Origin of the sequence: Nocardioides sp. YIM 152588 (assembly GCF_040191335.1) — a bacterium.
Classification (GTDB): domain Bacteria; phylum Actinomycetota; class Actinomycetes; order Propionibacteriales; family Nocardioidaceae; genus Nocardioides.
Window position 1 is genome coordinate 1 of sequence record NZ_JBEGDJ010000021.1, and the last position, 54,922, is coordinate 54,922.

Sequence of the window (54,922 nt, forward strand, 5' to 3'; positions counted from 1 at the left end):
TGACGCCCCCGCTGGTTGCCGCGTTGACGCCCTCGCTGGCCCCGACGCCCCCGCCGGCCCCGGCCGCCCCCGCGGCGGCCGCTCCGTCGAGCGACAGCGCAGGCTACGTGACGCCGCTGGTCCGCAAGCTCGCCACCCAGCACGGCGTGGACCTCGCGTCGGTGACCGGCTCCGGCGTCGGCGGCCGCATCCGCAAGCAGGACGTGCTCGACGCCGCGGCGGCGAAGAAGGCCGCCGCCGCATCGGCGCCGGCGCCCAGCGCTCCCGCCGCCGCCCCGGCCGCGGCGGCCCCCGCCGCGTCCTCGCCGCTGCGCGGCCAGACCGTCAAGGTCAGCCGCCTGCGCAAGATCATCGCGGACCGGATGATCGAGTCGCTGCAGACCTCGGCCCAGCTGACGCAGGTCGTCGAGATCGACGTCACCAACGTCGCGCGGCTCCGGGAGGCGGCGAAGGCCGACTTCCTGGCCCGCGAGGGCGTGAAGCTGTCGTACCTGCCGTTCTTCGCCAAGGCCGCCATCGACGCCCTCAAGGCGCACCCGGCCCTCAACGCGACGATCGACACCGGGGCCGGCGAGATCACCTACTACGACGTCGAGCACCTGGCGATCGCGGTCGACACCGACAAGGGCCTGATCACCCCGGTGATCAAGCACGCCGGCGACCTCTCGGTATCCGGCCTGGCCAAGAAGATCGCGGACACCGCGCAGCGCACCCGGACCAACAAGATCGGTCCGGACGAGCTCTCGGGCGGCACGTTCACGATCACCAACCTCGGCAGCGTCGGCGCCCTGTGGGACACCCCGATCATCAACCAGCCGCAGGTCGCGATCCTGGGCCCCGGCGCGGTGGTCAAGCGTCCGGTGGTCATCGACGACCCGCACCTGGGCGAGACGATCGCGGTGCGCCACATGTGCTACTTCGCGCTGACCTACGACCACCGGCTGGTCGACGGCGCGGACGCCGGACGCTTCCTGCAGGACGTGAAGAAGCGCCTGGAGGCCGGCCAGTTCGAGGTCTGAGCCGCACCTGACCGCCGAGCCGGCAGAGACTGACCGAAAGTTTCTGCCGGCTCGGCGGTTTTTGGTGCGCGCCGCCCATGGCAGGCTGTGCGCATGAGCCCGCTCTCCGTGGTCATCGCCGGTGCGTCGGGCTTCCTCGGCAGCCACCTGCGCACCGAGCTCGAGCGCCGCGGCCACCAGGTCGTCGCGCTCGTCCGCCGCCCGACCTCCGCCGCCGGCGAGTCGACCTGGGACCCGTACGCCGACTCCGACGCCCGCCGCGTCGACCGGCGCCTGGTCGCCAGCGCGGACGTCGTCGTCAACCTCGCCGGCTCACCCACCGCCGGCAACCCGCACTCGCGGCGCTGGGCGCGCCAGCTGCGGGAGAGCCGGGTCACCACCACCCGGGTGCTGGCCGAGGCGATCGCGGCGGCACCGACGCCGCCGGCGTACCTGGCCGGCAACGGCATCTCCTGGTACGGCGACCACGGGGCCGCCGAGCTCACCGAGACCGCCGACACCCGGGGCCACGCGCTGCTCACGCAGGTCACGCGGGAGTGGCAGGCGGCCGCCGATCCCGCCGTCGCCGCCGGGGCCCGCGTCTGCTTCCTCCGCACCTCGCCGGTGATGGACGTGCGCAGCGCCCCGCTGTCGCAGCTGCGCCTCCTGTTCGGGCTCGGCCTCGGCGCACGCCTGGGCTCCGGCGAGCAGTACATGGCGATGATCAGCCTGCGCGACTGGGTGGGCGCGGTCGCGCACCTGGCCGAGCACCCCACCGCGTCCGGGCCGGTCAACCTCTGCTGCGAGCAGGCCCCGACCAACGCGGAGTTCACCCGCGAGCTCGCCCGCCAGCTGCACCGGCCGGCCTTCGCGTTCGTGCCCTCACCCGTGCTGCGGGTCGGCGCCGGGCAGATGGCCCCCGAGCTGCTCGGGTCGCTGCGCGTCGTCCCCGCCGCGCTGCTGGACAGCGGCTACGAGCTGGCCGACGCCGACGTCTCCGAGGTGCTGGCCACGGGCCTCGCCGGAAGGTCGTAGGCCGCCGCCAGCAGCCACCGGCCGCCACGCCGGACGAGCTCGAGGCGCCGGCTGCTGGCGCCGTCCCTCGGCAGCGCCCGGCCGCCGCCGTCGACACCGACCGCCACCGCTCCGGTGAGCCGATCGGTCACCACGAGCACCATCCGCCGCGACGACCGCGCGCGGAGCCGGAGCTCCAGCACCTGCATCCGCATCCCCCGCACCCGCACCCCGCGCCCGCGCCAGGCAGCGAGCATCGCCAGGTCGCGGCGCCCGGCCTCCGAGCCGGGCCAGTAGAGGCGGGCCAGCGCCGCCGGGTCGTCCCGCATCCAGGCGCGCGCCCGTGCCCGGTCCCACCGGCGGAGGACCCGCAGCGCCGCCACCTCGGCACGGTCCTCCGCCTCCTCGGCGGCGGGCGCGGGGGCGGACGCGGGCGCGGGCGTCGTACCGTCCGGCTCGGGGGCGAGGAGCCCCGCGACGGCGGTCGCCGCCACGATCGACAGCGCCAGGACCAGTCCGAGCGCGGCCGCGCCGAGCCGGTGCGCCGCGGGCCGGGCGCTGGCGCGCTCGGCGCGGTGTCGCGGGCGCGCGTCCGGTCCGGAGGTCATGCCCCGGTCCTACGCCGAAGCGCCGCGTCGCGCATCCGCTCCTCCACAGGCGGGCCCCGGACCGCCGCCGGGAGGCGTCCGCACCGCGGAGTAGGGTCGCCCCGTGACGTCGGTGGAGTTCCGTGAGCTGGGTTCGGTCGACTACCTCGACGCGTGGGAGCGGCAGCGGGAGCTCCACGCCAGCGTCGTCGAGGGCGGTCCCGGCTCCGTGCTGCTTCTCGAGCACCCGCCCGTGTTCACCGTCGGCCGGCGCACCCCTGACGACGAGAAGCCGCTCGATCCCGGCGGCGCCCCGATCATCGAGGTGGACCGCGGCGGCCGGACCACCTTCCACGGCCCCGGCCAGCTGGTCGGCTACCCGATCCTCCGGCTCCCCTCGCACGTCAAGGTCGTCGACTACGTACGGCGGGTCGAGGAGGCGCTGATCGCGGTGTGCGCCGAGTTCGGCGTCACCACCGCCCGGGTGCCCGGCCGCACCGGCGTCTGGGTCCACGCCGACGACCGCGGCCCCGAGCGCAAGGTCGCGGCCATCGGCATCCGCGTCCGCCGCGGCGTCACCATGCACGGCTTCGCGCTCAACTGCGACGTGGACCTCGGCTGGTACGACCGGTTCGTCCCCTGCGGCATCTCCGACGCCGGCGTCACCTCGCTGTCGTCGGAGCTCGGCCGCGACGTCACCGTCGCCGAGGTCGTCCCCGCCGCACGCCGGCACCTGACCGACCTCTTCGCCTGGGGTCCGTACGAGCCGACACCGGACTACGAGCCGCGCCCCGACCCGGCCAAGCGGCCCCGGATCGAGCTGATCCGGCCCGCGTCCGTCGGCTGACGCCCGCGTGCCGGTGCCGAATCGGGCCGTCCAGACCCGCCGAGTAGGCTGGCCCGGTGACTGCACCCGCTCCTGAAGGCCGCAAGCTCCTCCGCCTGGAGGTCAGGAACGCGCAGACCCCGATCGAGCGCAAGCCGTCGTGGATCAAGACGCGCGCGAAGATGGGACCGGAGTACACCGAGCTGCAGAAGCTGGTGAAGTCCGAGGGCCTGCACACGGTCTGCCAGGAAGCCGGCTGTCCCAACATCTTCGAGTGCTGGGAGGACCGCGAGGCCACGTTCCTCATCGGCGGCGACCAGTGCACCCGGCGCTGCGACTTCTGCCAGATCGACACCGGCAAGCCCCAGCCGCTGGACCGCGACGAGCCGCGCCGGGTCGCGGAGTCCGTGCAGACGATGGGCCTGCGGTACGCCACGATCACCGGCGTCGCCCGCGACGACCTGCCCGACGGCGGCGCCTGGCTCTACGCCGAGACCGTCCGCGCGATCCACGACCTCAACCCGAACACCGGGGTCGAGAACCTGATCCCCGACTTCAACGGCCAGCCCGACCTGCTCGCCGAGGTCTTCGAGTCCCGCCCCGAGGTGCTGGCCCACAACGTCGAGACGGTGCCGCGGATCTTCAAGCGGATCCGCCCCGCGTTCCGCTACGAGCGCTCCCTGGACGTGCTGACCCGGGCCCGCGCGTTCGGCCTGGTCACCAAGTCGAACCTGATCCTGGGCATGGGCGAGACCCGCGAGGAGGTCTCCCAGGCCCTGCAGGACCTGCACGACGCGGGCTGCGACCTGGTCACCATCACCCAGTACCTGCGCCCCTCGCTGCGCCACCACCCGGTGGAGCGGTGGGTCAAGCCCGAGGAGTTCGTCGAGCTCCAGGAGGAGGCCATGGAGATCGGATTCGCGGGGGCGCTGTCCGGCCCGCTCGTCCGTTCGTCGTACCGTGCCGGTCGCCTGTACCGTCAGGCGATGGATGCGCGCGCCGCCGAGGCGAGCGCCTGAGTTTTCGCAGATCGCACCGCTGACAAGGAAGCAAGCCGCAACCACATGGCCGAGAAGAAGAACGAACCCCTCGACCCGACGACGATGAGCCGCCGCCGGCAGATCCTCGAGACCTACCGGATGTCGAAGCAGGTCGACCCCGCGCTGACCTGGTGGATGCTCGGCTCCTTCCTGGTCTTCGGCGCCATCGGCTTCGGCATCTTCATGCTGCTGCCGGGCGACAACCTGTTCACCACGATCATGGCCGCCATCGGCGGCGTCATGGTCGGCTTCCTCGCCCTCATGATCGTCTTCAGCCGCCGCGCCCAGAAGGCGGCGTACGCCCGCCTGGAGGGTCAGGCCGGGGGCGGCGCGCGGGCGCTCACCATGCTGCGCCGCGGCTGGACCGTCGAGGAGGTCGTCGCCTTCACCCGCCAGCAGGACATGGTCCACCGGGTCGTCGGCCCTCCGGGCATCGTCCTGGTCGGCGAGGGCAACGCCAGCCGCCTCAAGCCGCTGATGACCAGCGAGCGCAAGAAGCACGAGCGCGTGGCGGCGGACTACCCCGTGCACGAGGTGATCGTGGGCACCGGCGAGGGCGAGGTCCCGCTGCCGAAGCTGGTCCGCCACCTGCAGAAGATGGGCCGCAAGGTGAAGCCCGCCGAGATCACCGAGCTCCGCGGCCGCCTGCGCGCGCTGGACGCGCAGCGCCCCAAGGTCCCGCTCCCCAAGGGGCCGGTGCCGACGAGCATGAAGGGCATGCGCGGCAACCTGCGCGGCCGCTGACCCCATTCCGCGAGCGGGTCAGGTGACCCGTGCGAGGTCCCGGCGGACGTAGCGCAGGTGGGCCCACTCCTCCTCGAGGATCACCCGGAGGCAGTCCCCGACGGTGGGGTGCCAGTCGCCGCCCCACGGGTCGTCGCGCTCCTCCGCGAGCACCTCGTCCGTGACGGTGGTGAGGAAGTCGGTCACCAGGTCCTGGCGCTCGGCCCGGACCGCCAGGACCTCCTCGTACGCCGGCGGGTCGTCCCGGAAGATCGACAGGTCGAAGCCCATCTCGCCGGCGCCGGTGAAGATCTGACCGATCTCGTGGAACGGCTGGGGCACGCGCTGGATCGCGCCCCGCAGCCAGGCGTCCGTCGCCAGGACGAGGTGCCGCAGGGTCTGGGCCAGGGACCACTCGTCCTCGACATGGGCGTCGACCAGGTCCGGCGGCGTCCCCGCCACGGTCTCCTGCCACGCGGACCGGACCGCGTCCCACGCCTCGCGCAGACCCTCGGGCGTCTGCGCCCGCTGCAGCTCCCGGCCCGGGAACCGCCGGTTGAGCTCGGCGTCGACGAGCGGCACCACGTCCACCCCGTTGACGAGGAGGGTGCCGAGGAACAGGTCGTGGCTGTCGATGTCGAGCCCGCCCACGTCGACCCCGCGCATCGTGACTCCGCTCAGGTCGGAGAACCGGAAGGTCGCGCACTTGAGGCTCGACCGGACGAAGGTCGCGCCCTCGAACTCGTTCGTGTGTGCATAGGTCGTCATCGCTCCAGCATGGCGGCGAGCGGGGACAGTCGTGTCGGCGACTTGGTGGAGGCGGCCACGATGGGGTGGTGGAGGACAGGCGACGACCCGAGCGCTTCTCGATCAGCGAGGTACCGAGGTCGCGGGCCGAGCGGCTGCGGCGCCGGCAGCGCTGGTACTTCGCCCTCATGGGCACCTGCATCGCGCTGATCCTGCTCGCCTGGAACGTGGTCCGCTTCTGGTCGACGCCCGCGGCCGTCGCCATGTCCGTGGTCGCAGCCGTGATCCCGCCCATCGCCGTGATCGTGGCGAACTGGGGTGAGGACCACTGACGCGGCAGGCGACGGCGCGCCGCCCCGAGGCCGGGGAGGCGGCGTGACCTAGCCGGCGGCGACCAGGCCGCGAAAGGTCTCGTTGGTCACCGTGGCGGTCCCGGCGAACATGTCGTGCAGCCCCCGCCCGTCCGACTTGAAGACCAGCGGCGGGATGACCAGGGCGATCAGGACCTGCCGACCGAAGACCTTGAGCGGGTTCATCGGCCGGATGCGTCCGTCGATCGGGACGACCCGCAGGCCGGTGACCAGCTTGCCGAAGGAGCCTCCGGCCAGCCACGTCAGGACGGTCGACTCCAGCACGTACACCAGCAGCGTCCAGCCCGACGCCGTCGACCCGGGCTCGCTGTAGCGGTCGAGGCCGACGAACGCGATCACGACCAGCGTCGAGACCAGCCAGTCGACGACGAGGGCGAGGATCCGGCGACCCCAGGAGGCGGTGGGCAGAGCAGCGTCAGGCACCCGACCAGCCTAGGCGTGTAACGCCGCTCTCCCCGTACCGGGCCACGGGTTCATGGGACCGAAACCTGGCAGCGCACCGGCGAAACGTGGCCGCCCTAGTTTCGGGCCACCACTAGGGGAACAGCACCAACGCTAGGAGCTCAGCATGACCGCCAACATCGTTCGACTCGGGGCGATCCAGGACGTCGAGGCCTACGAGCCGCCCGAGGCGTCCTTCGACCCCGCCGAGACGCCGGGAGGCATCTTCGGCGAGAACGTCTTCAGCCTGACCGTCATGCAGCGCCGCCTGCCGAAGTCGGTCTTCAAGTCCGTGCAGTCGACGATCGAGCGCGGCACCGCCCTCGACCCGATGGTGGCCGACGCCGTCGCCTCGGCGATGAAGGACTGGGCGATGGAGAAGGGCGCGACGCACTACGCGCACGTCTTCTACCCGCTGACCGGCCTGACCGCGGAGAAGCACGACAGCTTCCTCGACCCGGTCGGCGACGGCACCGCGATCGCCGAGTTCGCCGGCAAGACGCTGGTCCAGGGCGAGCCCGACGCCTCCTCCTTCCCGAACGGCGGCCTGCGCGCCACCTTCGAGGCGCGCGGCTACACGGGCTGGGACATCCAGTCGCCGGCGTACGTGCTGGAGAACCCGAACGGCAACACGCTCTGCATCCCGACGGTCTTCGTCTCGATGACCGGCGAGGCGCTCGACCACAAGACCCCGCTGCTGCGCTCGCAGCAGGCGATGTCCGCGCAGGCGATCCGGGTGCTCAAGATGTTCGGCCACGAGGAGCCCGACAACGTCGTCTCCTTCTGCGGTCCCGAGCAGGAGTACTTCCTGGTCGACAACCACTTCTTCCTGACCCGCCCGGACCTGCTCAACGCCGGCCGCACCCTGTTCGGCGCCAAGCCGCCGAAGGGCCAGGAGTTCGACGACCACTACTTCGGCGCGATCCCCGAGCGCGTGCTGGGCTTCATGCACGACACCGAGCGGGCGCTGTTCAAGCTCGGCATCCCGGCCAAGACCCGCCACAACGAGGTCGCCCCGGGCCAGTTCGAGGTGGCGCCGATGTTCGAGCGCGCCAACCTCGCCTCGGACCACCAGCAGCTGCTGATGACCACGTTCCGCACCATCGCCAAGAAGCACGGCATGGAGTGCCTCTTCCACGAGAAGCCCTTCGCCGGCGTCAACGGCTCGGGCAAGCACGTGAACTTCTCCTTCGGCAACGGCCCGCAGGGCAACCTGCTGCTGCCGGGCGACAACCCGCACGACAACGCGCAGTTCCTGGTCTTCTGCGCCGCGATCATCCGGGCCGTCCACAAGTACGGCGGCCTGCTGCGCCTCTCGGTCGCCTCGGCCTCCAACGACCACCGCCTCGGCGCCAACGAGGCTCCCCCGGCGATCATCTCGATCTTCCTGGGCGACCAGCTGGCCGACGTGTTCGACCAGATCGCCAAGGGCGGCGCGACCCGGTCGAAGGAGAAGGGCACGCTGATGATCGGCGTCGACACCCTCCCCGACCTGACCAAGGACCCGGGCGACCGCAACCGGACCAGCCCCTTCGCCTTCACCGGCAACCGGTTCGAGTTCCGGGCGCCGGGCTCGCTGCAGACGGTGGCGGCGCCGATGGTCGTCATCAACACGATCGTCGCCGAGGCGCTGGACTACTGCGCGACCAAGCTGGAGACCGCGGTCGCCGAGGGCACCGAGTTCAACGCGGCCGTCCAGGACCTGCTCGCCACGATCGTGGCCGACCACGGCGCGGTCATCTTCAACGGCAACGGCTACTCCGACGAGTGGCAGGTCGAGGCCGAGCAGCGCGGGCTGAAGAACCTCCGCACGACCGTCGACGCCATCCCGGAGTGGATGACCGAGGAGGCCGTCGAGCTCTTCACCGGCTACGGCGTCTTCAACGAGCGCGAGCTGGAGTCGCGCTACGAGGTCGCGATCGAGCACTACCTGCTCACCGTCGGCGTCGAGGCCAACCTGGCCTCGGAGATCGCCACCACGATCGTGCTGCCGGCGGCGATCCGCTACCAGACCGAGCTGGCCCAGAACGTGGCCGCGCTGAAGAAGGCCGGCGTCACCCCCGACACGACGATGCTGGAGGCCGTCTCCAAGCCGCTGTCGCAGCTCACCGCCGCGATCGCCGAGCTGGACGAGGCGATCGCCGGCGCCCACGAGCACGAGGGCATCGCGGAGGCGACGTACGTGCGCGACGTGGTGCTGGCCGCGATGTCCGAGGTGCGGACGGCGGCCGACGCGCTCGAGAGCGTCGTGGCGGACGACCTGTGGCCGCTGCCGACGTACCAGGAGATGCTCTACATCCTCTGATCGTCGGGCGGCGACCCGCCCAGAAACCGGTCCGTGGGGCCGCGGCTACGACCGCGGCCCCACGGAGTTCCTCACGCCGTCCTCAGATCTTGTTACGTCCAGGAAACAAACCAGTGATGGTCGAGAAACTGGCGGTCGGTTAAGTTCGGAGCGGCGACGCGGCGTAGGAATGCGCCTGCGAGCCCTGACCGTCACCGGCTGACCGATGGCTGGCGCCCGAGCCCAGCCAAGGAGGAACGAATGTTCAACAACAGCGAAGAGCTGCTCAAGTTCATCGCCGACGAGGGCGTCGAGATGGTCGACGTCCGTTTCTGCGACCTGCCCGGCATCATGCAGCACTTCACCGTCCCGGTGTCGTCCTTCGACCAGTCGGTCTTCGAGGACGGCCTCGGTTTCGACGGCTCCTCCATCCGGGGCTTCCAGGCCATCAACGAGTCGGACATGCAGCTCTTCCCCGACCCGACCTCGGCGTACATCGACCCGTTCCGCAAGTCGAAGACGCTGAACGTCAACTTCTTCATCCACGACCCGATCACCGGCGAGGCCTACTCCCGCGACCCGCGCAACATCGCGAAGAAGGCGCTGGCCTACCTGGCGAGCACGGGCCTCGCGGACACCGCTTTCTTCGCCCCCGAGGCCGAGTTCTACATCTTCGACAACGTCCGGTACTCCACCGACGTGAACGAGGGCTACTACCACATCGACTCCGTCGAGGGCTGGTGGAACTCCGGCAAGGAGGGCGACGACAACCTCGGCTACAAGACCCGCCTCAAGGGTGGCTACTTCCCGGTCGAGCCCTACGACCACTACTCGGACCTGCGGGCCGACATGGTCAAGAACCTCGAGGCGTGCGGCCTCCAGGTCGAGCGCGCCCACCACGAGGTCGGCACCGCGGGCCAGGCGGAGATCAACTACAAGTTCGACACGCTGCTCAAGGCCGCGGACGACGTGATGAAGTTCAAGTACCTCATCAAGAACACCGCGTGGCAGCAGGGCAAGTCGGTCACCTTCATGCCGAAGCCGATCTTCGGTGACAACGGCTCGGGCATGCACGTGCACCAGTCGCTGTGGAAGGACGGCTCGCCGCTGTTCTACGACGAGACCGGCTACGGCGGCCTCTCCGACATGGCCCGCTGGTACATCGGCGGCATCCTCGAGCACGCCCCGGCGCTGCTCGCCTTCACCAACCCGACGGTGAACTCCTACCACCGCCTGGTCCCCGGCTTCGAGGCCCCGATCTCGCTGGTCTACTCCTCGCGGAACCGCTCCGCCTCGGTCCGGATCCCGATCACGGGCACCAACCCGAAGGCCAAGCGCATCGAGACCCGGTTCCCCGACCCGTCGGCGAACCCCTACCTCGCCTTCTCCGCGCTGATGCTCGCCGGCCTCGACGGCATCCAGAAGAAGACCGAGCCGGCCGCGCCGATCGACAAGGACATCTACGAGCTCCCGCCGGACGAGATGGCCGAGATCGCCCAGGTGCCGACCAGCCTCGGTGCCGTGCTCGACGCGCTGGAGGACGACCACGACTTCCTCACCGTCGGCAACGTGTTCACCCCCGACCTCATCGAGACCTGGGTGGACTACAAGCGGGCGAACGAGATCGCGCCGGTGCAGCTGCGGCCGCACCCGCACGAGTTCGAGCTGTACTACGACATCTAGATCGAAAACCCCCGCTGACCTGCGGTTTTAGGCATCGCCTCCTTCCGCAGTCCGCAGAGAGTCCGCACGGGCCGCCATCACGAGATCGATGGCGGCCCGTGTGCTTTCGTCAGCGTCGGGCCACAGGTGTGCGTAGGTGTCGAGCGTCGTCTTGGCGCTCGCGTGCCGCAGACGGGCCTGGACGACCTTCACGTCGGCGCCCGAGGCGATCAGCATCGAGGCCAGGTAGTGCCTCAGATCGTGGTAGCGGAACGTCGGCGGCAGGCCGGGCACCTTCGCCCGCGCCGACCGGATGGCCCGCTCGAGCGTCCACGGCGCGAGCTGCTCGCCCCACATGTTGCCCAGCATCCACTCCCCCTTGCGCGAGGTTGCCGCGACGTGCGCGGAGAGCTCGAGCGCGAGGCTCTGCGGGATCGGCACCGGCGTCTTCGACGTCTCGGTCTTGAGCGGCTCGGCCGGGTACTGCACGGCCGGCGAGAGCACGCCGCGCATGAAGTCGACGTCAGCGACCCGCAGCCCGCACGCCTCAGCCAGCCGTAGACCGCCGAACGCCCCGAGGAGCACCGCGGCCCGCAGGTGCTCCGGCATCGCGTCGTGGAGCGCCCACATCTGCTCGGTCGTGCACACGTAGGGCCGCTGCTTGCCGGCCGACGGCGACGTGCGCCGCGAGCAGGGCGACTTGGCGACCAGGCCGTCATGGACGGCGTCGGCGTAGATCTGCGACAGGCGCCGGTGCAGCGCGTAGACGTAGGACTCGGCGAGCCCCTCGGCCGCGAGCTGCGCGCACCACGTCCTGACGTGGGACGGGCGCACGGCGCCGAGCTGGAGGTGCCCGAACGAGGTCTTGATCCGGGCGATGTGCACCTCGGCCTGGCGCACGGTGCTCTTGCGGTTACCGCCGTAGCCCTCGAGCCAGATGTCGCACCACTCCCCCACGGTCGTGCGGGCCTGGCGCGGGCTGACGTGCGTCCCCGTGACCAGCTTCGCGGTCTGCTCGGCGAGCCAGGACTGGGCGTCTGTCTTCCGCGCGAAGTGGCGGGCGTGCTCCTTGCCGGCGTCGTCGCGGTAGCGCGCCCGCCAGCGCTGCCCCTTGCTGTGCTGCTTGGTCTGGATCCGCTCGCCGGTCTTGCGGTCGACCATCCACCAGCGGTCCTCGACCGTGCTGCTAGCCATCGGACTGGGAGCCCTTCAAGTCTTCGTAGAGCTGCACGACTCCAGCAAGGAACGCGACACGGATCGAATCGGACGGCGGTCGCCCCTGCGCCTCGGCGGCCTTGACCTCGTCCTCGAGCGCGTCGGCGATGTGAGAGACCCAGAAGCCGTCACTGAGCATCGCACGCGCGATCACCTCCTGCGCCGCCAGTACGTCGCTCGCGGCCGTGGCGAGGGTGCCCTCCGCGAGAACGCGCGCACGCTCCAACCTCGGCCCCTCGGCCATCGCCCGAAGCACTTCGGCCATTGCCATCGAGTCCGGCGGGAGGAGCATCTCGGCCACCGTGACCTCGAAGACCGCGGCCAGCGTCACGAGTTGGTCGATGCTGACATGCCTCCCCGAGTCGCCGCCGAGCAGTTTCGAGAGCACCACGGGATGGATCACGCCGCCCGTGGTTCCCGCGGCGTGGGCCTCCATGCGTCGCGAGAGCTCCGCCTGCGACCAGCCCCGGCGCGCCAGCTCCGATCGCACGCGCTCGATCACGTTCTTCTCTGAGCCCAGCGCGTTCGCCAGCAACTCGACGCTGACCTTGTCTTGAGCGTTCATCGCACCTCCTTAACGATCTGTTGGGGTTAAACATAGCGGATTGACTTGCGTTGTCAAGGGGTGAAAACCCAGGATTTGCGGTGAGGGGCCTAGCCCCCGTGGCCCCTCCCGGGCCACCCAGCACTTCGTAGAGAGAGGACTGCCATGCCCACCTTCCTCACAACGGCCGAGGTCGCCGAGCTCCTGCGGACCCCGACCGAGACGGTCCGCTACTGGCGGCACGTCGGCAAGGGGCCCAAGTCGTTCAAGGTGCCCGGCGGCCGGCGCGTGCTCTACGCCCGCGAGGACGTCGAGGAGTTCATCGCCGAGGCGCGTGGCGCCAGTGCCTAGCGCCGCGGGCCAGGGGCCCGCACTCAGCAACACGGGACGCCCGGCCGAGATCCGGGTGAGCAGCACTAGGCAGCCGGAAGTCGCCGACGAGTCCGTGCACTGTCGCCATTGCGGTCGGCTCTTGATGGCCGAGGCGTCGAGGCGCCGCGAGCTCGGCCCGATCTGCCTGCGCCTGGTCGCCGATCTGGCGGTGGTCGCGTGACTGCGTTCGACAACATCGTCCGCGCCCTGCTGCACACGGGCGTCAAGGTCACCAGGGTCACCGACGGCCGGGCTCGCGCGCAGTGCCCCGCCCACGACTCGCGTGGGTTCACGCTGTCGCTGCGCGCCCTCGACGACCGGGCGGTCGTTCACTGCTTCGCCGGCTGTGAGGACGTCGCGGTGCTGGACGCCATCGGGCTCTCCGTGCGCGACCTGTTCGACGAGGCCCGCGGCGACCGCCCCTCGTACACGCCGCCGAGGCCGGCGTCGCCGTGGGACGAGGCCATGCGGTCCATCGGGCTGCGCACCTGGCCGCCGGTCGACCACGTCCTCGACCGCATGGTCGTGGAGCAGGAGAGGTCTCGTCCGGGGGGTGATCCCCTTGGCGCCGCCTGACCCGCCCGAGCCGCACGAGCTGCTCGACGATTACCAGGCGTGGGTGGCCGAGCTGCAGGCCGACCGCGACACAGGTGGGAACCCAGTTCCCACCTCGCATGACCTCGCGGCCGACGACGCTGTGGTCCCGGGCGCGTCCTGGCTCCCGATCGACCTCGGCCCGATCGTCGACGGCCTCGCCGACGGCACGCTGCAGCGCCTCGAGCCCACCGTGGGGAGCCTCGACGGGGGCGGCTGCATCTTCTACGCCGGCAAGGTCAACGGCGTGGCCGGGGAGTCGGGCAGCGGCAAGACCTGGACCGCGCTCGCCGTGGCCGCCCAGGAGCTCACCGAGGGCCGCGCGGTCGTCTACCTCGACCTGGAGGACGACGCCGCCGGCATCGTGGGGCGTCTGCTCGACCTCGGAGTCGACCCCGAGGCGGTCCGCGCCGCGTTCGCCTACATCCGCCCCGACTGGCGCCTCGACGAAGTCGCGCGCTCGCTGCTCGTCGACCTGCTCGCTGACCGGCGTCCCGCCCTGGCGGTGGTCGACTCCACCGGGGAAGGGCTCGCCCTCGACGGCGCCAACCCCAACGCCGACGAGGAGGTCGCCCGCTGGTTCCGCCGGCTCCCGCGCCTGCTCGCCTCCACCGGTGCCGCCGTCGTGGTCCTCGACCACACCGCCAAGGCCGCTGACGGTGGGCTCTGGCCGATCGGGTCGCAACGCAAGCGGGCCGCGATCGACGGCGCCCAGTACATGCAGGAGACCATCCGCCCGTTCGCCAAGGACACCGCCGGCCTCGCCGTGCTCAAGTGCGCCAAGGACCGCCACGGCACCTACCGCGCCGGTCAGCGGGTCGCCGAGCTCACCGTGGACCCCGAGCCCACCGGCGGCGTACAGGTTGCGCTCAGGGCCGCCCAGGAGGCCGCGACGACCGCAGCGGGCGGGTTCCGGCCGACCGGCTACATGGAGCGGATCAGCGACGCCCTGGCGCTCGCCGAGGGGGCGCTGACGTACAACGACATCCGCGACCGGGTCACCGGGAAGAAGGAGCACATCCGCACCGCCGTCAACGTGCTGGTCGTCGAGGGCTACGTCACCACCGCACCCGGCCCCAGGCGCTCCACCCTGCACACCCTCGCCCGCCCCTTCCGGGAAGACGACACCCACCCGCCGACGGTGCTCGGAGAGCCGGGGACCAGTCGCGGTCACGAAGTGGCCCCTTCGACTGGTCCCACTGGTCCCGGTCCTAAGGGTGGGGACCGGGGGACCAGTGGTCTGACTGGTCCCGGGGACCAGTCGGGGACCAGTGGGGACCAGTCGTATCCGTGCCCGAATCCGCACCACTCACCTCAACTGCTCGCGGGCCGCTGGGCCTGCGACGACTGCACCCAGATGGAGGTCGCATCGTGACCACTGACCCGACCACCGGGCGCCACCTCGACGCCCCCCGCGTCGTGTGCTCGACCGCGGGCTGCGACGTCGAGCTGCTCGCCGACCGCAAGCACGTCCCGAACCTGATCGACGCAGGCTGGACCTGCACCCGCTGCCGCCGCGAGAGGAGCGCGTGATGCCCCGACGGAACTACGACCGACGGGCCAAGGCCCTCCGCGCTCGCCGCCGCGCCCTCTGGTTCGCCAGCGTCGAGCAGCCCCTTACCTACGAGGACATGGCGCGCGACCTCGTCCGCCGCGGCCTCGCCTCGCGACTGATCCTCGGAGCACCCGGGGGGCCGCGATGAACCGCAACGTCCTCGCCGAGGTGCCCGACGGCCACCTCCGCCAGCCCGGTACCAAGCGCCTCCGTGAGTGGCTCGAGCGCCACGGGCTCCAGATGACCCTCGAACAGCTCGACGCCGAGCGCCGCCGCCGCGGCTTCGGCCGCCGAGCCTGACCACCACCGACCCCCGCACCACCCCGATGAAGGAGATCCACATGCTGTACCGAGACCCGTCCCTGGCCCGCGTCGGCCTGATCGACCACCGCCCGCCGAACGACCGCCTCCCCGCCGCCATCGCCGCCAAGGTCGACGAGTACGAGGAGACCCGCCGCCGCCTCGCCGACGCCGAGAAGACCCTGCGCGGCTTCGCCGGCTACTACTGGACTGAGCGCTCCGAGGCCGCCGCCAAGGAGGACGCCCGCGCCGCCCAGGAGGCAGCCCGCACCGGGCACGGCGACCTCGCCGCCACCCCGCACCACGACGCCCTCGTGCGCGAGCGCCAGCAGGCCCAGGCCACCGTCGACGCCCTCAAGCCCCTGGTGATGGCCATCGGGTTCGAGGTGCTCGACCTCGCCGCCGAGGCCAACGACGGCACCCCCGACGCCGAGGCCGAGGCCGCCCGCAAGAAGCTCGCCAAGGCCGCCGACGCCCTGCAGGCCGCGCTGTCCGAGGCCATCGCCGCCCAGGCCGTCGCCGACTGGATCGCCCAGCGCGCGGCCTACGACCGCAGCATCGACCGCACGGTGCAGCTCGACCTCGCGGCCTTCCCTGCCACGCATCGCTACGGCCTGAGCGCCAGCGACCGCGTGACCGTCACCCTGCCCGAGCTCATCGCCACCCTCGTCAGCGCCGCCGACCCCGCGCGCGCCCTCGCCCACTGACCCCGCAACGACAGGAGACCGACATGCCGAACACCAACGACCCCGCCGCCCGCCGCCGGGCGCTGGCCCAGTCCATCGCCGCCAAGTCTGCCCGCCGCCCGCAGGTCGACAGCCAGGGCCGCATCGTCGAGCAGGGCGCGGACTACCGCGTCGACGACGAGGGGCTCTACGACGGGCCGGCCAAGCGCTGACCCCGGCCCACCCCTCCCCGGGTGGCCCTGTCTAGACCACGACCGCAGTAGCCGCTCCGGACCTGGCTAGCGCTTCGGCACAGCCCATTTTTCGGGGTCGGTGGGGGGGGTCTCACGCCCCCGCCGACCCCTCTCGAAAGGAGATTCCATGACCACCAGACAGGTCCCGGTGCCACGCACTTTGGGCGACGAGGGCAAGCGGCTGTGGCGCGCAATTGCCCGCCAATGGGCCTCAGACGGCCTTGAGCCTGACGCCCGCGAGCTGCGGCTGCTGGAGGACGCCTGCCATGAAGCCGATGTCCTCCAGCACGTCTCAGCCGCGCTGGCCGAGGCGCTCGACGAGGGCCGGATGATCGTCAAGGGCAGCACCGGGCAGCCGGTCACCAACCCCCTGATCGCCGAGGCCCGACGCTCCCGCGCACAGATCGCCGCGCTGCTGCTGAAACTCGGTCTCGATGCCCCGGACGAGCCCGCGATCGGGCCGGGGCTGACGACAGCAGAGGCGGGGCGCCTCGGCGGCCTGGCGCGACGATCATCCGGGCACTTCGACTGATGGCCCGGCGACCCCAAGGCACCTCAAGGGAGCTCGGACGCCGCCTTCGTGCCGCGCGAGTCGCCCGAGTTCGGCGTCTCGCGGCCGCGATGCCCCCGAATGGCCCCCTGGCTCGCCTCGCCGGCGAGATCGATGGCGGCGCGGTCGTCGTCTTTGACTCCGAGCAGATGTTCCTCGCGCTGTACGACCTCGGGGAGCACCGGGCCGCCAAGCAGTTCGCCCACCGTGCCGACCCGACCGGCCGCCGACGCTTCCGGCTCGACGAACACGACAACCTGACCGAGATCACGGGGTAGCCGCCATGACCAACCCACGTACCGAGCCGGACGGCGTCCCGCTGACCAGTCTCGACGACCGCCTGCACGACCTGCTCCGCGCCCTCGCACGGGTGCCGGACCTGCCGGCGTACCTGCGCTTCATCCGCACCACGGCCGACCTCGCCCTCGCCAGCGTCAGCCCCGACGACCCCGACGCCGCCGCGCACGTCGCGATGGCGTCGATCAGCACCGCCCTCGCCGCCGTCGGCGACGAGGTCCACCAGCTCACCCAGATGAAGAAGGAGGGCGCCTGAGATGGCAGTCCGCAACGAACGTGTCGTCCTGACACTGCAGGACGACTTCAGCAGCAAGATGGCCCGCGCCGCCGTCACCACGGCGGCCCTACAGAAGGCACTCGGGAAGCTCGACGGGACCACCGTCGACCTCAACGACTCCCTCGCGGACTCGGCCGTCGAGACCGACCGTCTCGGCGCCGCGACCCGCAAGGCCGGCCCCGACATCGACCGCTTCTCCGGCCGCCTACAGGTGCTCGGCGAGATCGCCGCGGTCTTCGGTCCGTCCCTGGTTCCGATCGGCGCGGTGGCCATCCCTGCGATCACTGGCCTGGCCGAGCAGATGGGCTTCGCGGTCATCGGTGCCGGCACCCTCGTGGCTGCCTTCCAGGGCGTCGGCGACGCGCTCGAGGCCGTCAACCAGGCCGCCCTGGAGCCCACCGCCGCGAACCTGGAGGCCGCACAGCAGGCGATGGACGCGATCGGACCGAGCGCGCAGGCGTTCGTGAACCGCTTCCAGGAGCTGCGCCCGACCCTGCAAGCACTGCGCGACTCGGCCGCCGCGGGCTGGTTCCCCGGCCTGACCGAGGCCCTGGACTCCATCGAGCGCGTCGCCCCCGAGGCCGCGGTCCTGTTCCAGCGGATCGGGCAGGTGGGCGGCGACCTCGTGGCCGAGGGCGCTGCCGCGTTCGCCGGTCCCGAGTGGGCCGACTTCCGGTCGTTCATCACTCGCGAGGCACCGCCGGCGCTGGAGAACCTGGGCCGCTCCGTCGGCAACCTCGCCGCCGGCATGGCCGAGCTCTGGATGGCCTTCTCGCCGCTCAACCAGTCGTTCTCAACCTGGATGCTCGACGCCTCCCGCGGGTTCCGCGACTGGGCCGACGGCCTCTCCCAGACCGAGGGCTTCCAGAAGTTCGTCGAGTACATCCGCACCAACGGCCCGCGGGTCGCCGATGCCCTCGGAGCGGTCGGCAACGCGCTGATCGACGTCGTGGCCGCCATCGCCCCGCTGGGTGGCCCGTCGCTCAAGATCATCGAGACCCTGGCCAAGGCGGTCAGCGACCTGGCCAACTCCCCGCTCGGCACGCCGCTGCTCGCCATCGCAGCCGGCATCTCGGCCGCCAACCTCGCCGCCCGCATCTTCAACGGCACGATGGCGACCCTGGGCATCACCACCCGGACCACTGGCGCGGCCCTCGGCGGCCTGCGGCTCGGCCTCGCGGGTGCCGCTGCCGCGCTGCTCCAGGTGGTCGCCGCCGGCAGCGAGACCGAGGGTGCACTCCGGGGCGTGCGCATGGAGCTCGCCGCAGGAGACCTCGCCGCAGCGCGCACGCGCCTGGCCGAGGTGAACGACCAGATCGCCCGCTGGCAGGACTTCCGAACCACCTCGGGCGTCGGCGACTTCTTCGGCGATCTCGGGACCGTGTTCAGCGACTTCGACGACGCCCTCTACTGGACCGGGTCGACCACCCTCGGCCAGGGCATCGACGGACTCCGCGAGGAGGCCGCGGGCCTGGAGAAGCAGATCGAGAGCGCCGCGTCGGCCGAGCGGGACTTCGCCGCCGCCACCGCGACCGTCGGCCAGGTCGCCGACCCCACGGGCTCGGCCATCGCCTCCCTGACCGACGCGATCGAGGAGCAGGCCCAGGCCGCGCTCGCTGCGTTCGATGCAGAGACCGCGTGGCGCCGCGCGCTGGTCGGCGCCCGCGAGCAGGCGAACAAGAGCAGTGCCGGCATCCGCGGCAACTCCGAGGACGTCCTGGCCAACCGTGACGCGCTCGAGCAGCTTGCCGCCGCGTGGCAGAACCAGTCCGAGGAGGTCCGGAGCAGCCGGGAGCGCTACAAGGCCGCCAGGGATGCCTTCATAGACGCAGCGACCGGGATGGGCGTCGCCGAGGACGCTGCAAAGCGGCTCGCCACGGAGCTGCTCGGCCTGCCGGTCAAGCGCTCAATCGAGGTGGACGTGCGCGCCGAGGCCGCCCGCGCCGAGATCGAGGCCGTTCAGCGCGGCCTGTCCTCGCTGAACGACAAGACGGTGCACATCACCACCGTCTTCGCCCGTCACGGCATCGACCCCCGCCAGGCCACCTACTCCTCCGGCGGCTACACCGGCGACGGCGGCAAGTACGAGCCCGCCGGCATCGTCCACCGCGGCGAGGTCGTCCTGCCCCAGGAGATCGTCCAACGCGACTGGTCGATGCTGCAGAACCGCTACGGCCACCTGCCCGGCTTCTCCGACGGCGGCTACGTGCGCGAGCCCGCGCGCTACGCCGCCCGCATGCCCGAGCCTGCCCGCTACTCGAGTCGCCCCGCGACCTCGGCCGCCGCCCGGACGACGGTGCAGCCCGTCGTCGTCGACGTCAGGGTGCGCGGCGATCTGGACCTCACGAAGGCCAGGGCCGAGATTCACAAGATCGCGCAATTCCAGACCGAGCAGTACGAGACGTTCCTGGAGTCCCAGGGCTACCGCTAGAGCCCTGAGCACACAGAACCGCCCTGCCGCCTCGGATGGCAGGGCGGTTCTGTCGTTCCGTCAGGACTCGCTCAGCGCCGCCTCGAACTCGGCCATGCCGACCTGCTCGCCGCCGATCCAGAGCCAGCGGACCCGGCGCCCGTCCTTGATCTTGGCGACGTCGCCCGCCTTCTGGAGGGCGCGCAGGTCGCCGTCGCAGACGGCACCGTGTTCGGACGACTTGAAGCAGCCGCCCTCGCCGCACTGGTGCCACACGTCGCCGCGGGCGTGGCGAGGGTCGCCCGGCCGGATGGTCCCGAGTGTCCACTCCAGGTAGGACATGTAGCCGCCGATCCGGTCCCGAATCTCGCCGATCAGGAGCGGCCGCCCGGCGTCCCGCAGGGCCGCCGCCACCTGCTCGCGGGCGTGGACGCGCTGCGCTGCTCGTGCCTGCCTCGGGGCGCTCATGCCTTGCTCACCCGCTCGAGCGCGTCACGAGCGGTCTGCAGGGCGGCGATCGCGTCGCTGAGCACGTCGATGCCCGACCGCTGGCCGCCGTCCCACAGAACCTCGTCGATGGCGTCGCCGTCGTGGCCAAGCGCGATCACGATGCGCCCCGCTTCGGCGGGCGAGAGGAACTTGCCGGCGTGGTCGCCGATCAGCAGGTCGCCGTCGCGCTTCACGTAGAGCTCGCGCCCGTCGGCGTCGGTGGCTCGGATGTCGATCGGCTCGATGGTCGTCATGGGCGCGTTCGCGGTCGTCGTCATGTCGGAACGATCCGGCATCGGCTCCTCGGCCGCGGGGTTGTTTCGGGAGGTGACGGTCAGTCCTTCGATCATCGAGAACGTGACGCCGTACCGCCCGCACTCGCAGGCGACCGGCCGCGAGCCGCCCTGGCTGGCCTCGATCACGTCGTGGCCCCTCACGGGCCGCAGGACGTGGCGGCCGTCCGCGCAGGACGCGCAGACGATGCCGTCGCGGGAGAGGTAGACGTGGCCCGCTTCGAGGGACCTCATGGGAGAGTTGTTCATGGTGCTGGTGCCTCCTAGTGGCATCGGTTCCTGGCCCCTGGTCGGTGTTGCTGCACCGGCCGGGGCCGCTTTGTTGTCGCGGGTCGTAGTCCGCAAATAGTCCGCAAGACGTTCCAAAGAGGCCAACGGCGCTCAACGGTCGCGGATCGTGTTTGGGCAGGTCAGGCGGCATGTTGCTCATGTAGCCAACGCCAGTCACCTATGCGGGGAGAGTTCGAGCTGTACTACGACATCTGAGCCGCCGGTCCTCGTGACCTGCGTCTAGGTGCCTGAGACGGCCCCTGACCTGCACGATCGTCCTCGGACGTCGGGCAGCGTCAGGGGCCGTTGTTCGTGGGCGCCAAGGCCGGTCCTCAGCCGTCAGCTCTTCAGCGCCGGCCAACCACGTGACCGTTGGTCAGTCACCCAGGCCCGAACCCGATCGATCTCGATCTGGTAGCCGAGCCGCGGATAGTCGCTCCACTGTGGGTTTCCCGGCCACAGGAGCTCGACCTCGATGTCGCCGCCGCGGGCGGTGATGGAGAAGAGCTCCCGGGTGTCGCGACGCGAGCCGACGACCATCCCGGTCAGGAGGTGGTCGCACGTCATCCCGGGGATGCCTTCGACCGGCGCGCCGGGCACCAGGAACGTGGCCATCAGGAACCTGAGCCACGGCACCATATGGTTCGCCTTGTCGCCACCGTTGTAGCTCAGGCAGCACCCCTCGTCGCACACACCCCAGTTCGACCACCCCCGCGGCGCGTCCCTCAGCAGTCCGCGCAGCAGCTCGTCGTCCTCGTCCGCCACCCGAAGAGGAGCACCCGGCTCTCTCAGGTACGGGGATCCGGCGATGCGGTTGATGGCCGAACGCTCGCGCGGCCCGAGCGGCGGATCGATCTGGAGGTAGCCGACGAAGTCAGTCTGGTAGCCCATGCCGGGCAAGACTGCGCCGCATCGACCAGGCGGGCAACGCGGGCCAGACCGGCTGTGGACAACTTGACCGGCCACCCGCTCGCGACGCCCCGACCGGGCCGTCCGAGACCGTTTGCGCACCTCCGCGCCGCTGCACCAACGACGCAGCGCTTGCACCTCGGGCGGCTCGTCGGTCGCTACGCTGGAACCATGACGGACGTCGTACCCGAGACCCGGGGGCCACTCAGCGGCCCGACCGGTCGGCGCGTCGCTTCCCGCATCGGCGAGGTGCGCGCTCTGCTCCAACGCCACGGAGTCAGCAACGCCCGGGTGTTCGGGAGCGTCGCGCGTGGCGACGACCGGGAGGGCAGCGACCTCGACCTCCTGGTCGACTTCGCTCCCGGCACGACCCTCTTCGACCTCGTCGGGATCCAGATGGAACTCGAGGAACTGCTCGGGATCGACGTCGACCTGGTCCCGGAGAACGGGCTGAAGCCGCGCATGCGGTCCCGCGTCGAGCGAGACCTCGTGCCACTGTGAGCCGCTCCGACCTCGACCGTCTGTACGACATCGCCGAGGCCATCGAGGCGATCCGGTCTCACGTCGACCACGGGCCAATGACCGACGTACTCGTATTCGACGCCGTGCGGATGCGACTTCTCGAGATCGGCGAGGCCGTCAAGGCGCTGACCGAGGGCGTCACGGAGAGCGAGCCCGAGATCCCGTGGCGCACGATCGCCCGGTCCCGCGACCACCTCGCCCATCGCTACTTCGCCTCCGAGGTGGAGATCCTCACCGACACCGTCACCACCGATCTCGAGCCACTCCACGCAGCGGTGACCCGGCTCATCGGCGACCTGACGTCGGGCGAGGACTCGACATCGCGCGGCCCCGGCGCGGCGCCAGTCTGACCAGCAACACCGTTTCTGCAGGTCAGCAGACCCCTGTGGCCCGCAACCGCCGGGGCGCACGGCCCGGGAGGCATGTAACACGCCGTCCACCGCACCTCCGGGCCGTTCGCGGTGCTTCCGGCCCGCCACAACGGGCTCGAAGCGCGGCCGACGGCCGACCAGATCCGCGAACAGCGTGTTACATCGCTTCGGCTCGCCGGCCACCCGATCGCGCTGACCGATCGGATGGCCGGACAGCCCTCAAGGCCCGTCAGGCGCGATCGGGCATGCGCGGCGCGTGCCCGGCTCGGGAGGGATGCCGAGGACGTTGCAGCCCGCGGCGACGGGAGAGGACCTCGACGCGGTCGACATCGTCCAGCCCCTCCCCCACGCGTCGGGCCTCCTCCTCGGTCAGTGGGCGCAGGTCGGCGATCGCGTCGGCCAGCGTGAGGATCGCGAGCTGGCGGGGCGACCACGCAGGGCTCGGCATCGCGTCGGTGACCCTACGGCTCCAACAGCCGGGAGCGGGTGACGAAGCGGACGCCCTCGGGCGCCTCCAGCGAGAACCCGGCGCCGCGGCCGGGCACGACGTCGATGGTGAGGTGGGTGTGGGACCAGTACTCGAACTGGGCGGCCGACATCCAGACCGGGACGACCCGGTCGAGACCGATGTCGAGGTCCCCGAGGTGGACGTCGGCACCTCCGACGCGGAACTCGCCGTCGGGGTAGCACATGGGCGCCGAGCCGTCGCAGCAGCCGCCGGACTGGTGGAACATCAGCGGCCCGTGCCGGCCGGTGAGGCGGCGGAGGAGCTCCGCCGCCTCACCGGTGACCGCGACCCGCGCGCCCGCCCCGGCCACACCCTCCGAAGCCGTCGTACGGGCCCCGGCCATCAGAAGAAGCCGAGGGCGTCGGGCGAGTAGGACACCAGCAGGTTCTTGGTCTGCTGGTAGTGGTCGAGCATCATCTTGTGCGTCTCGCGGCCGATCCCAGAACCCTTGTAGCCGCCGAACGCCGCGTGCGCCGGGTAGGCGTGGTAGCAGTTCGTCCACACCCGGCCGGCCTGGATGCCCTTGCCGGCGCGGAACGCCCGCGCCCCGTCGCGCGACCAGACGCCGGCGCCGAGACCGTAGAGGGTGTCGTTGGCGATCTTGAGGGCGTCGGCCTCCTCGTCGAAGGAGGTCAGCGACACCACCGGCCCGAAGATCTCCTCCTGGAAGATCCGCATCGAGTTGTCGCCCTCGAACACCGTGGGCTGGACGTAGTAGCCGCCGCTCAGGTCGCCACCGAGATCGAGCCGCTCGCCTCCGGTGAGGACCGTGGCGCCCTCGCGCTTCCCGATGTCGATGTAGGACAGGATCTTCTCGAGCTGGTCGTTCGAGGCCTGCGCGCCCATCATCGTGTCGGTGTCCAGCGGGTTGCCCTGCTTGATGGCCTCCACCCGCGCGATCGCATCCGGCACGAAGTCCGAGTAGATCGAGCGCTGCACCAGCGCCCGCGACGGGCACGTGCACACCTCGCCCTGGTTGAGGGCGAACATCGTGAAGCCCTCGAGCGACTTGTCGTAGAAGGCGTCGCGCTGCGCCGCGACGTCCTCGAAGAAGATGTTGGGGCTCTTGCCGCCGAGCTCCAGCGTCACCGGGATGATGTTCTCGCTGGCGTACTGCATGATCAGCCGCCCGGTGGTGGTCTCGCCGGTGAACGCGATCTTGGCGATGCGCGGGCTGGAGGCCAGCGGCTTGCCGGCCTCGACGCCGAAGCCGTTGACCACGTTGACCACGCCGGCCGGCAGCAGGTCGCCGATGAGCTCCATGAGCTTGAGGATCGACCACGGGGTCTGCTCGGCCGGCTTGAGGACGACGGCGTTGCCGGCGGCCAGCGCCGGGGCGAGCTTCCACACGGCCATCAGGATCGGGAAGTTCCACGGGATGATCTGGCCGACCACGCCCAGCGGCTCGTGGAAGTGATAGGCGATGGTGCTCTCGTCGATCTCCGAGATCGAGCCCTCCTGGCCCCGCAGCACGCCCGCGAAGTAGCGGAAGTGGTCGACGGCGAGGGGAAGGTCGGCGTTGAGGGTCTCGCGGACCGCCTTGCCGTTGTCCCAGGTCTCGATGACCGCGAGGTCCTCCAGGTTCGCCTCCATGACGTCGGCGATCTTGAGCAGGACGTTCGCGCGGTCGGCGGGAGAGGTGCGCCCCCACGCAGGGGCCGCGTTGTGGGCGGCGTCCAGGGCCGCCTCGATGTCCTCGGCCGTGCCGCGGGCGACCTCGGTGAACGGCTGGCCGGTCACCGGGGTGATGTTCTCGAAGTAGTCGCCCCGTACCGGGCCGACCCACTCGCCCCCGATGAAGTGGCCGTAGCGGGCCTTGACGTCGATGGCCGAGTCGGCGGTGCCGGGCGCTGCGTGGATGGTCATGATGGAGACTCCGATCCTCGGGATGTGACTGCGATCACAAGGTAGGAGCGGCGACGTTGCGACCACGTTGCAACGTCCGCGGCGGCGGGAGGTCAGCCGAGCTCGCTGTCCAGCCGGGCCAGCTGCCCCTGGACCAGCGGCTGCATCGGCGAGGTCGCCGACAGCGTCGACTGGAGCGCCTGCCACATCTCGTAGTCGTCCGCACCCCAGGCCGACCGGGTCCACGTCGACATCAGGTCGGCCTCGCCGCTGGTGAGCACGGCCCGGCGCAGGGACCCGTGGACCGCATCGCGGAGCGCGATCACGCCCGGCGCCGTCGACCGCGGCAGGAGGGGGCCTCGGTACGCCTGCAGGGCGGCGCGCGTCTGCCCGCCCGCCGCCTGGGCCTCGACCGCCAGCCAGTCCGCCATCACGTCGGCGGCGAGCCGGTACGGCCGCGAGGCGAGCACCTGGGCGCCGAGCAGGCTCCGCAGCCGGTTGAGCTCGGCCCGCAGCGTCGAGGAGCCGCCGTCCTCGGCGTACAGCTGGATCGCCAGCTCGTCGCCGGTCAGGCCGGTCGGGCTGCCGGCGAGCAGCACGAGGATCTCGGAGTGCCGCGGGGAGAGCCGCATCTGCGGGGAGCGGGCGCCGTCGGCGGAGATCGTCAGCAGCGCGTCGGACCGGCCGAGCCCCTCCACGAGCAGCTGCGTGCCGCGGCCCGGGAGCGGCTCGTACGCCGGCCCGGAGTCGCCGCGGGCCAGCTCGGCCTCGGCCATCCTGGCGGCCGCGCGGACCATCGCCATCGCCTGCGGGACGGCCAGCCCCGGTCCCCCGGTCACGTCGAGCACGCCCAGCAGGCTGACCGTCGACGGGTCGTGGATCGGCGCGGCCACGCAGCTCCAGTCCTGGACGGACCGCCGGAAGTGCTCACCGCCCAGCACACCCACCGGTCGGTCCAGGCGCAGCGCCAGGCCGGGCGCGTTGGTCCCGGCCAGCCGCTCGTCCCAGTTGCTGCCCTCGACGAACGCGATCGACTCGGCGCTGCGCAGCGTGCTGGAGTTGCCGCACACCCACAGCAGCTGCCCGGCGGCGTCCGAGACCGCCATCAACGATCCGGTGTCGCGCGCCGCCTGCCCGAGGATGTCCTCCAGCAGCGGGAAGACCCGGGCCAGCGGGTGCGCGGCGCGGTAGTCCCGGAGGTCGTCGTCGGGGAGGGTGATCGGCGCCTCGGGCTGATCGAAGCGGACACCCGCCGCGGCGGACCGGTGCCAGCTCTCCGCCACCTCCGCGCGCAGGCCACCCGCGGCCGCGGCGGCGTCGTCGGCCGGCTCCCCGGGGTCTCCAGGCATGCCGGGAGCCTAGCCGCGAGGCCCGAACAGCACCTCGACCGCGCGGGAGTCGGCGTACTCCTCGAAGCGCGCGATCCGGCCGTCACGCACCGTGACGACCAGGCAGGACGGGATCCGCACGGGATCGCCGGAGCCGCTGGTCCCGACGGTCACCGACTGCACCACCCAGCCGTCGTCGGAGACCCGCACCCGGACGTCCTCGACCCGCAGCGTGGCTCCGGCCTGCACCGACCGCGTCCGCGAGGGCGTACGACGGATCTCGGCCTCCCACTCCCCCGCGTTGTGCCAGGTGCTGACGCCGTCGGCGTAGACGTCGTCGTCGGCGCGCCGGCCGGCCAGGAACGCCGGCAGCCAGCGCTCCAGGAGCGCCGTGCTCCGCGCGATGCCGTCGGCCGTCGCGGGCTGGATGACGGGGTCGGGCACCGGGTCCTCCCTCAGGGAGCCAGCAGGCTCGTCTCGAAGCTGTAGCGGCTGGCAGCGTAGACGTGGCTGCCGTACTCGACGACGGCGCCGTGGTCGTCCCACGTGGTGCGCTGCATGGTGAGCAGCGCGGCGCCCTTCACCTCGTCCAGCAGCCGGGACTCGCTGGCGGTCGCCTGGCGGGCGCCGACGACCTGGGTGGCCATGTGCATCTGGACACCGCGGGCGCGCAGGAGGGCGTAGAGACCCTCCTGCTCGAGCATCTCGGCGGTGAAGTCGGCGATACCGGGGGGCAGGTAGTTGGTCATCTTGGCGATCGGTCGTCCACCCGCGCTGCGCAGCCGCACCGCACGGACGAGGGGCTCGCCGAGCTCGATGCCGAACCGCTCGGCAAGCTCGACGTCGGCATCGACCTCCTCCAGCGCCAGCACCTGGGTCTCCGGCCCCTGCCCGCCGGCGGCCAGGTCGTCGTACAGGCTGGTGAGCTCCAGCGGACGCTTCACCTTGGGCTGGACGACCCGGGTGCCGACGCCGCGCCGGCGGACGACCAGGCCCTTGTCGACCAGGTGCTGCATCGCCCGGCGCATCGTCGGGCGCGAGACCCCCAGCTGCTCGCCGAGCTCGATCTCGTTGGTGAAGAGCGTGCCCGGCGGGATCTGGCCGGACGTGATCGATCGCTCCAGGTGCTGAGCGACCTGGAAGTGCAGGGGCACCGGGCTGCGCCGGTCCACGACGATCGGAGGCACAGCGACCTCGTCGACCGTCGTCTCGCCGTTGTCACTCATCGGTTCATTCTCCCAGGTCGACACACGGACCCCGGTCCGTCTCGTTGTCATGCGGTCACCACCAGCACACCGGCAGACATGATGCCCGCCGCGAGCGCCACCCTCTCGAACGTGCCCCGGTCGACGCGCCGGATCGCGTGCACGCCCGCCCAGGCCCCGAGGAGGAGCGCCGGCACCAGGGCCAGGTCGAGCAGGAGCCCGTCCCGCGTGATCAGCCCCAGACCGCTGCTGAGCGGGAGCTTCGCGAGGTTCACCAGGAAGAAGAACCAGGCGACGGTGCCCAGGAAGCCCAGGACGGGCAGGCCCAGGAGCAGCAGGTAGCCGGTCATCAGCGGGCCGGCCGCGTTGGCGGTCATGGTCGCGAAGCCCGCGCCGACGCCCGCGGCCAGCGCCAGCGCGGTGGGCGCGCCACCCGGCCCCGCCTCCGAGGCAGCCATCGCCTGGAGCCGCGGCCCCGCCAGCAGCTGGCCGACCAGCAGCACCAGGAGCAGCACGCCGATCGCGAGCTGCACCGTGCCGTCCCCGGCCACGCCGAGGAACCAGGCACCGAGCAGCAGGCCCGGTACGACGCCGGGCAGGACCCGCGCGAGCACGGCCCAGTCCGCGTGGCGCCGGTAGACGGCGAGGGCGACGAGGTCCCCGACCAGCAGCAGCGGCAGCAGCGTGCCGGTGGACTCGCGCGCCGGCAGGACCGCCACGAACAGCACGACGGCGAGCGCGCCGGCGCCGCTGACCGCCGTCTTCGCGACGCCGACGAGCGCTGCGCCCGCGGCCAGCACGAGCCACGCCAGGGCTGACAATCCCAGCACACGCGCCTCCCTTTGTCAGAACATCTCTGCCCAGCATGAATCAGACGTTCGGGAACGGCAAGCACCAACGCACACCAGGAACGCCGCGCTACCGGCCTTGATCGAGGAACACCGGACGAGCCCCGAAAGATATATGTCGGAATGTCAGAACAAAGTCTTGACGTGAGCCACGTCACGTCCTTGAATGTGATGACCGACACAAAGTCGCCGCAGGTCGAGGCCCCACCGCCCCGGCACCCGCGGATCGACGAGCCCGACGACGGAGTACCCGATGAAACTTGGCGTCTACAACGCGATCCTCCACGACCGCCCGCTCGACGAGGCGCTCAAGGTGGTCACCGGACTGGGACTCGACGGCCTCGAGGTGAACACCGGCGGGTTCCTGCCGCCCGTGCACGTGCCGAACATCGACGAGATCCTGGAGAGCGACAGCGCTCGCGACGACTTCCTCGGCACCTTCGACGCCGCCGGCGCCGAGGTGCTCGGTCTCAACTGCAACGGCAACCCGCTGCACCCCAACCCGACGATCGGCGCCGCTCACGCGGCCGACGTCGTGCGGTCGGTGCGGCTGGCCCACCGCCTCGGACAGCACCGCGTGGTCACCATGTCGGGCCTCCCCGGCGGAGAGCCCGGCACGGTCCGGCCGAACTGGATCGTCAACGCCTGGAACTCCGCGGCCCTCGACGTGCTCGACTACCAGTGGGGCGTGGCCGAGGCCTTCTGGTCCGAGGTCGACGCCCTGGCGCGGGACCTCGACGTCCAGGTGGCGCTCGAGCTGCACCCCCAGAACCTGGTCTTCAACCCGGCCTCGATCCTCGAGCTCCGCGAGCGGATCGGCGCCACCAACATCGGCGTCGAGCTCGACGCGTCCCACCTCTTCTGGCAGCAGATGGACCCCGTGGCGGTCGTCGACCACCTCGGCGACGTCGTCGTCCACGCCGCGGCCAAGGACGTCCGGGTCAACGAGCACGCCGCGATCAACGGCGTGCTGGACAACAGCTTCCGCCGACTCGACCCCGCCGAGCACCGCGTGAACCTGGGCGGCGACGAGTGGGCCAACGAGTGGCCGCGCCCGTCCGCGTGGGACTTCGTGGCCGTCGGCAAGGGCCACGACGTCGACTACTGGGCCGAGTTCCTCGCCGCCCTGCACCGCGTCGACGCCGACATGATCGTGAACATCGAGCACGAGGACACCTCGCTCGGCCCCATCGAGGGCCTCCAGTTCGCGAGCAGCGTGCTGCTCGATGCCGCGAGCCGAGCCGGTCTCCGATGACACCCCCACACGTCGTGCCGCGCCGAGCAACGGGCTCCGCAGGCCACGAGGAGCCGGGCTCCACGGCGACACCTGGAAATGAGAGAGGACTAGCAATGAACGCAGTGCACAAGTCGGGACGCGGTGCGCGGAGCGCGCGCGGCCTGCTCAAGATCGGCGCGGCTCTGGCGGCGCTGGCCGTGTCGGTCACGGCCTGCACGTCCGCGACGGACAGCGGCGGCTCCAGCAGCTCGAGCGGCTCCGGCGGCGGCGACCTCGGCGACGGCGGCAAGAACATCTGCGTCATCGGTGGCGCCGACGCCTTCTTCGCCGTGGTGAAGAACGGCGCGGATGCCGCAGGGTCGGTGGTCAAGGACGCCGGCAACACCTACACGTGGATCTCGCTGCCGACCTACGACAACATCGGGCCGGACATGGTCAAGCTGGTGCAGCAGGCCGTCAGCAACAAGTGCACGGCGCTGTCGCTCCCCGACTGGGTGCCGGACTCCATCAACCCGGCGATCGCCTCGGCCCAGGACTCCGGCCTCAACGTCTTCCTCTACAACGCGGGCGGCGACGAGCTCGACGCCACCGGCGCCCTCGGCTACTTCGGCACCGACGAGTACGAGGCGGGGGTCGCGGCCGGCGAGTACTTCGCTGAGAACGGCGCCAAGAACGTCATCTGCGTCAACACCTCCCCGGGATCGGTCAACATCGAGGCCCGGTGCTCCGGCACCGAGGACGGCGTCAAGAAGAGCGGCGGCACGAGCGACCAGCTGGTGCTCCCGGGCAAGTCCTTCGGCGACGCGGCGGCGATCTCCAACGCGGTCAAGGGCGCGCTGACCGAGGACCCGACGATCGACGGCGTGATCACCATCAGCTCGGCTGACGCCGACGCCGCCGACGCCGGCATCAAGGCGGCGAACAGCGAGGCCCTGAGCGGCTCCTTCGACGTCTCGGAGAACATCCTCAACCGTGTCAAGGACGGCTCCCAGCTGTTCGCCGTGGACCAGCAGGGCTGGCTCCAGGGCTGGCTGGCCGTCTCCGCCGCCTGGCAGTACGACCAGTACGGCATCCTCCCCGCGACCAACACGATCCTCACGGGTCCCGCACTGATCACCGCCGACAACGTCGACACGGTCTCCGCCGGCGTCAAGACCGGCCAGCGCTGAGCGCACCGGGGATGGGCCGGCCCCGACGGCCCATCCCCACCGGAGTTTCACTACCTAGGAGTTGAGTCTCGTGACCAATCTCGGAAATCTCGTGCGCAGGCCGGAGTTCGCCGCTCTCGTCGGCACCCTCTTCGTCTTCGTCTTCTTCGCGTGGTTCGGGCGCCCGAACTTCACCTCGACCTCGGGCTACGCGACCTGGCTCAACGTGGCCGCCGAGCTCGGGCTGGTCGCCCTGCCGGTCGCGCTGGTCATGATCGCCGGCCACCTGGACCTCTCGGTGGGCTCCATCATCGCCGCCGGCGCGATGACGTTCGCGATCCTGTCCGGCTACTACGACCTGCCCTCGTGGCTCGGGGTGCTCGCCGGGCTCAGCGTCGGCGTCGCGGTCGGCTTCCTCAACGGCTACATCGTCACCCGGAGCAAGCTGCCATCGTTCATCGTGACTCTGGCCACGCTGTTCGCCCTCCAGGGCCTCGTCTTCGGCGTCACCCGGCTGACGACCGGCACCGTGCTGGTCTCCGTGCAGGTCGACTCCGGCGTCAAGAACATCTTCGGCGGGCTGATCGGCGACCAGTACGAGACGGCGATCCTGTTCTTCCTCGGCATGGCCGCGCTGATCTCCTGGATCCTCTACAAGACGAAGTACGGCAACTGGATCTTCGCGATCGGTGGCGACGACACCTCCGCCCGGGCCGCGGGCGTGCCGGTCGACCGGACGACCATCTGGCTCTACATGGGCAGCGGGTTCGGCGCGGCGCTCCTCGGCGTGATCCAGGTGTCCCTCTACGGCAGCGCCCAGGTCTCGGCCGGCCAGTCCTACGTCTTCAACTCCATCATCGCCGTGGTCATCGGCGGCGTCCTGCTCACCGGCGGCTACGGGTCAACCATCGGCGTCATCTTCGGAACCATGACCTTCGCGATCGTCTACCAGGGCATCTACTACACCGGCTGGGACTCCGACTGGTCGTCGCTGATCCTCGGCCTCCTGCTGCTGATCGCCGTGCTGGCCAACAACACCTTCCGGAAGCTCGCGCTCTCCGGCGGCAGGTCGAAGGACAAGCCCACATCGGTGGCCGAGGACGACGCGCGTGTCGAGCCCGAGGTCGCCACCCAGGCCAAGGAGGAGACCAATGTCTGACAAGTCCACCGCTCTCATGAGCGTCAAGAACGTCTCGAAGGTCTTCGGCGGCTACGAGGCCCTGGCCGACGTCTCGCTGGAGATCCGCGCCGGTGAGGTGCTGTGCCTGCTGGGCGACAACGGCGCCGGCAAGTCGACGCTGATCAAGGTCCTCTCCGGCTTCCACGAGCCGACGTCGGGCTCGATGGAGTTCGACGGCAAGCCGGTGCGGTTCACCAGCCCCCGGCTCGCCTCGGACCTGGGCATCTCCACGGTGCACCAGTTCGGCGGCACCTTCCCGCTGATGAGCCTCGGCCGCTCGTTCTTCGTCGGCGTGGAGCCCACCAAGGGATGGGGCCCGTTCAAGTTCTTCGACAAGAAGCACGCCAACGAGGTCGTCGTCGAGCAGATGCAGGCGATGGGCATCACCCGGGTGACCGACGGGGAGCGGCTCGTCGGCAGCCTCTCGGGCGGCGAGCGCCAGGTGTCCGCGATCGCCCGAGCGGTCTACTTCGGCGCCAAGGTGCTCATCCTCGACGAGCCGACGGCCGCGCTCGGCGTGAAGGAGGCTGCCCACGTCCTCCGGATCATCATGCAGGCCAAGCACCGCGGCATCGCGGTGGTGCTGGTCACCCACAACGTGTCGCACGCGCTGACGGTGGGCGACCACTTCGCGGTCCTCATCCACGGCCGCAAGGCCGACGACTTCGCCCGGGGCGAGCGCACCCGCGAGCAGGTCACCGACCTGATGGCCGGCGGCGAGGCGATGGCCGAGCTCGAGGCCGAGCTGAGCCAGCTCACCGGATCGCCGACCGACATCCACTGAGACGTCCGGGCCGATCCCGCGATCCGGGGTCGGTCCGGACCACCAGCCACCGCAAGCCACCGAAAGGGACCACGATGTCCGACCTCCGCATCGGCGTCGTCGGCGCCGGCCTCATGGGCGCCGACCACATCCTCCGCATCCGCGACCGCATCGCCGGGGCGACCGTCACCGCCGTGATCGACCCGGACGCCGCCAAGGCGGAGGCCGCCGCGGCCACCGTCCCGGGCAGTACCGTCTTCGCCAGCCTTCCCGAGGCGATCTCGGCCGGCGCCATGGACGCGGTGCTGATCGCCACGCCGGGCAGGTTCCACCTCGACGACCTGCTGGCCGTCATCGCGGCGGGGCTCCCGACGCTGTGCGAGAAGCCCCTGGTCCCCGACGCCGAGTCGGCGCTGAAGGTGGTCGACGCGGAGGTGGCCGGCGGCCGCCGGCTGATCCAGGTCGGCTTCATGCGTCGCTTCGACGCGGGCTACATGGAGCTGCGCGACATCATCCACGAGCGCCCGTACGGCGAGCTGCTCGCGCTGCGCTGCGCCCACCGCAACCCGTCGGTGCCCGAGAGCTACACGAACGAGATGCTCGTCAACGACAGCCTCGTGCACGAGATCGACGTGGTCCGCTTCCTCACCGACTCGCCGATCGTGGCCTTCGAGGTGAAGCACCTCAAGCGCAACACCAACAACTTCGAGCACCTCCAGGACCCGATCCTGGCGTTCCTCGAGACCGAGACCGGGGTCGTCGCGGACGTGGAGATGAACGTCAGCGTCCGTTTCGGCTACCAGGTGAAGACCGAGGCGGTCTTCGAGAGCGGCATCGCCGAGATCGGCCGCACGGCCGGCACGACCGTGTGGCACGACGGCGCGTACTCCGGCCGCGAGCACGCCTCCTTCAAGACGCGCTTCGCCGCCGCGTTCGAGACCGAGCTGCAGCGGTGGGTCGACGCCGCCAGGAACGGCGGCACCGACGGACCGTCCGCCTGGGACGGCTACCTCGTCGCGGCCGCCTGCGCGGCCGGCGTCGAGTCGCTCACCACCGGCCAGCGGGTCGAGATCGCCTACGCACCCCAGCCGGCCTTCTACCGCTGAAGCCGGACAGATCCGAGACCAGAGAGGCCTGAGCACCGACATGAAGATCGCACTCGACCCGTACATGCTGCGGAGCACCCCGCTGCTCGAGCTTCCCGGGGTCGTCGCGGACCTGGGCTACGAGTACATCGAGCTCTCCCCCCGCGAGGACTTCACCCCGTTCTTCCTGCACCCGCGGGCCGACGACGGGACGGTGCGGGCCTTCAAGAAGGCCCTCGACGCCGCCGACGTGAAGGTGGCCTGCCACCTCCCCCTCTACCGCTGGTCCGGTCCCGACGAGGACGAGCGCCAGGCCGCGGTGCGCTACTGGAAGCGCGCCATCCAGATGACGGTCGACCTCGACTGCCGGGTGATGAACTCCGAGTTCAACGGACGGCCCGAGCAGGCGGAGAAGTCGGAGGCGCAGTTCTGGCGCTCGATGGAGGAGCTGCTTCCGGTGTTCGAGCGTGAGGGCGTGCACCTGCGCCTCGAACCGCACCCGGACGACTTCGTCGAGGACGGGCTGGTCGCGGTCGACATGGTGCGCGGCATCAACAGCCCGCTGGTGTCGTTCCTGTACTGCGCGCCGCACACCTTCCACATGGGCGGGAACATGGTCGAGATCATGGAGTACGCCGGCGACCTGCTGACGCACCTGCACCTGGCCGACTCCTTCGACCACACCGGATCGTCGGGCCTGCGCTACATCACCAACCCGCCGGGCAACCCGATCCGCGTGCACCAGCACCTCGACATCGGTCAGGGCGAGGTCCGGTGGGACGACTTCTTCGGGACGCTCCACAAGCTCGGCTTCGGCGACCGCGAGGACTCGATCATGACCTCCTGCGTCTTCGCCTGGGAGGAGCGCGCGGAGGAGTCCAGCAGGTTCATGCGGACCACGATCGACGAGTACACGCGCGACTGGTGAGCCGGCCGCACGGCCGGCTCCACGACCACCAGCACCAGGCTTTGTCACAACTTAACAAGCCGCATAGGGCGCATCGAACCGCTGGCGACCCCGGTCGCCCCGACCTCGCGCACCCCTTGTTGGCAGTAAATGTTAGAACATAGACTGACGGACGATTCGCAGCGACCAGAAGGGAGCAGCCAGTGAGGACCATCGAGCACTGGATCGCAGGCAAGCCGACCACGGGGAGCGCCGACCGCGTCGGCCCCGTCTACAACCCGGCGACCGGGGCGCAGCAGGCGGAGGTCCTGCTCGGCTCCCGGGGAGACGTCGAGGCCGCGATCGCGGCCGCCGCCGACGCGTTCCCGGCCTGGTCGCAGACCTCCCAGAGCGCGCGGACCAAGATCCTCTTCGCCTTCCGCGAGCTGGTGAACCGCCACGCAGGGGAGATCGCCGAGCTGATCACCGACGAGCACGGCAAGGTGCTCTCCGACGCCGTGGGCGAGGTGCAGCGCGGGCTGGAGGTCGTGGAGTTCGCCTGCGGCATCCCCAGCCTGCTCAAGGGCGACTACTCCGACCAGGTGTCCACCAACGTCGACACCTACTCGTTCCGCGAGCCCCTCGGCGTCGTCGCCGGGATCACGCCGTTCAACTTCCCGGCCATGGTCCCGATGTGGATGTTCCCCGTCGCGATCGCCTGCGGGAACACCTTCGTCCTCAAGCCCTCCGAGCGCGACCCCTCCGCGTCGATGCGCCTGGCGGAGCTGTGGCGCGAGGCCGGCCTCCCGGACGGCGTCTTCAACGTCGTGCACGGCGACAAGGTCGCGGTCGACACCATCCTCGACTCCCCCGACGTCGCGGCCGTCTCGTTCGTCGGCTCGACGCCGATCGCGAAGTACATCCACGAGCGCGGGTCCGCGACCGGCAAGCGGGTGCAGGCCCTCGGCGGGGCCAAGAACCACGCCATCATCCTTCCGGACGCCGACATCGACTTCGCCGCCGACCACCTCGCCGCCGCCGCCTTCGGCTCCGCCGGCGAGCGGTGCATGGCGATCTCCGCCGCGGTCGCGGTCGGCTCGGCCGGCGACCGGGTGGTGGAGGCCGTCAACGAGCGGGCCCGCGCGGTCCGCGTCGGCAACGGCCGCGAGGCCGGCACCGAGATGGGCCCGGTCGTCACCCGCGCCGCGCAGGAGCGCATCGTCGGGCTGATCGGCAGCGGCGAGAGCCAGGGCGCCACCATCACCGTCGACGGCCGCGACCTGCGGGTCCCCGGACACGAGGACGGGTTCTTCGTGGGCCCCACCGTCATCGACCGGGTGTCGACCGAGATGGACGTCTATCGCGAGGAGATCTTCGGACCGGTCCTCTCCGTCGTCCGGTCGGGCTCGGTCGAGGAGGCGATCGCCCTGATCAACGCCAACCCCTACGGCAACGGCACCGCGATCTTCACCAACTCCGGCGAGGCCGCCCGCACCTTCCAGCGGGGCGTGCACGTGGGGATGATCGGGATCAACGTGCCGGTCCCGGTGCCGATGGCCTTCTACTCCTTCGGCGGCTGGAAGAGCTCGCTCTTCGGCGACAAGCACATCCACGGCCCCGAGGGCGTCTCGTTCTACACCCGGGCGAAGGTGATCACGGCCCGCTGGCCGCACGTCGACCACGCCAGCGAGGCGTCCTTCCACTTCCCGACGGCCAAGTGAGGACGAGTGACGAACCGTGTCCACCCCTGACCTGCTGACCATCGGTCGCGTCGGCGTCGACCTCTACCCGCAGCAGACCGGCCCGCTCAAGGACGTCTCGACGTTCGCGAAGTTCCTCGGTGGCACCGCGACCAACGTCGCGGTGGGCGCCGCCCGCCTCGGGCACCGCACCGCCGTCCTCACCAAGGTCGGAGCCGACGGCTTCGGCGACTACGTGCGGGAGGCCCTCGAGGGCTTCGGCGTCGACCCGTCGTACGTCGGGACCTCCGAGGACCTGCTCACGCCGGTCGTCTTCTGCGAGCTCGACCCGCCGGAGGACCCGCCGCTGCTCTTCTACCGCCGGCCCACGGCGCCCGACCTCACGCTCGTCGAGGACGACGTCCCCTGGGACCTCGTCACCGACGTGCCGATCCTGTGGGTCACCGGCACCGGCGTGAGCGTCGAGCCGGCCCGGTCCACCCAGCTGGCGATGCTCGCGCGCCGGGGCCGTCCCGAACCCGGCAGCGGACGGCACACCGTGCTGGACCTGGACTGGCGCGACATGTTCTGGCCCTCGCCCGCCGAGGCGCGGGCCGAGTACACCGCGATGCTCGACCAGGTGACGGTGGCCGTCGGCAACCGGGCCGAGGTCGAGGTCGCGGTCGGCACCGCCGACCCGCACGAGGCCGCCGACCGGCTGCTCGCCCACGGCCTCGAGCTGGCCCTGGTCAAGATGGGCGGCGAGGGGGTCCTCGTGGCCACGCCGGAGACCCGCTCCGTCGTGCCGCCCCACCCCGTCGAGGTGGTCTGCGGCCTGGGGGCCGGGGACGCCTTCGGCGGGGCCCTGGTGCACGGCCTGCTGTCGGGGTGGGACCCCGTCCGGACGGCCGAGTACGCCAATGCAGCCGGCGCGATCGTTGCCTCGCGCCTCGCCTGCGCCGACGCCATGCCGACCCTCGACGAGCTCGAGGCGATCGTGACCGCACGAGGAGCACACGCATGACCCAGCTGACGACGGACGCCGCGCGCGCCGTACCGACCCTGTCCGACGAGCAGTGGCGCGGGCTCCTGGAGGTCCGGGCGACCGACCCCGGCGCCGTGGCCCGGGCGTACGCCGCCCGGCGGCGCCCCGACCCGCTGCTGTCCCGGAAGGAGAGCCTCTTCCTGGTCGCGGCGGACCACCCGGCCCGCGGCGCACTCACCGCCAGCGGAGACGCGATGGCGATGGCCGACCGCCGGTCCCTGCTCGCCCGCATGATCGCCGCCCTGGAGAACCCGGAGGTGGACGGCATCCTCGGCTCCCCGGACGTCGTCGAGGAGCTGCTGCTGCTCGGCGCGCTCGAGGGCAAGGTGGTCATCGGGTCCATGAACCGCGGCGGGCTCGACGGTGCGACCTGGACGATGGACGACCGGTTCACCGGGTACGACGCCGACAGCATCTCCGAGTCCGGGCTCGAGGGCGGCAAGATGCTGCTCCGCATCGACGACCGCGACCCCTCGACCGCCGGGACCATCGAGGCGTGCGCCCAGGCCGTGACCGACCTCGCGGAGCGGGGCCTGATGGCGATGGTGGAGCCGCTGCCCTACCACCGGGAGGACGACGGCCGGCTGACGCTGCTGAAGGACAGCCGGTCGCTGGCCCGCGCGATCACCATCGCCAGCGCGCTCGGCACCACCAGCTCCCACACCTGGCTCAAGATGCCGGCCTGCGACGACCCGGACACCGTCTACGCCAGCACGACCCTCCCCTGCGTCGTGCTGGGCGGGGTCCCCGGCCCGGATCCCGCCGCCGACCTCCACTCGTGGGGACGGGCGCTGGTCCAGCCGACCGTGCGTGGGCTGGTCATCGGTCGGGCGCTGCTCTACCCGCCCGACGGCGACGTGCGCTCGGCGGTGGCCGCCGCGGCGGCCGTGATGCGGGCGGCGCACCCGGGAGCGCCGGCGGCATGACCATCCACCGTCCCTACTCCGAGGGGTCCACGGACCCCGTCCTGCTGACGCCCGAGGGGGCGGGCTGGGACTGGACCGGCCTGCAGGTGCTACGGCTCGCGCCCGGCGTCCCGCGCGTGGTGGAGACGGGGGCGTCCGAGGCGTTCGTGCTGCCGCTGGAGGGCGGCCTGCGGGTCGAGGTTCCCGGCGAGGCGACGTTCGACCTGGACGGGCGGACCTCGGTGTTCGAGCGCGTCACCGACTTCGCCTACGTCGGGCGCGACACGACCGTGCACCTGACCAGCGAGCCGGGTGCCGTCGTCGCGCTGCCGACCTCGCGCTGCGGCCGGCGGCTGCCGCCGGCGTACGGCCCCGCCGAGGAGGTCCCGGTGGAGGTCCGCGGCGCGGGCAACGCCACCCGGCAGGTCACCAACTTCGGCGTGCCCGGGGTGTGGGACCACGCGGACAAGCTGATCTGCTGCGAGCTGATCACCCCGCCCGGCAACTGGTCGAGCTATCCCCCGCACAAGCACGACGCGAGCGAGCCCTGCCCGGTCGTCAACGAGGAGATCTACTACTACCGGATCGCCGGCGAGGACCAGGTCACGCCCTCGCGCGGCGGGATCGGCTACCACCGCACCTACACCGGCCCCGAGCACGAGGCCGCCGGGCTGGCGCCGATCGACGAGACGCTGGAGGTCCGCGACCACGACGTGGTGCTGGTCCCCCACGGCTACCACGGCCCGTGCGTCGCGGCGCCCGGCTACCCCATGTACTACCTGAACGTGATGGCCGGACCGGCCGAGGACCGCGCCCTCGCGTTCTGCGACGACCCCGACCACGGCTGGGTGCGCGACACCTGGGCGGGCGCGGAGACCGACCCGCGGTGCCCGGTGACCTCGGCCGCCGGCCGGACCGACCAGATGGTCAGCAGCTCACGAGAGAGGCACAGCTGATGAACGAGACCGTTCGGCTCACCACGGCCGAGGCGCTGGTGCGCTGGCTGGTGGCACAGAAGTCCGAGCTCCTCGACGGGAGCGTCGCGCCGCTGTTCCCGGGCGTCTTCGGCATCTTCGGGCACGGCAACGTGCTCGGCCTCGGCGTCGCACTGCACGAGCACCGCGACGAGATCCCGACCTGGCGCGGGCAGAACGAGCAGGGCATGGCGCTGGCCGCGGTGGCCTACGGCCGGGCGATGGACCGCCGGCAGGTCATGGTGGCCACCTCCTCGGTGGGTCCGGGGGCGCTCAACATGGTGACCGCCGCCGGTCTCGCCCACGCCAACCGGCTCCCCGTGCTGCTGCTGCCCGGCGACACCTTCACCGGGCGCGCACCCGACCCCGTCCTCCAGCAGGTCGAGCACTTCGGCGACCCGACCACCTCGGTCAACGACGCCTTCCGCCCGGTGTCGCGCTACTTCGACCGGATCACCCGGCCCGAGCAGCTGATCAGCACCCTGCCGCAGGTCGCGCGGGTGCTGACCGACCCGGCCGACTGCGGCCCGGTGACCCTCGCACTCCCCCAGGACGTGCAGGCGGAGGAGCACGACTTCCCGGTCGCCATGTTCGCCGAGCGGGTCCACCGGGTGCCCCGGCCCCGACCCGACACGGCCGACCTGGCCGCGGCCGCCGACCTGGTCCGGGGCGCCGAGCGGCCCCTGCTCGTCCTCGGCGGCGGCGTGCGCTACTCCGGCGCGGGCGCAGAGGCGATCGCGTTCGCCGAGCGGCACCACGTGCCGGTCGTGGAGACGGTCGCCGGCCGCACCCTCGTTCCGCACGACCACCCGCTGTACGGCGGCGCGCTGGGCATCATCGGCTCGTCCTCGGCGAACGCGCTGGCGCTCGAGGCGGACGTGGTGCTCGCGGTCGGCACCCGGCTGCAGGACTTCACCACCTCGTCGTGGACCGGCTTCTCCTCCGACGTACGGCTGGTGACGGTCAACGCCGCGCGGTTCGACGCCGTCAAGCACAACGCCCACGCCGTCACGGGCGACGCCCGGGAGGCCCTCGAGGAACTGAGCGGCGCCCTCGGCGACACCCGCTTCGGCACGGCCTGGGCCGAGCGGGCGGCCGAGGTGAAGCGCGCGTGGGACGACCACGTCGACACCCTCCGCGCGGGCGTCGGACCCGAGGGGGTCCTCACCTACGCCACGGTCACGGGCGTGGTCAACGACGCCTCCGGCCCCGACGACTACGTGCTGACCGCCTCGGGCGGCATGCCCGGCGAGCTGCACGGCGGCTGGCGCACCGGCGAGGTGAAGCACGGCGCGGCGGCCACCTCCGGCGCGACGATGGACCTCGAGTACGGCTTCTCCTGCATGGGCTACGAGGTGGTCGCGCCGTGGGGTGCCGCGATCGCCCGCGAGCAGACCCACCCGAACGGCCTGGTCACCTCGATCTTCGGCGACGGCTCCTACCTGATGCTCAACAGCGAGATCTACTCCGCCGCCTTCGCGGGACACCCCTACGTGGCGGTCGTCTGCGACAACGAGGGCTTCGCGGTCATCCACCGGCTGCAGACCAACCAGGGCGCCGACGGCTTCAACAACCTGCTGGCCGACTCGCGGGGCCCCGGCGCCGGCGCGGACGGGGTGCGCGTCGACTTCGCCGCCCACGCAGCCGCCCTCGGCGCCCACGTCGAGCAGGTCCCGTACGGCTCCAGCGCGGACGACTTCCGGGCCGCCTACCTCCGGGCCCGGGAGGCCGCGCGGTCCCAGCGCCGCCCCGCGGTCGTCGCCTGCGTGGTCGCGAAGGCCACGTGGACCGAGGCCGGCGCGTGGTGGGAGACGGGCGTCCCGGCCAGCCTCTCCGGGCACGAGGAGTACGCCGAGGCCAAGGAGCGCCAGGTCCGGTGGCTCGGATGAGCGCACCCGTCCGGCCGGTCCGGCTCGGCCTGGTCGGCTACTCGGTCGGCGGACGGCTCTTCCACGCGCCGTTCGTCGCCGCGGCCGACGGCATCGAGGTGGCCGGCGTCGTGACCCGCGACCCTCAGCGCCGCAAGCAGGCGGAGGCCGACTGCCCGGGCGTGGCGGTCTTCGACTCGCTGGCCGACATGCTCGCCCACGGCGATGTCGATGCTGTCACCGTCACCACCCCGCCGCAGACCCGACGCGCGCTGGTGCTCGAGGCGATCGCGGCCGGCAAGCACGTCGTCGCGGACAAGCCGTTCGCCCCCGACGCGGCCGGCGGCCAGGAGCTGGCCGACGCCGCCACCCGGGCCGGGGTGCTGCTCAACGTCTTCCACAACCGGCGCTGGGACGCCGACGTGCTGACGCTCAAGGGCCTGCTGGAGGACGGCCGGCTCGGCGACCTGTGGCGGGTGCACTCGCGGTTCGACCTCGACCAGCCGGGCCTCCTCGAGGCGGGGCCGACCGGCGGCCTGCTCCGCGACCTCGGTGCGCACGTGATCGACCAGATGGCCTGGCTGCTCGGCCCGGTCCGGACCGTCGACGCGCACCTCGATCTCGTCGAGCTCCCCGAGGGCGAGACCGACGCCGGCTTCGTCGTCCAGCTGCGCCACACCAGCGGCGCGGTCTCGGTCGTGGAGTCCAGCAAGCTCAACCACCTCGACGCCCGCGAGCTGCGCGCCTACGGGTCGCTGGGCAGCTTCCGCCACACCGGCATCGACGTGCAGGGCCACGCGCTCTTCGCCGGGCTGAGACCCGTGGACGACCCCGACGGCTGGGGCCGCGCCGAGAGCGGCGGCATCCTCGCCACCGCCGACGGCGAGGTCGAGGTCCCCTCCGCACAGGGGGGCTACCAGCAGTTCTACTCCGGCTTCGCCGCCGCGATTCGAGACGGCGGCGAGGGCCCCTCGCCCGCGCGGGCCGCCGTCGCCACCCTGGCGATCCTCGACGCGGCCCGGCGCAGCGCCGACCTCGACGCCAGCGTGCGCGTCGATGCCTGATCCGCCTCCCGTCGTACCGCATCCCCCTCGGAGACCGCCATGACCGCACCCTCGCCCCTGCACCGGCTCACCCTCGCGACCGCCCCCGACTCCTGGGGCGTCTGGTTCGCCGACGACCCGCGCCAGGTCACCTGGGACGTCTACCTCGACGAGATCGCCCGCGTCGGCTACGCCTACACCGAGCTCGGTCCTCCGGGCTTCATGCCGCAGGACCACGCCCAGCTCCGCGACGAGCTCGCCGCCCGCGACCTCACCGTCTGCGGAGGCACCGTCTTCGCCGGCCTCCACAAGGGCGCCGAGGCGCTGGAGCAGGCCAAGGTCGAGTTCGCGAAGGAGGCGCGGCTGCTGGCCGCGGTCGGCGCCGAGTACCTGGTGCACCTGCCCGAGCAGTACACCGACCAGCACACCGGCGAGTCCACGCAGGGCGCCGAGATCGACCCCGAGCAGTGGAAGAACCTCGTCACCGGCACCGACGAGCTGGCCCGCTACCTCCTCGAGTCCTTCGGCGTGAAGCTGGTCTTCCACCCGCACGCCGACACCCACGTCGACACCCAGCCGCGGATCGAGCGGTTCCTCGCCGACACCGACCCGGACCTGGTCAACCTCTGCCTGGACACCGGGCACGTGTCCTACTGCGAGGGCGACAACGTGGACATCGTCCGGCGGTTCCCCGAGCGGATCACCTACGTGCACCTGAAGTCGGTCGACGCCGAGGTCCGCGCCCGCGTCCTGGCCGAGGGCCTGCCGATGTCGGACGCGGTGCAGATGGGCGTGATGTGCGAGCCCTGGGACGGCGAGCCGCACATGCCGACCTTCCTCGGCGCCCTCGGCGAGCTCGACCGCGACATCTACACCGTGATCGAGCAGGACCTCTACCCGGTCGAGCCCGACGTACCGCTGCCCATCGGGGCCCGCACGGCCGGCTACTACGCCGGCTGCGGGCTCGGTCCCGTCCGTCGCTGGCGCGGATCCCGCTAGGAGTCCACATGACGACGCTCTCCCCCGCCGTGCTCGAGCCCGTCCGGGTCGGGCTGGTCGGTGCCGGCCGGATCGGCGCCTCTCACGCCCAACTGCTCCGCACCCGCGTGCCCGGAGCCCGCCTCGTCGCGGTGGGCGACGCCGCCCCGGCCGCGGCGCAGCGGCTCGCCGACGGGCTGGCCGTCCGGGCCGTCGACTCGCCGACGGCCCTCTTCGCGGACCCGGAGGTCGAGGCCGTCGTGATCACGGCCGCCTCCGTGGCGCACGCCGACCTGATCGGGGCCGCCGCGGACGCCGGCAAGGCCGTCTTCTGCGAGAAGCCCGCCGGGATGACCCTGGCCGAGGTCGACCGGGGCATCGAGGCCTGCCGGGCCGCCGGCGTACCGCTCCAGGTCGGGTTCAACCGCCGCTTCGTGCCGGAGTGGGCCGAGGCCCACCGGCTGGTGGCCGACGGAGCCCTCGGCACACCCCAGCTGATGCGGTCGGTGACCCGCGACCCCGGGCTGGCGAACCCGGCCGGGGTGCCGCCGGGCACGATCTTCACCCAGACCCTCATCCACGACTTCGACACCCTGCTCTGGCTCAACCCGGGCGCCCGGGTGACCAGCGTCCACGCCACGGCCGACGCGCTGGTGGCACCGGACTTCAAGGACGCCGGCCTGCTGGACACCGCGGTCGTGGTGCTCCGCTTCGACAACGGCGCGATCGCGGTGGCGGAGGCGAGCTTCTCCGCGGCGTACGGCTACGACGTGCGCGGCGAGGTGTTCGGCTCCCGCGGCCGGGTGACCTTGGGCGACGGCGCCACCTCCAGCCTCCGGCACGCCGACGCGGCCGGGAGGCACGCGGCGACCGCGCGCGGCGACGTCGAGCTGCTCGGCGGCTCGTACGTCGGCGAGCTGGCCGCGTTCGTCGAGGCGGTGCGGGCCGGCAGCCCGCCCGTGGTCGGCGGGCACGACGCCCGCCGGGCGCTCGAGGTGGCCCTGGCCTGCATCGAGTCCGCGGCCACCGGAGCCGTGGTGGAGCTCGGGAAGGACGGTGAACCGTGAGCGCGGACGGCTACGGATTCACCCTGGCCGCCTGCGCCGAGATGATCTACACCGACCTCCCGCTGCTCGAGCGGGTGGAGCGGATCCACGACCTCGGCCTCGGCGTGGAGATCTGGGACTGGACCGCGAAGGACCTCTCCGCCCTCGCCGCCACCGGCGCCCGGTTCACCTCGATGACCGGCTACGTGGAGGGCGACCTGATCGACCCCGGCGGGGCCGACCTGCTCCTCGCGACCGCGGAGCGGTCGATCGCCGCGGCTCGCACGCTCGGCGACCCGAACCTCAACCTGCACGGCACCGGGCTGGACGGCCGCGGCCTGCCGGTGAGGCCGGTGCCGGTCGTCACCGGCGCGATGTGGCTGGCCGCCGAGCGGACCCTGGCCCGGATCGCGGCGCTGGGCCGGCGCGAGGGCGTGGTCTTCTGCCTGGAGAACCTGAACCTGCCGGTCGACCACCCGGGCACGCCGTTCGGCCTCGCGGCCGACACGCACGCGCTGGTCGCGGCGGTGGACAGCCCGCACCTGCGGATGAACCTGGACCTCTACCACGCCCAGATCGGCGAGGGGAACCTGATCGAGCGCGTGCGGGAGAGCGCCCCGCTCCTCGGGGAGGTGCAGGTCGCCGACGTCCCCGGCCGGACCGAGCCGTTCACCGGCGAGATCCGCTACCCCGCGGTCGCGGCGGCCCTGCACGAGGCCGGCTACCGCGGGGTGGTCGGCCTCGAGGCGTTCGCGTCCGGCGACAGCACGCTCGCCCTGGAGCGATTCCGGACCGCGTTCAGCCCCGAGGCCTGACCCCCCGCTCGCCGCGCGGGCACCTTCTACAGGTCCAGGACCAGCCGGGCGGTGCAGGAGCGGGAGACGCAGATCATCATGCAGTCCCCGGCCTCCCGCTCCATGTCCTCGAGCACCGAGTCCCGGTGGTCCGGGACCCCCTCCAGAACCGTGGTCTCGCACGTCCCGCAGGTCCCCTCCTGGCACGAGGAGACGGTCGGCACGCCGGCGTCGGCCACCGCGTCGAGCACCGAGACGCCCGGCGCGACGGTGACGGTGCGCCCGCTCGCGCGGAGCTCCACCTCGAAGGCGTCGGCGCGCACGGGGTCGGTCAGCGGCTTGGCCGCGAACCGCTCGGTGTGCAGCGACCCCCGCGGCCACGGGGCGCACGCGGCCTCCACGGCGTCGAGGAGCGGCCCGGGACCGCAGCAGTAGACCTTCGTGTCCTCCCGCGGGCTCCCGAGGATGGCGGCCAGGTCGATCAGCCCCGTCTCGTCCTGGGGGACGACGGTCACCCGGTCGCCGTACGCCTCGAGCTCGTCGAGGAAGGCCATCGACGCCCTCGTCCGGCCGCCGTAGGTGAGGTGCCAGTCTGCCCCGCGGGCGTCGGCCTCCCGGATCATCGGCAGGATCGGCGTGATCCCGATGCCGCCGGCGATGAACTCGTAGCGCGGGGCGTCGGCCAGGCGGAAGTGGTTGCGCGGGCCGACGACCCGGACCACGTCCCCGGGGACCAGCCGGGCGTGGACGTGCTCGGACGTGCCGCGGCTCGCGGGCTCGCGCAGCACCCCGAGCCGGTACGTCGACAGGTCGGCCGGGTCGCCCGACAGCGAGTACTGCCGGGTGGGCACGCCCGGCACCGCCAGGTCGACGTGGGCGCCCGGCGTCCAGGCGGGGAACGGCCGCCCCGAGGTCGGCCGCAGCGTGAGCGCGACGACGCCGTCGGCGGCCTGCTCCTTGGCCACGACCACGGCCTCGGTCATCGTCTCGCCGGTGAGCCGCGAGATCGCCTCGCCGGACTCCCCGCGCGCGGCCGGCGGCGTGAACCGCAGCGGCAGGTGCCACCACACGTGCATGTTCGGCGTGCTCCGGTAGCGCTCGGGCTCGCCGTCGAGCTCGTAGCGGCCCAGGACCGGGAGCGCCTCCTCCAGGGCGATCTGGGTCTCCAGCAGGGCCAGCGGCCGGCCCAGGCAGCCGTGCAGCCCCTCGCCGAACCCGAGGTGGTTGAAGCGCCCGCGGGTGACCAGGTAGCGGTCCGGGTCGACGAATCGGCGCGGGTCTCGGTTGGCCGCGCCGTAGACGAGCACGACCCGGTCCCCCTCGGGGATCGTCACCCCGTGCAGGGTGACGTCGCGCGTCGCGGTCCGGCCCACGAGCTGGAGCGGGCTGTTCCAGCGGACCGCCTCGTCGACGGCCGAGGGGATCAGCGACGGGTCGGCGAGCACCAGCTCACGTTGGTCGGGGTTCTCGGCGAGCAGCTTGAACGTCGTGGCGATCAGGCCGGCGGTCGACTCGACGCCGCCGAGGAAGAGCACCATCATCAGGCCCAGCACCTCGGAGGCGGCGGTGACGTCCTCGTCCGCGAACGGGCGACCGTCGATCTCGGCCCGCACCAGGTGGGAGACGACGTCGGCGCGGGGCCGGCGCCGACGCTCGTTGAGCAGGTCCGCGAAGTAGTCCCGGATGCCGACGGTGGCGACGCGCGCCTCCGCCGTCAGCCGCGGGTCGCCCGGCCGACGGTCCTTGAGCTGGTGGACCCAGACGTCGAGCCGGGCCCGGGTCTCGGGGTCGTCGTGCCGCCCGGGCAGGCCGAGCACGGCGAAGAAGACGTCGTTCGGCGTCGGCCACGCGAGCTCCTGCGCCAGGTCGACCCAGCCGCGCTCGCGCCACGGCGCGACGTGCTCGCGGACCACGGCCCGGATCGCGTCCTCGCGCTCGGCGATGCGGCGGGGCAGGAAGAACGGCTGCACGAGGCGGCGGATCTGGTCGTGGCGCGGGTTGTCCAGGTCGGGCAGGAAGCCCGGCCCGGCCTGGTCGGTGGCCGTGTCGTCGATGTCGATGCCGTCGCGGGAGGAGAACGTCGCCGAGTCCAGCGCCGCGGCCCGCACGTCGTCGTACCGGGAGATCGCCCACCAGCCCCACCGGTCGCTGCGGAAGACCGGCGTCTGCTCGCGCAGCGACTCGTAGACCGGGAACGGGTCGGCCTTGAAGGCGTCGGAGAAGGGGTCGTACTCGAGGCGTGTGGCGGTCATCGCGGCGCTCCGGTTCGGTGGTGGAAGGGGGCGGTCAGGCGTTCTGCGGCAGGCCGACCCGCCAGCGCCGCCGGTCCGGCGGCGGGCGGAGGGCGAGGAAGCGGTCCAGCAGCTCCTGGTCGATCGGCGTGCGGACCGCGTCGAGCGCCGAGCGGAGGTGCTCCCGACGGCCGACGCCGACGACCGTGGTCGGCGCCCCGCTGCGCTGGACCGCGTACTGGTTGGCGAGGAAGGCCAGGTCGACGCCCGCCTCCTCGGCGAGGGCCACCATCGCGGCGGCGGCGCGCCGTACCGGCTCGGGGGCCGGGTGCTCCTGCTCGAACCGGGTGCCGCGCCTGGACAGCAGCCCGAGCGCCACGGCGGCCGCGTTCATCACACCGATCCCCCGGGCCTCCGCCAGCGGCAGCAGGTCCGTGGTGAGCGAGTCGTCGAGCAGCGTGCCCTTGGCATAGGTCAGGACCACGTCGACCGGCGCCTCGGTCAGCACCCGCGTGAAGGTGCCGAGCGGGTAGCCCGTGATGCCGATGAACCGGCACTTGCCCTCCTCCCGCAGGCGCAGCAGCTCCGCGACCGAGTCGCTGAGCACGGGGTCGAGGTCGACGAACTCCACGTCGTGGAGCTGGAGCACGTCGACGTGGTCGGTGCCCAGCCGGCGCAGGCTCTCCTCGAGGCTGCGGCGGATCCGCGCCGGGGAGAAGTCGAAGTCCGTCGGGCCGTAGCGTCCGGCCTTCGTCGCCAGGACGACCCCGTCGCGCTTGGCCGGCGTCAGCGCCTTGCCGAGCCGCTCCTCGGCGCTGCAGTAGTAGGGCGAGGTGTCGACGAGGTTGATGCCCGCGTCGAGCGCCTCGTCGACGAGGCTGAGCGCGTCGGCCTCCGGCAGCGGCCCGAACATCTCGCCGAGCGAGCCGGTGCCGAGCGAGACGGCGGAGACCTCCACCCCGGTCCGCCCCAGCGGGCGGTAGGCCATGGTGCTCACAGGTCGAGCACCATGCGGGGACCGCAGGATCGGGAGACGCAGATCATCATGCAGTCGCCGGCCTTCCGCGCCTCCTCGTCGAGCACCGAGTCGCGGTGGTCGGGCGTGCCCTCCAGCACCGTGGTCTCGCACGTCCCGCAGGTGCCCTCCGCGCACGACGACAGGACCGGTACGCCGGCGGCCCGGACCGCCTCCAGCACCGACGTGCCGGGGCCGACCGTGAGGGTCAGCCCGCTGCGGGCCAGGCGCACGTCGAACGGGCCCGCGAGCACCGGCTCGCTCAACGGCTTGGCCACGAAGCGCTCGACGTGCAGCGACCCCTCCGGCCAGTGCGCCGAGGCCTTCTCGACGGCCGCGAGCAGCGGCTCGGGACCGCAGCAGTAGACCTTGCCGTCCTCGATCGGCTCACCCAGGAGCGACGCCAGGTCGAGCAGCCCGGTCTCGTCCTGCGGCCGCACCGAGACCCGGTCGCCGTAGGGTGCGAGCTCGTCCAGGAAGGCCATCGACGCGCGCGTCCGGCCGCCGTAGACGAGCCTCCAGTCGGCGCCCACCCGGTCGGCCTCCCGGATCATGGGCAGCAGCGGGGTGATCCCGATGCCACCCGCGATGAACAGGTAGCGCGGGGCCTCGACGAGCGGGAAGTTGTTGCGCGGCCCCTGCACGCGGACGGTGTCGCCCGCGGCCAGCCGGTCGTGCACGTAGCGCGAGCCGCCGCGGCCGCCCGCGTCGTGGAGGATGCCGAGCCGGTACCGGCCGGCGTCCTCGGGGTAGCCGCACAGGGAGTACTGCCGGGTCGGCGCGCCGTCGATCATCAGGTCCACGTGCGCGCCCGGGGTCCATGCCGGGAACGGCTCGTCCCCGGCGGGACGCAGCACCAGCTCGACCACGCCCTCGGCGGCCAGGCGCTTGCCGGCGACGACGGCCTCGGTCACCGCCTGCTGCCGCGACGGGGTGAGCGTCAGCGTCGTCGAGTGGTGCGCGATGGCTCCGGTCAGCTGCTCGTCGGGCCCGGTGACCACCTCGAGCGGGAGCCGCGCGAAGCCCCGGACCATCTGCTTGACCCAGCGCTCCGGGGAGCCGACGACCCGGACCTCGGTGCCGTCCAGCAGCTCCTCCAGCATGACCCGGGCGGCCATCCGGGCCACCGGCGCGCCCATGCAGGAGTGGATGCCGTCGCCGAACGCGACGATCTTCCGCTCGGGCTCGACCACGCGGTCGACGTCGAAGGTGTCCGGGTCGGCGAAGGCCCGCTCGTCGCGGTTGGCGGAGGCCAGCAGCAGCATCACCCGCGCGTCGGCGGGGATCGTGGTGCCGGCCACCGTGACCTCGGCGACCGTCTGCCGGGACAGGTTCTGGGCGGGGCCGTCGAAGCGCAGCACCTCCTCCACGAAGGCGGCGATCTTCTCCGGGTGCTCGGCCAGGTGTCGTTGGAGGTGCGGGAACCGGTCGAGGACGGCCACGCAGTTGCTGAGCAGGGCGGCCGGCGCGTCGGTCGCCGCCGAGAGCACCAGGTGGGCGAGGCCCACGACCTCGGCGGGGTCGACGCGCTCGCGGTCCACCGCGAGCAGGATCTGGCTGATCGCGTCGGGCCGGTCGGCGTCCGCCCCGGCCGCGATCGCCTCGCGCCGGGCCGCGACGATCTCGGCGAGGTGCTCCTCGGACTCCCGGTTCGCGGCGCCGGCGTCGTCGGGGACCCCGAGCCGACCCACGGTGCGGGCCATCGCGCGGTGCAGGTGCGCGACGAAGTACGGCGCGTCCTCGGCGGGCGCGCCCACCAGGCGCAGCGCGACGTCGAAGGCCAGCGGCAGCGCGACGTCCTCGGTGAAGTCACCGCTCCCGCGCTCGCGGAACCGGGCCAGGAGGTCGCGCGCGGTCGCCCGCATCCGCTCCTCCATCGCCATCACCTCCCGGCCGCCGAAGCACTTCCGGATGGCGTCGCGGAGGACCGTGTGGTGGGGAGGGTCCTGGCAGACCAGCATCCCGACGCCGTAGGTGTCGTGCGTGCCGTCGATGTCGTTGCCGTACTTGTTGACCAGCTGGTCGTGGTTGCGCAGACAGGCGCGGACGTCCTCGTAGCGGGAGACGACCCACAGGTTGCGCCGCTCGTTGTAGTAGACGGGCGCGTGGTCCCGCAGCTGGCGGTAGGCCTCGTAGGGGTGGTCGTAGGCCGCGTAGGACAGCGGGTCGAAGTAGACGTTCGACGCGTGCGCGGCGGTGGTCGTGCCGGCGGGTTCGGAGATGAGGGTCATGTCGACTCCGGCGTGGGGGGATCCGATCGAGGTACTAGCACGTGCTAGTGAATCACGTCACGTTCCGCTCGTCCAGGGCCAGGTCAGGGCACCCGGACTATCGCGGCGACGCGGTGCTGCTCCGCACCACCAACGAGGGCTCGACCACGTGGACCTCGGGCAGGGCGGTCGGCTTGTCGATCCTGCGCAGCACCGCCTCCACGGCGGCCCGGCCCATCTCGTCGGGGTCCTGCCGGAGCGTCGTCAGGTCGACCGAGGAGAGCGCGGCGACCCTGCTGTCGTCGAAGCCGGTCAGCGACACCTGGCCGGGCACCCGGACCCCGGCCCGGCTCAGCACCTGGAGCACACCGACGGCGACCTGGTCGTTGCAGGCGAGGACGCCGGTGGGCAGGTGCGGGCGGGACAGGAGTCGGCGTCCGGCCTCGGCGCCGGCCTCCTCGGTGTAGTCCGGCCCGTCGATCTCGACGACGTCCGCGGCCAGGCCCGCCGCTGCGACCGCGCGCTCGTAGCCCGACCGGCGGTCGGCCGACGGCGGCATCGCCGGCGCGTCGACATACGTCAGCTCGCGGTGGCCGAGCTCGAGCAGGTGGCGCACGACCTTCTCGATGCCGGAGCCGCCGGCCGAGCGGACGACGTCGTACGCCGTCGCCTCCTCGCCCTGGGCGACAGCGACGACCGGCACCCCGGCGCGCTCGGCGACGTCCGCCATGGCCGCCGTGCCGAGCTCGGGGCCGATCAGCACCATCGCGGCACAGCGGTAGCCGAGGAGCTCCTCGACCGCCTGCACTGTGGTGCGCGAGCGGGTCTGGGCGCTCAGCACCACCTGCAGGCCCCGCTCCTCCACCGCCGCGTAGATCGCCTCGACGATGTCGGACTCGGTGGCGTTGGACGGCGAGAAGGTGACGCCGAGCTGGCGCCGACGGTACTGGCGCAGCATCCGCGCGCCCTGGTGCGGGCGGTAGCCCAGCTCCCGGGCGGCCTCCTTCACCCGGGCCCGGGTCTCCTCGCTCGCCCCGGGCATGTCGCGCAGGACGATGGAGACCAGCTGCCGCGAGACGCCGAGGTGCGCGGCGATGTCGGCCATGGTCGGCTCGCGCAGGACGCCACCTCCTCCTCGGGCTCCCCGGCCGCTCCGGCGGCACGGGTCGCGGATCCGCGCGCTCACGCTACCGCCCTCCCCGGCACCCGCAGTCGATGTCGGCGGCGCGTCCTAGCCTGTCGGCATGCCTCCGGTGAAGCAGGTCCAGGTGACGTTCGACTGCGCCCAGCCCGAGCGCGTGGCGCGGTTCTGGTGCGAGGTGCTCGGCTACGTCATCCCGCCGCCACCGCCCGGCTTCGACAGCTGGGAGGCGTTCGCCGCCACGCTGCCGCCGGAGCAGCAGGACGGGGCGTACGCGTGCGTCGACCCGTCGGGCACCGGCCCCCGCCTCTTCTTCCAGCGCGTCCCCGAGGAGAAGGTCGTGAAGAACCGCGTGCACCTCGACGTGCGGGTCGGGACAGGGTTGGTCGGCGAGGAGCGGGTGGCGGCGCTGGAGGCGGAGTGCGAGCGGCTGGAGGCGCTGGGCGCCACGCGGGTCCACCTGCTGCGCGCCGACGGGGTGAACGAGTCCTGCCTGGTCATGCAGGACGTCGAGGGCAACGAGTTCTGCCTCGACTGAGCGCGGCGGCGGGGCGACCGGGTGTCGTTGGGCCTGCGGGATGTTCCGCTGCCAGCGGCGCTGGGGTGGGTCGTGTGCCTGAGAACCCGCAATGCCGATGCCTGGGGCACACGACGCGACTCGGGGGCGGGTGCGGACTGGGTTGTGTGCCTGAGGGCCCTCTATCCCGATGCCTCAGGCACACGACGCCGACCCGGCGCCGGGCGGGGATGTAACACGCCGTCCACCGCACTGCACGGCTGCCTGCGTTGGTTTCAGTACGCCGCAACGGGCTCGAAGCACCGTCAACGGCCGATCAGAGCAGCGGACCGCGTGTTACAGCCCGACCTATGCCCCCGCGTGTCGGTCGGCCGGTCAGCCCAGCCGGGTCCACTGCTCCAGCACGACGAGCGTCTTCGTGCTGGCGACCGCCTTGCCGGCGCGCAGCGCACTCACGACCCGCCGCAGGTCCTCGACGCCCTCCACCCGGATCCTGACCAGGGCGTCCGGGTCGCCGGCGAGGGTGAGGACCTCCTGGACCTCGGAGATGTTGGCGACGAACTCCATGATCTGGGCGAGGTCGAGGTCGTCGGTGAAGTGCAGCTCGCACATCGCCTCGATGCCGGTCGCGATCCGGCCGTGGTTGACCTGGACCGTGTAGCGCTCGATCACCCCCAGCCGCTCGAGCCGGGCGATCCGGCGCTGCACCGGCGCCACTGTCAGTCCGACGGACCGGGCCACCTCGCGCAGCGGGCGCCGGGCGTTCTCGCGCAGCAGGTCGAGGATCGCGCGGTCGGTGTCATCGAGGGTGGCCTGCTCAGTCACGCAACAGAAGATATCCCAGACTGGTCATTCGTTGCGCGCAGCGTGAATCGGCCGTCGCATCGATTGCGAATCCTCGCTCAACCGGACGATCTTGCTTGTGACCCACCCCACGGTCCCGCGACGCTCCTCTCACCACCCCACCGCGCCTGGAGGAACGTTGACCGTCGCCACCGCAGCCCCCCTCGCCGTCGAGCGCCTCGACGGCACCGCCACCGGACACGAGCAGGTCCTCACCTGCCACGACCCCGCCACCGGTCTGCGGGCGATCGTCGCGATCCACGACACCCGGCTCGGCCCCGCGCTCGGCGGCACCCGGTTCTACCCCTACGGCTCCGAGGCCGAGGCGCTGACCGACGTGCTGCGGCTCTCGGAGGGCATGACCCACAAGGCGGCCGCGGCCGGGCTCGCGCTCGGCGGCGGCAAGGCCGTCATCCTCGGCGACCCCGCGACCGCGAAGACCCCCGAGCTGCTGGCCGCCTACGGCCGCTTCGTCGACTCCCTCGCCGGGCAGTACTTCACCGCTGCCGACGTGGGCACCACCGCCCAGGACCTCGACGTCGTCGCCACCGCGACCCGGTACGTCGTGGGCCACAACGGCGGCTCCGGCGACAGCGGGTTCTCCACCGCGTACGGCGTCTTCAGCGCCATGCGGGCGACGGCCGAGCACCGGTGGGGTGGCGCCGGCCTGCGGGGCCGGCGGGTCGGGGTCGAGGGCCTCGGCAAGGTCGGCGCGCGACTGGTGGCGCTGCTGCTCGAGGAGGGCGCCGAGGTCATCGTCGCCGACCGCTCCGCGACCGCGCTCACCGACGTCCTCGAGCGGCACCCGCAGGTCACCGCGCGCCACTCCGTGCTCGACGCACCCGTGGACGTCTACGCGCCCTGCGCGCTCGGCGCCACGCTCACCCCGGCCTCGGTCGACGACCTCCGCGCCACCATCGTGTGCGGCGCCGCCAACAACCAGCTCCTCGACCCCTCGGTCGCCCCGCAGCTCCAGGTCCGCGGCATCACCTGGGTGCCCGACTACGTCGCCAACGCAGGCGGCCTGATCCAGGTCGCAGGCGAGATCTGGGAGCGCACCGCGGACCAGGTGCGCGGCGACGTGGCCGCCATCGGGGAGACCGTCCGGGCCATCCTGCGCCGCTGCGACGACAGCGGCCGACTGCCGAGCCAGGTCGCCGACGAGATCGTGGCCGAGCGGCTCGCCGCGGCATCGAGCTCCGTCGACACCGAGGAGGTCGGCGCGTGACCGAGCTCCTGGACCGTCCGACCGCGACGACGCCGGCGACCCCGACGACGGCCCCGAGCACGCCGTACGACCTCGACGACCGGTTCCGGCCGGGCGCCCCGCGGACGCTGCTGACCGGCGTCCAGGCGATCGCGCGGCTCCTGGTCGAGCACCACGCCCTCGACCGCCGCCGCGGGCTGCGCACCGCGTCGTTCGTCTCCGGCTACCAGGGCAGCCCGCTCGGCGGCCTCGACCGGCTGCTCGCGGGGATGCCCGACGTCCTCGACGCCGCCGACATCCGGTTCGTCCCGGGCCTCAACGAGGAGCTGGCCGCGACGTCGGTGTGGGGCAGCCAGATCGACCTCCCGCTCGGCACCGCGACCCACGACGGCGTCACCGGCTTCTGGTACGGCAAGGGCCCCGGCGTCGACCGCGCGACCGACGCCCTGCGCCACGCCAACATGTACGGCGTCCACCCCCGCGGCGGCGCCGTGCTCCTCGTCGGCGACGACCCGGCATCCAAGTCCTCGACCGTGCCGGCCGTCAGCGAGCGGTCGCTGGCCGCCCTCGGCATCCCGGTCCTCTTCCCGCGCAACGCAGCGGAGGTCGTCACGCTCGGCCTGCACGCCGTCGAGATGTCGCGCGCCTCCGGTTGCGTCGTCGCGCTCAAGATCGTCGCCGACGTCGCCGACGGCGGCTGGGTGGTCGAGCCCGGCGTCGGTGACCTGCGGCCCGTCGCCCCGGCGATCGAGTGGGACGGCAGGCCCTACACCTACGAGCAGCGCCCGATGGTGGTCCGCCCCGACGCCATCG

61 protein-coding genes (1 of these 61 cut by a window edge) are annotated in these 54,922 nt (G+C 72.1%); 40 read left to right on the forward strand and 21 right to left on the reverse strand.

Annotated features, from left to right (window positions below; all coding sequences use genetic code 11):
• Together sucB and ABLM29_RS11835 are read left to right on the forward strand one after the other, a co-directional pair.
• Positions 1–1,019: 2-oxoglutarate dehydrogenase, E2 component, dihydrolipoamide succinyltransferase (sucB, locus tag ABLM29_RS11830; RefSeq protein ID WP_349714311.1), on the forward strand; the 1,019-nt coding region annotated here is incomplete at its 5' end.
• A 93-nt stretch (positions 1,020–1,112) separates the two neighbouring features.
• Positions 1,113–2,033 carry a TIGR01777 family oxidoreductase gene (locus tag ABLM29_RS11835; protein ID WP_349714312.1) on the forward strand — a complete coding sequence of 307 codons (921 nt, stop codon included), beginning with the start codon at positions 1,113–1,115 and terminating at the stop codon, positions 2,031–2,033.
• On the opposite strand, the gene ABLM29_RS11840 is transcribed toward ABLM29_RS11835, so the two are convergent.
• On the reverse strand, positions 1,970–2,620 hold the full coding sequence (locus ABLM29_RS11840; RefSeq protein WP_349714313.1) for a hypothetical protein: 651 nt from the start codon (positions 2,618–2,620) through the stop codon (positions 1,970–1,972). The genes ABLM29_RS11835 and ABLM29_RS11840 overlap by 64 nt on opposite strands.
• Positions 2,621–2,723: 103 nt before the next feature.
• On the opposite strand from ABLM29_RS11840, the gene lipB reads away from it, so the two are divergent.
• Genes lipB through ABLM29_RS11855 form a run of 3 tightly spaced genes read left to right on the forward strand, consistent with a single transcriptional unit; the run spans position 2,724 to position 5,209 of the window.
• Positions 2,724–3,446 (forward strand): lipoyl(octanoyl) transferase LipB, encoded by a 723-nt coding sequence (gene lipB, locus ABLM29_RS11845; RefSeq protein WP_349714314.1) that lies wholly within the window; start codon positions 2,724–2,726, stop codon positions 3,444–3,446.
• A 56-nt stretch (positions 3,447–3,502) separates the two neighbouring features.
• Positions 3,503–4,444, forward strand: coding sequence for a lipoyl synthase (gene lipA / locus ABLM29_RS11850; protein WP_349714315.1), 942 nt, complete (start codon positions 3,503–3,505; stop codon positions 4,442–4,444).
• A 45-nt stretch (positions 4,445–4,489) separates the two neighbouring features.
• Positions 4,490–5,209 (forward strand): DUF4191 domain-containing protein, encoded by a 720-nt coding sequence (locus ABLM29_RS11855; RefSeq protein WP_349714316.1) that lies wholly within the window; start codon positions 4,490–4,492, stop codon positions 5,207–5,209.
• 18 nt (positions 5,210–5,227) lie between these two features.
• Here ABLM29_RS11855 and ABLM29_RS11860 read toward each other — a convergent pair whose 3' ends face one another.
• Positions 5,228–5,956, reverse strand: a complete 729-nt coding sequence (locus ABLM29_RS11860; RefSeq protein ID WP_349714317.1) for a DinB family protein — start codon at positions 5,954–5,956, stop codon at positions 5,228–5,230.
• A gap of 68 nt (positions 5,957–6,024) precedes the next feature.
• Here ABLM29_RS11860 and ABLM29_RS11865 point away from each other — a divergent pair, with 68 nt between their 5' ends.
• Positions 6,025–6,267 carry a DUF3099 domain-containing protein gene (locus tag ABLM29_RS11865; RefSeq protein WP_349714318.1) on the forward strand — a complete coding sequence of 81 codons (243 nt, stop codon included), beginning with the start codon at positions 6,025–6,027 and terminating at the stop codon, positions 6,265–6,267.
• Between the two features lie 48 nt (positions 6,268–6,315).
• Here the strand turns inward: ABLM29_RS11865 and ABLM29_RS11870 are convergent, their stop codons facing one another.
• Positions 6,316–6,729, reverse strand: a complete 414-nt coding sequence (locus tag ABLM29_RS11870; RefSeq protein WP_349714319.1) for an RDD family protein — start codon at positions 6,727–6,729, stop codon at positions 6,316–6,318.
• Between the two features lie 145 nt (positions 6,730–6,874).
• Between ABLM29_RS11870 and ABLM29_RS11875 the strand changes: the two genes are divergently transcribed.
• Together ABLM29_RS11875 and glnA are read left to right on the forward strand one after the other, a co-directional pair.
• The gene (locus ABLM29_RS11875; RefSeq protein ID WP_349714320.1) at positions 6,875–9,052 is read left to right on the forward strand and encodes a glutamine synthetase III family protein; all 2,178 of its coding nucleotides are present in this window, start codon (positions 6,875–6,877) and stop codon (positions 9,050–9,052) included.
• A 240-nt stretch (positions 9,053–9,292) separates the two neighbouring features.
• Positions 9,293–10,714, forward strand: a complete 1,422-nt coding sequence (gene glnA, locus ABLM29_RS11880; RefSeq protein WP_349714321.1) for a type I glutamate--ammonia ligase — start codon at positions 9,293–9,295, stop codon at positions 10,712–10,714.
• Positions 10,715–10,741: 27 nt separating this feature from the next.
• On the opposite strand, the gene ABLM29_RS11885 is transcribed toward glnA, so the two are convergent.
• Together ABLM29_RS11885 and ABLM29_RS11890 are read right to left on the reverse strand one after the other, a co-directional pair.
• Positions 10,742–11,887 (reverse strand): tyrosine-type recombinase/integrase, encoded by a 1,146-nt coding sequence (locus ABLM29_RS11885; RefSeq protein ID WP_349714322.1) that lies wholly within the window; start codon positions 11,885–11,887, stop codon positions 10,742–10,744.
• A complete protein-coding gene (locus ABLM29_RS11890; RefSeq protein ID WP_349714323.1) occupies positions 11,880–12,473 on the reverse strand; it encodes a helix-turn-helix domain-containing protein in 594 nt (197 codons plus the stop codon). Before ABLM29_RS11890 ends, ABLM29_RS11885 begins: the two co-directional genes overlap by 8 nt.
• A gap of 144 nt (positions 12,474–12,617) precedes the next feature.
• Between ABLM29_RS11890 and ABLM29_RS11895 the strand changes: the two genes are divergently transcribed.
• From ABLM29_RS11895 to ABLM29_RS11935, 10 genes are all read left to right on the forward strand, one after another.
• Positions 12,618–12,803, forward strand: coding sequence for a helix-turn-helix transcriptional regulator (locus ABLM29_RS11895; protein ID WP_349714324.1), 186 nt, complete (start codon positions 12,618–12,620; stop codon positions 12,801–12,803).
• A gap of 55 nt (positions 12,804–12,858) precedes the next feature.
• Positions 12,859–13,005, forward strand: coding sequence for a DUF6011 domain-containing protein (locus ABLM29_RS22330; protein ID WP_502889223.1), 147 nt, complete (start codon positions 12,859–12,861; stop codon positions 13,003–13,005).
• Positions 13,002–13,400: a hypothetical protein gene (locus tag ABLM29_RS11900; protein ID WP_349714325.1), complete on the forward strand. Its 399-nt coding sequence runs from the start codon at positions 13,002–13,004 to the stop codon at positions 13,398–13,400. Before ABLM29_RS22330 ends, ABLM29_RS11900 begins: the two co-directional genes overlap by 4 nt.
• Positions 13,387–14,793: an AAA family ATPase gene (locus ABLM29_RS11905; RefSeq protein ID WP_349714326.1), complete on the forward strand. Its 1,407-nt coding sequence runs from the start codon at positions 13,387–13,389 to the stop codon at positions 14,791–14,793. Before ABLM29_RS11900 ends, ABLM29_RS11905 begins: the two co-directional genes overlap by 14 nt.
• Positions 14,790–14,951, forward strand: coding sequence for a hypothetical protein (locus ABLM29_RS11910; RefSeq protein ID WP_349714327.1), 162 nt, complete (start codon positions 14,790–14,792; stop codon positions 14,949–14,951). Before ABLM29_RS11905 ends, ABLM29_RS11910 begins: the two co-directional genes overlap by 4 nt.
• Positions 14,951–15,121, forward strand: a complete 171-nt coding sequence (locus ABLM29_RS11915; protein WP_349714328.1) for a hypothetical protein — start codon at positions 14,951–14,953, stop codon at positions 15,119–15,121. Before ABLM29_RS11910 ends, ABLM29_RS11915 begins: the two co-directional genes overlap by 1 nt.
• Positions 15,118–15,273: a hypothetical protein gene (locus tag ABLM29_RS11920; RefSeq protein WP_349714329.1), complete on the forward strand. Its 156-nt coding sequence runs from the start codon at positions 15,118–15,120 to the stop codon at positions 15,271–15,273. The genes ABLM29_RS11915 and ABLM29_RS11920 overlap by 4 nt, the downstream gene beginning before the upstream one ends.
• Positions 15,274–15,314: 41 nt before the next feature.
• A complete protein-coding gene (locus ABLM29_RS11925) occupies positions 15,315–15,980 on the forward strand; it encodes a hypothetical protein (RefSeq protein WP_349714330.1) in 666 nt (221 codons plus the stop codon).
• A 23-nt stretch (positions 15,981–16,003) separates the two neighbouring features.
• Positions 16,004–16,171, forward strand: coding sequence for a hypothetical protein (locus ABLM29_RS11930; RefSeq protein WP_349714331.1), 168 nt, complete (start codon positions 16,004–16,006; stop codon positions 16,169–16,171).
• A gap of 148 nt (positions 16,172–16,319) precedes the next feature.
• A complete protein-coding gene (locus ABLM29_RS11935; protein ID WP_349714332.1) occupies positions 16,320–16,724 on the forward strand; it encodes a hypothetical protein in 405 nt (134 codons plus the stop codon).
• A gap of 23 nt (positions 16,725–16,747) precedes the next feature.
• On the opposite strand, the gene ABLM29_RS11940 is transcribed toward ABLM29_RS11935, so the two are convergent.
• Entirely contained in the window at positions 16,748–16,993 is a 246-nt protein-coding gene (locus tag ABLM29_RS11940; RefSeq protein WP_349714333.1) for a hypothetical protein, read from the reverse strand.
• 32 nt (positions 16,994–17,025) lie between these two features.
• On the opposite strand from ABLM29_RS11940, the gene ABLM29_RS11945 reads away from it, so the two are divergent.
• Together ABLM29_RS11945 and ABLM29_RS11950 are read left to right on the forward strand one after the other, a co-directional pair.
• Positions 17,026–17,295, forward strand: coding sequence for a hypothetical protein (locus ABLM29_RS11945; protein ID WP_349714334.1), 270 nt, complete (start codon positions 17,026–17,028; stop codon positions 17,293–17,295).
• Position 17,296: 1 nt separating this feature from the next.
• Positions 17,297–19,747 carry a hypothetical protein gene (locus ABLM29_RS11950; RefSeq protein WP_349714335.1) on the forward strand — a complete coding sequence of 817 codons (2,451 nt, stop codon included), beginning with the start codon at positions 17,297–17,299 and terminating at the stop codon, positions 19,745–19,747.
• Positions 19,748–19,807: 60 nt separating this feature from the next.
• On the opposite strand, the gene ABLM29_RS11955 is transcribed toward ABLM29_RS11950, so the two are convergent.
• The 3 genes from ABLM29_RS11955 to ABLM29_RS11965 form a co-directional block, all read right to left on the reverse strand.
• Positions 19,808–20,194, reverse strand: coding sequence for a hypothetical protein (locus ABLM29_RS11955; RefSeq protein WP_349714336.1), 387 nt, complete (start codon positions 20,192–20,194; stop codon positions 19,808–19,810).
• Positions 20,191–20,637 carry a hypothetical protein gene (locus tag ABLM29_RS11960; RefSeq protein ID WP_349714337.1) on the reverse strand — a complete coding sequence of 149 codons (447 nt, stop codon included), beginning with the start codon at positions 20,635–20,637 and terminating at the stop codon, positions 20,191–20,193. Before ABLM29_RS11960 ends, ABLM29_RS11955 begins: the two co-directional genes overlap by 4 nt.
• Positions 20,638–21,117: 480 nt before the next feature.
• Complete coding sequence (locus ABLM29_RS11965; RefSeq protein ID WP_349714338.1) at positions 21,118–21,669, reverse strand: hypothetical protein; 552 nt, start codon at positions 21,667–21,669, stop codon at positions 21,118–21,120.
• A 189-nt stretch (positions 21,670–21,858) separates the two neighbouring features.
• Here ABLM29_RS11965 and ABLM29_RS11970 point away from each other — a divergent pair, with 189 nt between their 5' ends.
• Complete coding sequence (locus tag ABLM29_RS11970) at positions 21,859–22,188, forward strand: nucleotidyltransferase family protein (protein WP_349714339.1); 330 nt, start codon at positions 21,859–21,861, stop codon at positions 22,186–22,188.
• A complete protein-coding gene (locus ABLM29_RS11975; protein ID WP_349714340.1) occupies positions 22,185–22,559 on the forward strand; it encodes a HepT-like ribonuclease domain-containing protein in 375 nt (124 codons plus the stop codon). The genes ABLM29_RS11970 and ABLM29_RS11975 overlap by 4 nt, the downstream gene beginning before the upstream one ends.
• A 250-nt stretch (positions 22,560–22,809) precedes the next feature.
• Here ABLM29_RS11975 and ABLM29_RS11980 read toward each other — a convergent pair whose 3' ends face one another.
• The 7 genes from ABLM29_RS11980 to ABLM29_RS12010 all read right to left on the reverse strand — a co-directional run bounded on the left by ABLM29_RS11980 (position 22,810) and on the right by ABLM29_RS12010 (position 28,296).
• Entirely contained in the window at positions 22,810–23,028 is a 219-nt protein-coding gene (locus tag ABLM29_RS11980) for a hypothetical protein (RefSeq protein WP_349714341.1), read from the reverse strand.
• A gap of 13 nt (positions 23,029–23,041) precedes the next feature.
• Positions 23,042–23,431, reverse strand: coding sequence for a DUF779 domain-containing protein (locus ABLM29_RS11985; RefSeq protein ID WP_349714342.1), 390 nt, complete (start codon positions 23,429–23,431; stop codon positions 23,042–23,044).
• A complete protein-coding gene (gene adh / locus ABLM29_RS11990; protein ID WP_349714343.1) occupies positions 23,431–24,954 on the reverse strand; it encodes an aldehyde dehydrogenase in 1,524 nt (507 codons plus the stop codon). Before adh ends, ABLM29_RS11985 begins: the two co-directional genes overlap by 1 nt.
• A gap of 92 nt (positions 24,955–25,046) precedes the next feature.
• Positions 25,047–26,282, reverse strand: a complete 1,236-nt coding sequence (locus ABLM29_RS11995; protein ID WP_349714344.1) for a GAF domain-containing protein — start codon at positions 26,280–26,282, stop codon at positions 25,047–25,049.
• A 9-nt stretch (positions 26,283–26,291) separates the two neighbouring features.
• On the reverse strand, positions 26,292–26,705 hold the full coding sequence (locus tag ABLM29_RS12000; RefSeq protein ID WP_349714345.1) for a nuclear transport factor 2 family protein: 414 nt from the start codon (positions 26,703–26,705) through the stop codon (positions 26,292–26,294).
• An 11-nt stretch (positions 26,706–26,716) separates the two neighbouring features.
• Positions 26,717–27,487, reverse strand: coding sequence for a GntR family transcriptional regulator (locus ABLM29_RS12005; RefSeq protein WP_349714346.1), 771 nt, complete (start codon positions 27,485–27,487; stop codon positions 26,717–26,719).
• A 47-nt stretch (positions 27,488–27,534) separates the two neighbouring features.
• A complete protein-coding gene (locus ABLM29_RS12010) occupies positions 27,535–28,296 on the reverse strand; it encodes a TSUP family transporter (RefSeq protein WP_349714347.1) in 762 nt (253 codons plus the stop codon).
• A gap of 271 nt (positions 28,297–28,567) precedes the next feature.
• On the opposite strand from ABLM29_RS12010, the gene ABLM29_RS12015 reads away from it, so the two are divergent.
• From ABLM29_RS12015 to ABLM29_RS12085, 15 genes are all read left to right on the forward strand, one after another.
• Entirely contained in the window at positions 28,568–29,569 is a 1,002-nt protein-coding gene (locus ABLM29_RS12015; protein WP_349714348.1) for a sugar phosphate isomerase/epimerase family protein, read from the forward strand.
• A gap of 95 nt (positions 29,570–29,664) precedes the next feature.
• Positions 29,665–30,720, forward strand: a complete 1,056-nt coding sequence (locus ABLM29_RS12020) for a substrate-binding domain-containing protein (protein WP_349714349.1) — start codon at positions 29,665–29,667, stop codon at positions 30,718–30,720.
• A gap of 70 nt (positions 30,721–30,790) precedes the next feature.
• Positions 30,791–31,858 carry an ABC transporter permease gene (locus ABLM29_RS12025; RefSeq protein WP_349714350.1) on the forward strand — a complete coding sequence of 356 codons (1,068 nt, stop codon included), beginning with the start codon at positions 30,791–30,793 and terminating at the stop codon, positions 31,856–31,858.
• Positions 31,851–32,663 carry an ATP-binding cassette domain-containing protein gene (locus ABLM29_RS12030; protein WP_349714351.1) on the forward strand — a complete coding sequence of 271 codons (813 nt, stop codon included), beginning with the start codon at positions 31,851–31,853 and terminating at the stop codon, positions 32,661–32,663. The genes ABLM29_RS12025 and ABLM29_RS12030 overlap by 8 nt, the downstream gene beginning before the upstream one ends.
• A gap of 74 nt (positions 32,664–32,737) precedes the next feature.
• Positions 32,738–33,748, forward strand: a complete 1,011-nt coding sequence (locus ABLM29_RS12035) for a Gfo/Idh/MocA family protein (protein ID WP_349714352.1) — start codon at positions 32,738–32,740, stop codon at positions 33,746–33,748.
• Between the two features lie 40 nt (positions 33,749–33,788).
• Positions 33,789–34,655, forward strand: a complete 867-nt coding sequence (locus tag ABLM29_RS12040; RefSeq protein ID WP_349714353.1) for a sugar phosphate isomerase/epimerase family protein — start codon at positions 33,789–33,791, stop codon at positions 34,653–34,655.
• 182 nt (positions 34,656–34,837) lie between these two features.
• Complete coding sequence (locus ABLM29_RS12045) at positions 34,838–36,334, forward strand: CoA-acylating methylmalonate-semialdehyde dehydrogenase (RefSeq protein WP_349714354.1); 1,497 nt, start codon at positions 34,838–34,840, stop codon at positions 36,332–36,334.
• Between the two features lie 16 nt (positions 36,335–36,350).
• A complete protein-coding gene (gene iolC, locus ABLM29_RS12050; protein ID WP_349714355.1) occupies positions 36,351–37,316 on the forward strand; it encodes a 5-dehydro-2-deoxygluconokinase in 966 nt (321 codons plus the stop codon).
• On the forward strand, positions 37,313–38,263 hold the full coding sequence (locus tag ABLM29_RS12055; RefSeq protein WP_349714356.1) for a Cgl0159 family (beta/alpha)8-fold protein: 951 nt from the start codon (positions 37,313–37,315) through the stop codon (positions 38,261–38,263). The genes iolC and ABLM29_RS12055 overlap by 4 nt, the downstream gene beginning before the upstream one ends.
• Entirely contained in the window at positions 38,260–39,198 is a 939-nt protein-coding gene (gene iolB / locus ABLM29_RS12060; RefSeq protein WP_349714357.1) for a 5-deoxy-glucuronate isomerase, read from the forward strand. Before ABLM29_RS12055 ends, iolB begins: the two co-directional genes overlap by 4 nt.
• A complete protein-coding gene (gene iolD, locus ABLM29_RS12065) occupies positions 39,198–41,105 on the forward strand; it encodes a 3D-(3,5/4)-trihydroxycyclohexane-1,2-dione acylhydrolase (decyclizing) (protein WP_349714358.1) in 1,908 nt (635 codons plus the stop codon). The genes iolB and iolD overlap by 1 nt, the downstream gene beginning before the upstream one ends.
• Entirely contained in the window at positions 41,102–42,148 is a 1,047-nt protein-coding gene (locus ABLM29_RS12070) for a Gfo/Idh/MocA family protein (protein WP_349714359.1), read from the forward strand. The genes iolD and ABLM29_RS12070 overlap by 4 nt, the downstream gene beginning before the upstream one ends.
• 39 nt (positions 42,149–42,187) lie before the next feature.
• A complete protein-coding gene (locus tag ABLM29_RS12075; protein WP_349714360.1) occupies positions 42,188–43,126 on the forward strand; it encodes a TIM barrel protein in 939 nt (312 codons plus the stop codon).
• 8 nt (positions 43,127–43,134) lie between these two features.
• Positions 43,135–44,172 (forward strand): Gfo/Idh/MocA family oxidoreductase, encoded by a 1,038-nt coding sequence (locus ABLM29_RS12080; RefSeq protein WP_349714361.1) that lies wholly within the window; start codon positions 43,135–43,137, stop codon positions 44,170–44,172.
• Complete coding sequence (locus ABLM29_RS12085; protein ID WP_349714362.1) at positions 44,169–44,966, forward strand: TIM barrel protein; 798 nt, start codon at positions 44,169–44,171, stop codon at positions 44,964–44,966. Before ABLM29_RS12080 ends, ABLM29_RS12085 begins: the two co-directional genes overlap by 4 nt.
• Before the next feature lie 26 nt (positions 44,967–44,992).
• On the opposite strand, the gene ABLM29_RS12090 is transcribed toward ABLM29_RS12085, so the two are convergent.
• The 4 genes from ABLM29_RS12090 to ABLM29_RS12105 form a co-directional block, all read right to left on the reverse strand.
• Positions 44,993–47,197, reverse strand: a complete 2,205-nt coding sequence (locus ABLM29_RS12090) for a cytochrome P450 (RefSeq protein ID WP_349714363.1) — start codon at positions 47,195–47,197, stop codon at positions 44,993–44,995.
• A 34-nt stretch (positions 47,198–47,231) separates the two neighbouring features.
• Positions 47,232–48,164, reverse strand: coding sequence for an aldo/keto reductase (locus ABLM29_RS12095; protein WP_349714384.1), 933 nt, complete (start codon positions 48,162–48,164; stop codon positions 47,232–47,234).
• Between the two features lie 5 nt (positions 48,165–48,169).
• A complete protein-coding gene (locus ABLM29_RS12100) occupies positions 48,170–50,422 on the reverse strand; it encodes a cytochrome P450/oxidoreductase (RefSeq protein ID WP_349714364.1) in 2,253 nt (750 codons plus the stop codon).
• A 97-nt stretch (positions 50,423–50,519) separates the two neighbouring features.
• Positions 50,520–51,587, reverse strand: a complete 1,068-nt coding sequence (locus ABLM29_RS12105) for a LacI family DNA-binding transcriptional regulator (RefSeq protein ID WP_349714365.1) — start codon at positions 51,585–51,587, stop codon at positions 50,520–50,522.
• Positions 51,588–51,645: 58 nt separating this feature from the next.
• Here ABLM29_RS12105 and ABLM29_RS12110 point away from each other — a divergent pair, with 58 nt between their 5' ends.
• The gene (locus ABLM29_RS12110; RefSeq protein ID WP_349714366.1) at positions 51,646–52,080 is read left to right on the forward strand and encodes a VOC family protein; all 435 of its coding nucleotides are present in this window, start codon (positions 51,646–51,648) and stop codon (positions 52,078–52,080) included.
• Positions 52,081–52,434: 354 nt separating this feature from the next.
• Here ABLM29_RS12110 and ABLM29_RS12115 read toward each other — a convergent pair whose 3' ends face one another.
• Positions 52,435–52,884: an Lrp/AsnC family transcriptional regulator gene (locus ABLM29_RS12115; RefSeq protein ID WP_349714367.1), complete on the reverse strand. Its 450-nt coding sequence runs from the start codon at positions 52,882–52,884 to the stop codon at positions 52,435–52,437.
• Between the two features lie 157 nt (positions 52,885–53,041).
• On the opposite strand from ABLM29_RS12115, the gene ABLM29_RS12120 reads away from it, so the two are divergent.
• Both ABLM29_RS12120 and ABLM29_RS12125 read left to right on the forward strand, forming a co-directional pair.
• Positions 53,042–54,130: a Glu/Leu/Phe/Val dehydrogenase dimerization domain-containing protein gene (locus tag ABLM29_RS12120; protein ID WP_349714368.1), complete on the forward strand. Its 1,089-nt coding sequence runs from the start codon at positions 53,042–53,044 to the stop codon at positions 54,128–54,130.
• On the forward strand, positions 54,127–54,922 hold the 5' end (the start) of the coding sequence (locus ABLM29_RS12125; protein WP_349714369.1) for an indolepyruvate ferredoxin oxidoreductase family protein. Its footprint extends 2,774 nt past the window's final position; 796 of the gene's 3,570 nt are visible here — the first part of the coding sequence; the start codon lies at positions 54,127–54,129; its stop codon lies off the right edge, out of view. The genes ABLM29_RS12120 and ABLM29_RS12125 overlap by 4 nt, the downstream gene beginning before the upstream one ends.

Bases quoted from the DNA above. Each gene is read 5' to 3' on its own strand.
- ABLM29_RS11835 (WP_349714312.1), top strand. From the start codon at position 1,113: ATGAGCCCGCTCTCCGTGGTCATCGCCGGTGCGTCGGGCTTCCTCGGC.
- ABLM29_RS11840 (WP_349714313.1), bottom strand. From the start codon at position 2,620: ATGACCTCCGGACCGGACGCGCGCCCGCGACACCGCGCCGAGCGCGCC.
- ABLM29_RS11855 (WP_349714316.1), top strand. From the start codon at position 4,490: ATGGCCGAGAAGAAGAACGAACCCCTCGACCCGACGACGATGAGCCGC.
- ABLM29_RS11860 (WP_349714317.1), bottom strand. From the start codon at position 5,956: ATGACGACCTATGCACACACGAACGAGTTCGAGGGCGCGACCTTCGTC.
- ABLM29_RS11875 (WP_349714320.1), top strand. From the start codon at position 6,875: ATGACCGCCAACATCGTTCGACTCGGGGCGATCCAGGACGTCGAGGCC.
- glnA (WP_349714321.1), top strand. From the start codon at position 9,293: ATGTTCAACAACAGCGAAGAGCTGCTCAAGTTCATCGCCGACGAGGGC.
- ABLM29_RS11885 (WP_349714322.1), bottom strand. From the start codon at position 11,887: ATGGCTAGCAGCACGGTCGAGGACCGCTGGTGGATGGTCGACCGCAAG.
- ABLM29_RS11890 (WP_349714323.1), bottom strand. From the start codon at position 12,473: ATGAACGCTCAAGACAAGGTCAGCGTCGAGTTGCTGGCGAACGCGCTG.
- ABLM29_RS11895 (WP_349714324.1), top strand. From the start codon at position 12,618: ATGCCCACCTTCCTCACAACGGCCGAGGTCGCCGAGCTCCTGCGGACC.
- ABLM29_RS11915 (WP_349714328.1), top strand. From the start codon at position 14,951: ATGCCCCGACGGAACTACGACCGACGGGCCAAGGCCCTCCGCGCTCGC.
- ABLM29_RS11920 (WP_349714329.1), top strand. From the start codon at position 15,118: ATGAACCGCAACGTCCTCGCCGAGGTGCCCGACGGCCACCTCCGCCAG.
- ABLM29_RS11925 (WP_349714330.1), top strand. From the start codon at position 15,315: ATGCTGTACCGAGACCCGTCCCTGGCCCGCGTCGGCCTGATCGACCAC.
- ABLM29_RS11930 (WP_349714331.1), top strand. From the start codon at position 16,004: ATGCCGAACACCAACGACCCCGCCGCCCGCCGCCGGGCGCTGGCCCAG.
- ABLM29_RS11935 (WP_349714332.1), top strand. From the start codon at position 16,320: ATGACCACCAGACAGGTCCCGGTGCCACGCACTTTGGGCGACGAGGGC.
- ABLM29_RS11945 (WP_349714334.1), top strand. From the start codon at position 17,026: ATGACCAACCCACGTACCGAGCCGGACGGCGTCCCGCTGACCAGTCTC.
- ABLM29_RS11950 (WP_349714335.1), top strand. From the start codon at position 17,297: ATGGCAGTCCGCAACGAACGTGTCGTCCTGACACTGCAGGACGACTTC.
- ABLM29_RS11955 (WP_349714336.1), bottom strand. From the start codon at position 20,194: ATGAGCGCCCCGAGGCAGGCACGAGCAGCGCAGCGCGTCCACGCCCGC.
- ABLM29_RS11965 (WP_349714338.1), bottom strand. From the start codon at position 21,669: ATGGGCTACCAGACTGACTTCGTCGGCTACCTCCAGATCGATCCGCCG.
- ABLM29_RS11970 (WP_349714339.1), top strand. From the start codon at position 21,859: ATGACGGACGTCGTACCCGAGACCCGGGGGCCACTCAGCGGCCCGACC.
- ABLM29_RS11980 (WP_349714341.1), bottom strand. From the start codon at position 23,028: ATGCCGAGCCCTGCGTGGTCGCCCCGCCAGCTCGCGATCCTCACGCTG.
- ABLM29_RS11985 (WP_349714342.1), bottom strand. From the start codon at position 23,431: ATGGCCGGGGCCCGTACGACGGCTTCGGAGGGTGTGGCCGGGGCGGGC.
- adh (WP_349714343.1), bottom strand. From the start codon at position 24,954: ATGACCATCCACGCAGCGCCCGGCACCGCCGACTCGGCCATCGACGTC.
- ABLM29_RS11995 (WP_349714344.1), bottom strand. From the start codon at position 26,282: ATGCCTGGAGACCCCGGGGAGCCGGCCGACGACGCCGCCGCGGCCGCG.
- ABLM29_RS12005 (WP_349714346.1), bottom strand. From the start codon at position 27,487: ATGAGTGACAACGGCGAGACGACGGTCGACGAGGTCGCTGTGCCTCCG.
- ABLM29_RS12015 (WP_349714348.1), top strand. From the start codon at position 28,568: ATGAAACTTGGCGTCTACAACGCGATCCTCCACGACCGCCCGCTCGAC.
- ABLM29_RS12020 (WP_349714349.1), top strand. From the start codon at position 29,665: ATGAACGCAGTGCACAAGTCGGGACGCGGTGCGCGGAGCGCGCGCGGC.
- ABLM29_RS12030 (WP_349714351.1), top strand. From the start codon at position 31,851: ATGTCTGACAAGTCCACCGCTCTCATGAGCGTCAAGAACGTCTCGAAG.
- ABLM29_RS12035 (WP_349714352.1), top strand. From the start codon at position 32,738: ATGTCCGACCTCCGCATCGGCGTCGTCGGCGCCGGCCTCATGGGCGCC.
- ABLM29_RS12040 (WP_349714353.1), top strand. From the start codon at position 33,789: ATGAAGATCGCACTCGACCCGTACATGCTGCGGAGCACCCCGCTGCTC.
- ABLM29_RS12055 (WP_349714356.1), top strand. From the start codon at position 37,313: ATGACCCAGCTGACGACGGACGCCGCGCGCGCCGTACCGACCCTGTCC.
- iolB (WP_349714357.1), top strand. From the start codon at position 38,260: ATGACCATCCACCGTCCCTACTCCGAGGGGTCCACGGACCCCGTCCTG.
- iolD (WP_349714358.1), top strand. From the start codon at position 39,198: ATGAACGAGACCGTTCGGCTCACCACGGCCGAGGCGCTGGTGCGCTGG.
- ABLM29_RS12070 (WP_349714359.1), top strand. From the start codon at position 41,102: ATGAGCGCACCCGTCCGGCCGGTCCGGCTCGGCCTGGTCGGCTACTCG.
- ABLM29_RS12075 (WP_349714360.1), top strand. From the start codon at position 42,188: ATGACCGCACCCTCGCCCCTGCACCGGCTCACCCTCGCGACCGCCCCC.
- ABLM29_RS12080 (WP_349714361.1), top strand. From the start codon at position 43,135: ATGACGACGCTCTCCCCCGCCGTGCTCGAGCCCGTCCGGGTCGGGCTG.
- ABLM29_RS12090 (WP_349714363.1), bottom strand. From the start codon at position 47,197: ATGACCGCCACACGCCTCGAGTACGACCCCTTCTCCGACGCCTTCAAG.
- ABLM29_RS12095 (WP_349714384.1), bottom strand. From the start codon at position 48,164: ATGGCCTACCGCCCGCTGGGGCGGACCGGGGTGGAGGTCTCCGCCGTC.
- ABLM29_RS12100 (WP_349714364.1), bottom strand. From the start codon at position 50,422: ATGACCCTCATCTCCGAACCCGCCGGCACGACCACCGCCGCGCACGCG.
- ABLM29_RS12110 (WP_349714366.1), top strand. From the start codon at position 51,646: ATGCCTCCGGTGAAGCAGGTCCAGGTGACGTTCGACTGCGCCCAGCCC.